Annotated in this window: 57 protein-coding genes, 1 tRNA gene, 1 pseudogene and 1 riboswitch (1 of these 60 cut by a window edge); of the genes and pseudogenes, 34 read left to right on the forward strand and 25 right to left on the reverse strand. The window is 57.9% G+C overall.

Annotated elements, in window-relative coordinates; translation table 11 throughout:
• Positions 1–115 precede the first annotated feature (115 nt).
• Positions 116–501 (reverse strand): annotated as a pseudogene (locus tag HMPREF1267_RS06410) (transposase); the annotation flags it as partial.
• 322 nt (positions 502–823) lie between these two features.
• On the opposite strand from HMPREF1267_RS06410, the gene HMPREF1267_RS13595 reads away from it, so the two are divergent.
• The 19 genes from HMPREF1267_RS13595 to HMPREF1267_RS06500 all read left to right on the forward strand — a co-directional run bounded on the left by HMPREF1267_RS13595 (position 824) and on the right by HMPREF1267_RS06500 (position 18,546).
• Entirely contained in the window at positions 824–1,057 is a 234-nt protein-coding gene (locus tag HMPREF1267_RS13595; protein WP_367317544.1) for an Abi family protein, read from the forward strand.
• Positions 1,058–1,535: 478 nt separating this feature from the next.
• Complete coding sequence (locus HMPREF1267_RS06420; protein ID WP_023028777.1) at positions 1,536–2,357, forward strand: hypothetical protein; 822 nt, start codon at positions 1,536–1,538, stop codon at positions 2,355–2,357.
• Positions 2,357–3,340: an HAD-IIA family hydrolase gene (locus tag HMPREF1267_RS06425; protein WP_023028778.1), complete on the forward strand. Its 984-nt coding sequence runs from the start codon at positions 2,357–2,359 to the stop codon at positions 3,338–3,340. The genes HMPREF1267_RS06420 and HMPREF1267_RS06425 overlap by 1 nt, the downstream gene beginning before the upstream one ends.
• A gap of 20 nt (positions 3,341–3,360) precedes the next feature.
• Positions 3,361–3,492, forward strand: a complete 132-nt coding sequence (locus HMPREF1267_RS13485; RefSeq protein ID WP_255343698.1) for a hypothetical protein — start codon at positions 3,361–3,363, stop codon at positions 3,490–3,492.
• A complete protein-coding gene (locus tag HMPREF1267_RS06430) occupies positions 3,492–4,298 on the forward strand; it encodes a TlyA family RNA methyltransferase (protein WP_023017556.1) in 807 nt (268 codons plus the stop codon). Before HMPREF1267_RS13485 ends, HMPREF1267_RS06430 begins: the two co-directional genes overlap by 1 nt.
• Positions 4,298–5,179 carry an NAD kinase gene (locus HMPREF1267_RS06435; protein WP_005279304.1) on the forward strand — a complete coding sequence of 294 codons (882 nt, stop codon included), beginning with the start codon at positions 4,298–4,300 and terminating at the stop codon, positions 5,177–5,179. Before HMPREF1267_RS06430 ends, HMPREF1267_RS06435 begins: the two co-directional genes overlap by 1 nt.
• Positions 5,179–6,849, forward strand: a complete 1,671-nt coding sequence (gene recN, locus HMPREF1267_RS06440) for a DNA repair protein RecN (protein ID WP_023028779.1) — start codon at positions 5,179–5,181, stop codon at positions 6,847–6,849. Before HMPREF1267_RS06435 ends, recN begins: the two co-directional genes overlap by 1 nt.
• A 10-nt stretch (positions 6,850–6,859) precedes the next feature.
• Positions 6,860–8,020 carry a putative cytokinetic ring protein SteA gene (gene steA, locus HMPREF1267_RS06445; RefSeq protein ID WP_198011998.1) on the forward strand — a complete coding sequence of 387 codons (1,161 nt, stop codon included), beginning with the start codon at positions 6,860–6,862 and terminating at the stop codon, positions 8,018–8,020.
• 14 nt (positions 8,021–8,034) lie between these two features.
• Complete coding sequence (locus tag HMPREF1267_RS06450; protein ID WP_023028781.1) at positions 8,035–8,946, forward strand: copper transporter; 912 nt, start codon at positions 8,035–8,037, stop codon at positions 8,944–8,946.
• The gene (locus tag HMPREF1267_RS06455) at positions 8,946–9,584 is read left to right on the forward strand and encodes an NUDIX hydrolase (protein WP_023017552.1); all 639 of its coding nucleotides are present in this window, start codon (positions 8,946–8,948) and stop codon (positions 9,582–9,584) included. Before HMPREF1267_RS06450 ends, HMPREF1267_RS06455 begins: the two co-directional genes overlap by 1 nt.
• A complete protein-coding gene (gene xerD, locus HMPREF1267_RS06460; RefSeq protein WP_023017551.1) occupies positions 9,581–10,471 on the forward strand; it encodes a site-specific tyrosine recombinase XerD in 891 nt (296 codons plus the stop codon). Before HMPREF1267_RS06455 ends, xerD begins: the two co-directional genes overlap by 4 nt.
• A 152-nt stretch (positions 10,472–10,623) precedes the next feature.
• Positions 10,624–11,496, forward strand: coding sequence for a ParA family protein (locus tag HMPREF1267_RS06465; protein WP_023017550.1), 873 nt, complete (start codon positions 10,624–10,626; stop codon positions 11,494–11,496).
• A 6-nt stretch (positions 11,497–11,502) separates the two neighbouring features.
• Positions 11,503–12,300, forward strand: a complete 798-nt coding sequence (locus HMPREF1267_RS06470) for a ScpA family protein (protein ID WP_023017549.1) — start codon at positions 11,503–11,505, stop codon at positions 12,298–12,300.
• Between the two features lie 37 nt (positions 12,301–12,337).
• Positions 12,338–12,892: an SMC-Scp complex subunit ScpB gene (scpB, locus tag HMPREF1267_RS06475; protein ID WP_023017548.1), complete on the forward strand. Its 555-nt coding sequence runs from the start codon at positions 12,338–12,340 to the stop codon at positions 12,890–12,892.
• Between the two features lie 55 nt (positions 12,893–12,947).
• Positions 12,948–13,859: a pseudouridine synthase gene (locus HMPREF1267_RS06480; RefSeq protein WP_005279286.1), complete on the forward strand. Its 912-nt coding sequence runs from the start codon at positions 12,948–12,950 to the stop codon at positions 13,857–13,859.
• Positions 13,859–14,551, forward strand: a complete 693-nt coding sequence (cmk, locus tag HMPREF1267_RS06485) for a (d)CMP kinase (RefSeq protein ID WP_023028782.1) — start codon at positions 13,859–13,861, stop codon at positions 14,549–14,551. Before HMPREF1267_RS06480 ends, cmk begins: the two co-directional genes overlap by 1 nt.
• On the forward strand, positions 14,548–16,131 hold the full coding sequence (der, locus tag HMPREF1267_RS06490) for a ribosome biogenesis GTPase Der (protein WP_023017545.1): 1,584 nt from the start codon (positions 14,548–14,550) through the stop codon (positions 16,129–16,131). Before cmk ends, der begins: the two co-directional genes overlap by 4 nt.
• Positions 16,132–16,206: 75 nt before the next feature.
• Complete coding sequence (locus HMPREF1267_RS06495) at positions 16,207–16,875, forward strand: GNAT family N-acetyltransferase (RefSeq protein WP_232018400.1); 669 nt, start codon at positions 16,207–16,209, stop codon at positions 16,873–16,875.
• 285 nt (positions 16,876–17,160) lie between these two features.
• A complete protein-coding gene (locus HMPREF1267_RS06500; protein ID WP_005279282.1) occupies positions 17,161–18,546 on the forward strand; it encodes an anaerobic C4-dicarboxylate transporter in 1,386 nt (461 codons plus the stop codon).
• Here HMPREF1267_RS06500 and HMPREF1267_RS06505 read toward each other — a convergent pair whose 3' ends face one another.
• A complete protein-coding gene (locus tag HMPREF1267_RS06505; protein WP_023028783.1) occupies positions 18,547–19,362 on the reverse strand; it encodes a class I SAM-dependent methyltransferase in 816 nt (271 codons plus the stop codon).
• Between the two features lie 37 nt (positions 19,363–19,399).
• Between HMPREF1267_RS06505 and HMPREF1267_RS06510 the strand changes: the two genes are divergently transcribed.
• Genes HMPREF1267_RS06510 through HMPREF1267_RS06520 form a run of 3 tightly spaced genes read left to right on the forward strand, consistent with a single transcriptional unit; the run spans position 19,400 to position 23,552 of the window.
• On the forward strand, positions 19,400–20,833 hold the full coding sequence (locus HMPREF1267_RS06510; RefSeq protein ID WP_023028784.1) for an ABC transporter ATP-binding protein: 1,434 nt from the start codon (positions 19,400–19,402) through the stop codon (positions 20,831–20,833).
• On the forward strand, positions 20,833–22,575 hold the full coding sequence (locus HMPREF1267_RS06515; protein WP_023028785.1) for an ABC transporter ATP-binding protein: 1,743 nt from the start codon (positions 20,833–20,835) through the stop codon (positions 22,573–22,575). The genes HMPREF1267_RS06510 and HMPREF1267_RS06515 overlap by 1 nt, the downstream gene beginning before the upstream one ends.
• On the forward strand, positions 22,572–23,552 hold the full coding sequence (locus HMPREF1267_RS06520) for a PHB depolymerase family esterase (protein ID WP_023017540.1): 981 nt from the start codon (positions 22,572–22,574) through the stop codon (positions 23,550–23,552). The genes HMPREF1267_RS06515 and HMPREF1267_RS06520 overlap by 4 nt, the downstream gene beginning before the upstream one ends.
• Here the strand turns inward: HMPREF1267_RS06520 and HMPREF1267_RS06525 are convergent.
• Entirely contained in the window at positions 23,549–24,799 is a 1,251-nt protein-coding gene (locus HMPREF1267_RS06525) for a site-specific DNA-methyltransferase (RefSeq protein WP_023028786.1), read from the reverse strand. The genes HMPREF1267_RS06520 and HMPREF1267_RS06525 overlap by 4 nt on opposite strands.
• 161 nt (positions 24,800–24,960) lie before the next feature.
• Here HMPREF1267_RS06525 and HMPREF1267_RS06530 point away from each other — a divergent pair, with 161 nt between their 5' ends.
• Entirely contained in the window at positions 24,961–25,158 is a 198-nt protein-coding gene (locus tag HMPREF1267_RS06530) for an antitoxin (RefSeq protein ID WP_023028787.1), read from the forward strand.
• 128 nt (positions 25,159–25,286) lie between these two features.
• On the opposite strand, the gene HMPREF1267_RS06535 is transcribed toward HMPREF1267_RS06530, so the two are convergent.
• From HMPREF1267_RS06535 to HMPREF1267_RS06550, 4 genes are all read right to left on the reverse strand, one after another.
• Positions 25,287–25,904: a response regulator transcription factor gene (locus HMPREF1267_RS06535; RefSeq protein WP_005282866.1), complete on the reverse strand. Its 618-nt coding sequence runs from the start codon at positions 25,902–25,904 to the stop codon at positions 25,287–25,289.
• A complete protein-coding gene (locus HMPREF1267_RS06540) occupies positions 25,897–27,033 on the reverse strand; it encodes a sensor histidine kinase (RefSeq protein WP_023028788.1) in 1,137 nt (378 codons plus the stop codon). The genes HMPREF1267_RS06535 and HMPREF1267_RS06540 overlap by 8 nt, the downstream gene beginning before the upstream one ends.
• A complete protein-coding gene (locus HMPREF1267_RS06545) occupies positions 27,033–27,788 on the reverse strand; it encodes an ABC transporter permease (RefSeq protein ID WP_084539259.1) in 756 nt (251 codons plus the stop codon). Before HMPREF1267_RS06545 ends, HMPREF1267_RS06540 begins: the two co-directional genes overlap by 1 nt.
• Before the next feature lie 82 nt (positions 27,789–27,870).
• Complete coding sequence (locus HMPREF1267_RS06550; RefSeq protein WP_023028790.1) at positions 27,871–28,797, reverse strand: ABC transporter ATP-binding protein; 927 nt, start codon at positions 28,795–28,797, stop codon at positions 27,871–27,873.
• A gap of 96 nt (positions 28,798–28,893) precedes the next feature.
• Here HMPREF1267_RS06550 and HMPREF1267_RS06555 point away from each other — a divergent pair, with 96 nt between their 5' ends.
• A complete protein-coding gene (locus HMPREF1267_RS06555) occupies positions 28,894–29,463 on the forward strand; it encodes a cadmium resistance transporter (protein ID WP_023028791.1) in 570 nt (189 codons plus the stop codon).
• A 59-nt stretch (positions 29,464–29,522) separates the two neighbouring features.
• Here HMPREF1267_RS06555 and HMPREF1267_RS06560 read toward each other — a convergent pair.
• The 3 genes from HMPREF1267_RS06560 to HMPREF1267_RS06570 all read right to left on the reverse strand — a co-directional run bounded on the left by HMPREF1267_RS06560 (position 29,523) and on the right by HMPREF1267_RS06570 (position 31,231).
• Positions 29,523–29,596: transfer RNA gene (locus HMPREF1267_RS06560), tRNA-Pro, on the reverse strand.
• Positions 29,597–29,672: 76 nt separating this feature from the next.
• Positions 29,673–30,071 (reverse strand): YchJ family protein, encoded by a 399-nt coding sequence (locus HMPREF1267_RS06565; protein WP_023017534.1) that lies wholly within the window; start codon positions 30,069–30,071, stop codon positions 29,673–29,675.
• Positions 30,071–31,231 carry an alpha/beta fold hydrolase gene (locus tag HMPREF1267_RS06570; RefSeq protein ID WP_023028792.1) on the reverse strand — a complete coding sequence of 387 codons (1,161 nt, stop codon included), beginning with the start codon at positions 31,229–31,231 and terminating at the stop codon, positions 30,071–30,073. The genes HMPREF1267_RS06565 and HMPREF1267_RS06570 overlap by 1 nt, the downstream gene beginning before the upstream one ends.
• 87 nt (positions 31,232–31,318) lie before the next feature.
• On the opposite strand from HMPREF1267_RS06570, the gene secA2 reads away from it, so the two are divergent.
• The 5 genes from secA2 (at position 31,319) to HMPREF1267_RS06595 (ending at position 36,319) form a co-directional block, all read left to right on the forward strand.
• Positions 31,319–33,610, forward strand: coding sequence for an accessory Sec system translocase SecA2 (gene secA2, locus HMPREF1267_RS06575; RefSeq protein WP_023028793.1), 2,292 nt, complete (start codon positions 31,319–31,321; stop codon positions 33,608–33,610).
• Positions 33,611–33,695: 85 nt separating this feature from the next.
• Positions 33,696–34,130 (forward strand): oxoglutarate dehydrogenase inhibitor Odhl, encoded by a 435-nt coding sequence (gene odhI, locus HMPREF1267_RS06580; protein ID WP_023017531.1) that lies wholly within the window; start codon positions 33,696–33,698, stop codon positions 34,128–34,130.
• 100 nt (positions 34,131–34,230) lie between these two features.
• Positions 34,231–34,977: a MerR family transcriptional regulator gene (locus HMPREF1267_RS06585; RefSeq protein ID WP_023017530.1), complete on the forward strand. Its 747-nt coding sequence runs from the start codon at positions 34,231–34,233 to the stop codon at positions 34,975–34,977.
• A 38-nt stretch (positions 34,978–35,015) separates the two neighbouring features.
• The gene (locus HMPREF1267_RS06590; protein ID WP_023028794.1) at positions 35,016–35,609 is read left to right on the forward strand and encodes a bifunctional nuclease family protein; all 594 of its coding nucleotides are present in this window, start codon (positions 35,016–35,018) and stop codon (positions 35,607–35,609) included.
• 146 nt (positions 35,610–35,755) lie between these two features.
• Positions 35,756–36,319 (forward strand): MerR family transcriptional regulator, encoded by a 564-nt coding sequence (locus HMPREF1267_RS06595; RefSeq protein ID WP_005282882.1) that lies wholly within the window; start codon positions 35,756–35,758, stop codon positions 36,317–36,319.
• Positions 36,320–36,381: 62 nt separating this feature from the next.
• Here the strand turns inward: HMPREF1267_RS06595 and HMPREF1267_RS06600 are convergent, their stop codons facing one another.
• From HMPREF1267_RS06600 to HMPREF1267_RS06610, 3 genes are all read right to left on the reverse strand, one after another.
• Complete coding sequence (locus tag HMPREF1267_RS06600) at positions 36,382–37,212, reverse strand: vWA domain-containing protein (protein WP_023028795.1); 831 nt, start codon at positions 37,210–37,212, stop codon at positions 36,382–36,384.
• 49 nt (positions 37,213–37,261) lie between these two features.
• Positions 37,262–38,074: a hypothetical protein gene (locus tag HMPREF1267_RS06605; protein WP_051141771.1), complete on the reverse strand. Its 813-nt coding sequence runs from the start codon at positions 38,072–38,074 to the stop codon at positions 37,262–37,264.
• 67 nt (positions 38,075–38,141) lie between these two features.
• Positions 38,142–39,449 (reverse strand): DEAD/DEAH box helicase, encoded by a 1,308-nt coding sequence (locus HMPREF1267_RS06610; protein ID WP_023028797.1) that lies wholly within the window; start codon positions 39,447–39,449, stop codon positions 38,142–38,144.
• Between the two features lie 227 nt (positions 39,450–39,676).
• Between HMPREF1267_RS06610 and HMPREF1267_RS06615 the strand changes: the two genes are divergently transcribed.
• On the forward strand, positions 39,677–41,206 hold the full coding sequence (locus HMPREF1267_RS06615; RefSeq protein ID WP_023028798.1) for a DASS family sodium-coupled anion symporter: 1,530 nt from the start codon (positions 39,677–39,679) through the stop codon (positions 41,204–41,206).
• 63 nt (positions 41,207–41,269) lie between these two features.
• Here the strand turns inward: HMPREF1267_RS06615 and gndA are convergent, their stop codons facing one another.
• The gene (gene gndA / locus HMPREF1267_RS06620; RefSeq protein ID WP_023028799.1) at positions 41,270–42,721 is read right to left on the reverse strand and encodes an NADP-dependent phosphogluconate dehydrogenase; all 1,452 of its coding nucleotides are present in this window, start codon (positions 42,719–42,721) and stop codon (positions 41,270–41,272) included.
• 59 nt (positions 42,722–42,780) lie between these two features.
• Here gndA and HMPREF1267_RS06625 point away from each other — a divergent pair, with 59 nt between their 5' ends.
• Positions 42,781–43,236: a PaaI family thioesterase gene (locus HMPREF1267_RS06625; protein ID WP_005279245.1), complete on the forward strand. Its 456-nt coding sequence runs from the start codon at positions 42,781–42,783 to the stop codon at positions 43,234–43,236.
• On the opposite strand, the gene corA is transcribed toward HMPREF1267_RS06625, so the two are convergent.
• Complete coding sequence (corA, locus tag HMPREF1267_RS06630) at positions 43,233–44,306, reverse strand: magnesium/cobalt transporter CorA (RefSeq protein WP_005279244.1); 1,074 nt, start codon at positions 44,304–44,306, stop codon at positions 43,233–43,235. The two genes, HMPREF1267_RS06625 and corA, sit on opposite strands and share 4 nt — an antisense overlap.
• A 116-nt stretch (positions 44,307–44,422) precedes the next feature.
• Between corA and HMPREF1267_RS06635 the strand changes: the two genes are divergently transcribed.
• Positions 44,423–45,025 carry a bifunctional 2-polyprenyl-6-hydroxyphenol methylase/3-demethylubiquinol 3-O-methyltransferase UbiG gene (locus HMPREF1267_RS06635; protein WP_023028800.1) on the forward strand — a complete coding sequence of 201 codons (603 nt, stop codon included), beginning with the start codon at positions 44,423–44,425 and terminating at the stop codon, positions 45,023–45,025.
• A gap of 4 nt (positions 45,026–45,029) precedes the next feature.
• Here the strand turns inward: HMPREF1267_RS06635 and HMPREF1267_RS06640 are convergent, their stop codons facing one another.
• The 4 genes from HMPREF1267_RS06640 to HMPREF1267_RS06655 form a co-directional block, all read right to left on the reverse strand.
• The gene (locus HMPREF1267_RS06640) at positions 45,030–46,565 is read right to left on the reverse strand and encodes a bifunctional hydroxymethylpyrimidine kinase/phosphomethylpyrimidine kinase (RefSeq protein ID WP_023028801.1); all 1,536 of its coding nucleotides are present in this window, start codon (positions 46,563–46,565) and stop codon (positions 45,030–45,032) included.
• Positions 46,558–47,187, reverse strand: coding sequence for a thiamine phosphate synthase (gene thiE / locus HMPREF1267_RS06645; protein ID WP_023017514.1), 630 nt, complete (start codon positions 47,185–47,187; stop codon positions 46,558–46,560). The genes HMPREF1267_RS06640 and thiE overlap by 8 nt, the downstream gene beginning before the upstream one ends.
• Complete coding sequence (gene thiM / locus HMPREF1267_RS06650; protein WP_034667126.1) at positions 47,184–48,008, reverse strand: hydroxyethylthiazole kinase; 825 nt, start codon at positions 48,006–48,008, stop codon at positions 47,184–47,186. The genes thiE and thiM overlap by 4 nt, the downstream gene beginning before the upstream one ends.
• Positions 47,996–48,091, reverse strand: a riboswitch (TPP riboswitch). Its footprint overlaps the gene before it by 13 nt.
• Before the next feature lie 104 nt (positions 48,092–48,195).
• Positions 48,196–49,545, reverse strand: a complete 1,350-nt coding sequence (locus HMPREF1267_RS06655) for an NAD(P)/FAD-dependent oxidoreductase (protein WP_023028803.1) — start codon at positions 49,543–49,545, stop codon at positions 48,196–48,198.
• Between the two features lie 204 nt (positions 49,546–49,749).
• On the opposite strand from HMPREF1267_RS06655, the gene HMPREF1267_RS06660 reads away from it, so the two are divergent.
• Positions 49,750–51,063, forward strand: a complete 1,314-nt coding sequence (locus HMPREF1267_RS06660; protein WP_023028804.1) for a class I SAM-dependent methyltransferase — start codon at positions 49,750–49,752, stop codon at positions 51,061–51,063.
• Positions 51,064–51,078: 15 nt separating this feature from the next.
• Here HMPREF1267_RS06660 and HMPREF1267_RS06665 read toward each other — a convergent pair whose 3' ends face one another.
• The 4 genes from HMPREF1267_RS06665 to HMPREF1267_RS12735 form a co-directional block, all read right to left on the reverse strand.
• Positions 51,079–51,984: a Dyp-type peroxidase gene (locus HMPREF1267_RS06665; protein WP_023028805.1), complete on the reverse strand. Its 906-nt coding sequence runs from the start codon at positions 51,982–51,984 to the stop codon at positions 51,079–51,081.
• Between the two features lie 633 nt (positions 51,985–52,617).
• Positions 52,618–52,782: a hypothetical protein gene (locus HMPREF1267_RS13155; RefSeq protein WP_023028806.1), complete on the reverse strand. Its 165-nt coding sequence runs from the start codon at positions 52,780–52,782 to the stop codon at positions 52,618–52,620.
• Positions 52,783–52,785: 3 nt separating this feature from the next.
• Positions 52,786–53,487 (reverse strand): YceI family protein, encoded by a 702-nt coding sequence (locus tag HMPREF1267_RS06675; protein WP_023028807.1) that lies wholly within the window; start codon positions 53,485–53,487, stop codon positions 52,786–52,788.
• 3 nt (positions 53,488–53,490) lie between these two features.
• The gene (locus HMPREF1267_RS12735) at positions 53,491–53,832 is read right to left on the reverse strand and encodes a hypothetical protein (RefSeq protein WP_042403724.1); all 342 of its coding nucleotides are present in this window, start codon (positions 53,830–53,832) and stop codon (positions 53,491–53,493) included.
• Between the two features lie 127 nt (positions 53,833–53,959).
• Here HMPREF1267_RS12735 and HMPREF1267_RS06685 point away from each other — a divergent pair, with 127 nt between their 5' ends.
• On the forward strand, positions 53,960–54,337 hold the full coding sequence (locus HMPREF1267_RS06685; RefSeq protein ID WP_005279221.1) for an RNA polymerase-binding protein RbpA: 378 nt from the start codon (positions 53,960–53,962) through the stop codon (positions 54,335–54,337).
• A 78-nt stretch (positions 54,338–54,415) separates the two neighbouring features.
• Here HMPREF1267_RS06685 and HMPREF1267_RS06690 read toward each other — a convergent pair whose 3' ends face one another.
• Both HMPREF1267_RS06690 and lnt read right to left on the reverse strand, forming a co-directional pair.
• A complete protein-coding gene (locus tag HMPREF1267_RS06690; RefSeq protein ID WP_034667320.1) occupies positions 54,416–55,315 on the reverse strand; it encodes a polyprenol monophosphomannose synthase in 900 nt (299 codons plus the stop codon).
• A gap of 41 nt (positions 55,316–55,356) precedes the next feature.
• Positions 55,357–55,950: the 3' portion of an apolipoprotein N-acyltransferase gene (lnt, locus tag HMPREF1267_RS06695; protein ID WP_023028809.1), read on the reverse strand. It continues 924 nt past the right edge of the window; 594 of the gene's 1,518 nt are visible here — the last part of the coding sequence; its start codon lies beyond the right edge, outside the window — the gene reads right to left on this strand; its stop codon occupies positions 55,357–55,359.

Below are 55,950 nucleotides of genomic sequence, written 5' to 3' on the forward strand. Positions count from 1 at the left end.
GCGGACCATTTCGATGATCTGATGGACCGCCTTCTCCTTGAACTCGACGGAATACTTTCTAGGCATAGTTCAATCCTTCCTTAGCTGAGGTAGGAACTAAACCCAGGACGCTTCAAAACGAGGAACGATTCAGCTTTAACACATCGCACATCCGCTTAACCGAGTACTCGGTTCGGTGGTCATCGACAAACTGGAAGCGGATCACCAGTGAGTCTCTTCGGCAAAATATTTCGCGGCCTTACGCAGGATGTCGCGTTCTTCGCGCAGCTTAGAGACTTCTTTTTCCAGCTGACGGATTCGCGCAGAATCATTCGCCGCTTGGGCTTGATCGTGCACGGCCTTCGTGCGGGCACGTTTGCCAGTGCCGTACTTTTTGACCCAAGAATGTAGCGAGGCACGGTTGATACCGAGCTCAGCTGATGCTGAGTTCAGCGAGAGATCCTCGTTGTTCTCATAGAGGGCTACGGCATCGCGTTTGAACTGTTCGGAGTACCTGGACATGGTGGTAGATTACCTTTCTTCCCAGCTCGACTGGGCTGGATATCAGGTGTCCACCACATGGGGGTCAGGTCCGTTCGCCTACTAGCTATTTAGATGAAAAACGATTGATGCGACTTTCCGAAGACTATGATGAACGAGAAATTGTCGGAGGAATGCTTAAAGAAATATTTCGGTATGGAGAAGATTACGTAATACAGTCGCTTGACAAAAAGCGGAAGAACTGGGGTGCGAAAAACCTAATAGATACAGGCCTGCTGCCCACGACTTATGTTTTACGCTCTCCCAGGACTTGGCACTTTGGTCGGTCATTGATTGTTTCTCATTGGGCCAGCTGGGCAAGTTCATCATGGTATGTGACGCCGATATTAGTGATGAGCAACGTACTTGGCGACGTCTCGCAGATGACCTAGGAATGAAGGCACGGGTGTTTTCTAGTGGCATCGAGTCCTTGTCGAACACTCGAAATTTGGTCTGCCACCATGCGAGGCTGTGGATGCGCCCTGCGACCCACTCGCCAAAAAGCCGAAAATCTTTGACAAACAATTGCGCGATGTAGATCCCAAATCGCAGCTCATGGCGTTCGCGAATATTGCGCATTTTCAGCGGAGTGACCTACAGGAAGAAGCGCTGGAAAGTATTTTTTCTCTGGTAAAGAGTAATGAAATGTACTTTTATGGAATCTCCCAAACTTCACACAAAAGGAGATAGTGCGAAATATCGCGACGTTCGCAGGTGCTACCCTCTAAAAATTTTACACTAATTCACCAATTAGCAACCTCGTCCCCCTGTGCCAACACCATCACAACATCAAAACCGACCGACGAATCCACTACATCATGGACCCGGTCACCGGCACCATCGCCTGGCTGCACCAACCCAGCACCACCACACCACTGCGCCCAGAAGCTGGGTTCATGTTCATCGAAACCAAGGGCAAAGGTAGAGAAATATCGAGATTCTTTGAATGTCGTTTAGCACTGTAGAATGGGTGCGGTATTTCTGTGCGAGTTCCAACCAAGAAAGGGTAGGACTGAATGTCGGAGCGCAACCAGCACGGCCGTAATGGCCGCGGACAAGACCGTCGGGGTCGAAATCCACGCAACTCGGGGGACCGCGATTCTCGCGGCGGGGGAAAGAAGAAGTCTTTCTCTCCACAGCGCTCTGGGTATCGGGAAGAGCGAATCAACCGTCGTATGACCGATCCGGATATTCCTGAAGAGGTCGATATCAATGACTTGGACCCATTGGTGCTCCAAGACCTGAAGTCTCTCTCTAAAGAGAACTCGGAGGCCGTCGCTAAGCACATGATCATGGCAGCAACCTGGATGGACGATGATCCTAAACTGGCGCTGCGGCATGCGCGTGCGGCTAAGGATCGTGCAGGACGTGTGGCTATCGCTCGGGAAGTTAACGGTATCGCTGCATACCGCGCCGGCGAGTGGAAAGAGGCGCTCGCTGAGCTTCGTGCTGCCCGTCGTATTTCTGGCGGCCCGGGGATGCTCGCGGTTATGGCCGATTGTGAACGTGGGTTGGGTCGGCCGGAAAAGGCATTGGAGCTGGGGCGCAGCGAAGAGGCGAAGGAACTAGACAAAGAATCCGCCATTGAATTAGCGATCGTGCTGGCGGGTGCTCGCCTTGACCTCGATCAACCTGAATCAGCGGTGATTACAATTCAGCGGGCACAACCGGACCGCAGCGATCGTGGAGTAAGTGCTTGTAGGTTGTCGTATGCCTATGCAAATGCTCTGCTTGCCGCAGGGCGCAAGGACGAAGCCCGAGAGTGGTTCGAGCACACCATCGCCATTGATGAGGGTGATTGGACCGATGCCGCTGACCGATTGGCGGAATGTAAGTAATGAGTGTTTTAAGTAAACATGATGCCTTATTGTTGGACTTGGATGGAACCGTCTGGGAAGGCGGTCGTCCGCTCAGCAACGTCGTAGACGTTATTAATACGTGCGGTGTTCCCGCAGTATATGTAACAAATAATGCGTCGCGCAGCCCTGAAGCCGTTGCGACGATGCTAACGGATATCGGCTTGACGGCTGATTCAGGTGACATCGTCACCTCCGCCCAAGCGGTATTGCAATTGGCTGCTGAGGAAATTCCTTCGGGTGCCAAGGTACTAATTATTGGCGCGGATTCTTTCCGCGATTTGGCTAAAGACATGGGTTTTTCCGTGGTCTCGAGTGCCGATGATAAACCAGCCGCCGTCCTGCAAGGTTTTGATAAGTCCGTTGGTTGGGAACAGTTAACGGAGGGGGCTCTGGCTATCCGGGCAGGCGCGAAATATTTTGCGTCGAACTTGGATACGTCCCTTCCAATCGAGCGAGGACTAGGCGTTGGCAATGGTTCCCTCGTTGCTGCTGTCCAGAAGGCGACGGGAGTAGAGCCCGTTTCTGCCGGCAAACCTGAACCAGCGATGTTCTTTCTCGCAGCCAAAAAGGTCGGGTCGAAAAAGCCATTGGCGGTGGGCGACAGGCTAGATACGGATATCGTTGGGGGTAACACCGCAGCGATGAATACTTTCCATGTATTGACCGGTGTCTCGGGCGAGCTTGAGCTTATCGAGGCCCCCGTGGAGGCGCGGCCCAACTTTATTGGTGCGGGCATGCACGAGCTTTCATTGCCTATTTCGCAGGTGCGACCGGGGCCGCAAGGAGACTTTACCGCGCGGTGCGATGGGTATGACGTTCTTTTGCAGGGCGGAAATGAGTCCTCTACTTCGGTGCAAGCATTGCGGACCGTATTGGAAGTGGCGTGGTCAATGCCGGCACCACCTCGGTATATTCAGCCGCGTAGCGAATTTGCGGAAAAGGTTGTGTCGAAATGGCGGTAAAGCCACACGATTTTCGGGCCGTGAAAGAGCCTGAAGCAGTAGATTCGGAGATTTCGACAATTCTTGGCGAAGATGCGCCATCACTTGCAGAAGAAGTCGATCAACTGGACAGGGCGCATTCCGTATTGCGGAATGCTTTGCAGGAGAACTAATGCCACCACAACGCCGCAGGCTGGATGCAGAACTTGTGCGCCGAAAGATTGCGCGATCTCGTGAGCAAGCCCGCGAGATGATCAAGTCTGGCCGTGTGACGGTCGGCGGGTTTAAAGCAGAAAAGCCTGCAACAGTTGTGGATCCTGAAGTCTCCATCAAGGTCGAGGAGTCCGAGGAAGACAAGTGGGCGTCCCGCGGCGCACATAAGCTCTTGGGCGCGCTTGCCGCATTCGACGTCGACATGGACGGTCGCATCTTAGATGCAGGGGCATCGACGGGAGGTTTTACGGATGTGTGCCTGGCCTCTGGTGCGAGGGAAGTGCTTTCTGTTGACGTTGGGTATGGGCAATTACTGTGGCGGCTGCAAAATGACGACCGCGTAACCGTCTTGGATAGGACCAATATCCGCACTATTAATCCAGAAATGACCAATGGCCTGTGTGATGGCATGGTCGGGGATTTATCCTTCATTTCCTTAAAGCTGGTACTGCCAGCAATTGTGGAGTGTATGAAGGACGGAGCGTGGCTGCTGCCGATGGTTAAGCCGCAGTTTGAGGTGGGCAAGGATCGCATTGGCAGCGGCGGGGTGGTCCGCTCTCCCGAGATGCGGAAAGAGGTTACACAGGATGTCGCCGAGTTTGCCGTGTCTTTAGGCCTTAGCCTGCACGGTGTTGTGGCTTCACCATTGCCTGGCCCGAGTGGAAACGTGGAATATTTCCTTTGGCTGAAAAAGGACGGTATGTCAACGGACGCAGCTACAATGAAACAGATGATTGATACTGCCGTTGAAGAAGGTCCGCAATAATGCGAGAGATATTGTTGGTTCCGCATGCCAATCGTGCAGAGAACCTGCAGGCTACCTCCCGTGCAGCCGAATTATTGCAGGAAGCGGGGATAACGGTGCGCGTGTGCGCGGACGAAACCGTCTTGCCGGGACTCCAACATGTGTCGCATTCTGATGCTGCTGCGGCGGGATGCGAACTGGTCCTTGTTTTAGGCGGTGATGGCACCTTCCTGCGCGCCGCCGATATGGCGCGGGCGGTAGATATCCCGGTCCTCGGAGTGAATCTGGGCCACGTAGGCTTCCTCGCGGAATGGGAAGTGGAGTCATTAGACCGTGCCGTCGCTCGCGTGATTGAGAAAAGCTACCGGGTAGAGGACAGGTTGACGGTGGATGTCTCTATTTCGGATGCCAACGGTCACCAACTGGCTAGCAGTTGGGCTTTGAATGAGGCCTCGGTTGAAAACCAGAACAGGTCGGGCGTGCTGGATGCGATTTTGGAGATCGACCGGCGCCCCGTTTCGTCGTTCGGTTGTGATGGCGTACTGATTTCTACCCCAACGGGTTCTACGGCGTATGCGTTTTCAGCTGGAGGCCCAGTGCTGTGGCCATCCCTGGATGCAATCTTGGTCGTGCCGAATAATGCCCATGCGCTCTTTACCAAACCATTAGTGGTTTCCCCGAATTCACTGGTGGCAGTGGAATCAACCATGCAAACCACACCGGCCGTGGTTATCTTGGATGGGTGCAGGGAACTTATTATGCCGCCGGGTGCCCGCGTCGAGGTGGTGCGCGGTAAGCGCCCCGTACGCTGGGTGCGGTTAGATGATCAGCCCTTTACGGATCGATTGGTCTCTAAGCTGCGGTTGCCCGTGGAAGGCTGGCGCGGACCGAAGGAGAAATAGTGCTTGTCGATATTTCTATTAATGATTTAGGAGTCATTCGCCATAGCTCTGCGGAATTGTCGGAGGGCTTGACCGTATTGACCGGTGAAACCGGTGCGGGCAAAACCATGGTGGTCACGGGGCTTCGACTGTTGGCAGGCGGGCGTGCCGATGCCTCTCGGGTGCGCGATGGCGCCAAAAAAGCGGCCGTGGAAGGCCACTTTAGTTCCGCGAAAGAGAGCATTAGCCAGCTGGTGGACTCGGTGGGCGGCGAGCCAGATGAAAATGGTGAATTTATTGTCTCGCGGACCGTTTCAGCAGCGGGGCGATCGCGGGCCTATTTGGGCGGCCGCGCCGTACCGGCCGCCACGTTGGGAGATTTCGCGCGGGAGATAATTACCGTGCATGGACAGAACGATCAATTGCGCCTCTTGGCTCCAGAAGAGCAGCTCGCGGCGGTAGACCGTGCGGATCCGCAACTGGCTGGCATCCGGGAAGACTATGCGGAGGCCTTCAAAAAGTGGCGCAGCTTGGCCAAGGACTATCGCCGGCGCACCGAGTCCCGTAGGGAGCTTGCCCAGGAAGCGGACCGCCTGCAATATGCCTTAGAGGAAATCAACGGTGTGGCACCCGAGCCAGGCGAAGACGCGGAGCTGGTGCAGTTGGTGCAGCGCCTGCAAGACGTCGACGGCCTGCGCGAATCCGCGCACACTGCCTTGGCAGCGATAGATGGAACGGAAGAGCTTGATGAGGCTGCTTCTTCGCTGCTCGGGCGCGCGGGCTCGGCGCTGGTGGGATCCTCGGATAAACAGTTGGCGGATTTGGGCGAGCGCATCTCTGAGCTCACCTCGCAGCTAGGCGATATCTCGGCCGAGCTCGGTGGATACCTCGCGGGGCTACCGGCGGATCCGAATCTGTTGGAAAAATCGCTGCAGCGCCAGCAGGATCTCCGAGCATTGACCCGGAAATACGCTAGCGATATCGATGGCGTATTGGCGTGGCGCGATGAGGCGGAGGCCAAATTGCAGTCGATGGATACCTCGACGGAGGTCCTCGAGGAGCTTAAGGCACAGGTCAAAGAGGCCGAACAGGAGATGAAGCAGAAGGCGGCGGAGCTTACGAAGAGCCGCCAGAAAGCTGCGGAAGCGCTGGGCAAGCTGGTGACTGAGGAGTTGCATGGATTGGCCATGCCCAATTCCACTTTGTCGGTTGAGCTTTCCACAGCCAAGTATTCGAAGACGGGTGCCGATGCCGCGGAGTTGCAACTCAATGGGAAGCCGTTGGCCACCGCGGCCTCCGGTGGTGAGCTGTCTCGCGTCATGCTTGCCCTTGAGGTTGTGCTCGCCAGCGAAGATGGTGCGACCTTGGTTTTCGATGAGGTCGATGCCGGCGTGGGCGGGCGTGCGGCGGTGGAAATTGGGCGTCGTCTAGCGCGGCTGGCTGCGCATAACCAGGTTATCGTTGTCACCCACCTGCCGCAGGTAGCCGCGTATGCGGATGCGCATTTGCATGTTTCGAAGGATAAGTTTACCTCTGGGGTAGCCGAGTTATCGGAGCAGGAGCGCGTTGAGGAATTGGCGCGCATGCTGGCCGGTTTGGATGACACAGACACTGGGCGCGCGCACGCCCAAGAGCTTTTTGACCGCGCACAAAAGGAAGCTTCCGCGCGCCTTACCCAGCTGGCGGACTAAGCAAGGAAGAATGGGGCGCATGGCTCTGTTTTCCCGTACCCCTGAGCACCCCGGTGAGTCTGCCGCATTGCGCGATTGCACGCCGGGTGCGAAAGGTCTTAAGAAGTTTTCTGCAGGTGATATCGCCGTTATCGATGCGGCGAATATTTCTCGGCCCGAGGCGCAAACGCTTGTGGACTTGCAGCCCTCCGCGGTGGTCAATGTTGCTAGGTTTTCTACTGGCTCCATTCCTAATTGCGGCCCGCACATGCTTCTCGATGCCGATATTGACCTCCTCGAGGGCCTCGGCGAGGGATTTATCTCGGAGTTTAAGGACGGCAAGAAGGCGCGTATCGGCGAGGATGGAAAGGTCTACGTTGGCGATAAAGTAATCGGGACGGGGCAGAAGATTTCCCGGGAGCGCGCAGACAAGAACTTCAAGGCGGCACAAAGCGCACTCATTGACCACATGGAGTCCTATTTCGCAAGCTCCATTGACTTCATTAACTCTGAAGGCCCGCTGCTTATCGATGGCCTCGGTGTCCCCGCATCCGGTGCCGAGATAGCTGGCAGGAAGGTCATCGTTTTATCTCCTACCGAGGACCACCGAGGCCTGCTTAAGGAATTGCGGAATTTCATCCGGGAATATGAGCCGCTGCTCGTTGCGGTTGAGAAAGCCGCGGATTCCTTGCTGGAGCAGGGATATAAGCCTGACTTCGTTATTGGGGATCCGTCCAAGGTAAGCGATGAGGCGCTGCGCTGCGGCGCGCGCATCGTCGTACCCGCGGATCCAGAAGGCAGCGTGGAGGGCCTTGACCGCATACAAGAGCTGGGTATTGGGGCCATGACGTTCCCGGCGGCATCGGAATCGGCCACGGATTTAGCGCTGCTCTTTGCGGATTACCACGGTGCGGGCCTCATCGTGCAGGCAGGCGGCGGCTTTGACCTCGATGATATTTTTGCCAACCGGGTGGCACCGTCTGCCGTCTTGTCTCGGCTGAAGGCTGGAACCAAGGCGGTTGATGCGGAGGCTGTGATCAACCTGTATTCCGTTCCATCTTCACACCTTGGCTGGCTATGGGCCCTCCTCAGCATCTTGGTCGCGATTGCAGCGATCATCTTGATCGTGGGCTTTGGCGGGAGCCAGGATTTCTTGAGTAATTTAAGCCAAACGTGGTCGAGCCTATTCTGAGCGGGGGTAGCAGTATGGCGAAAACGCAACTAATTACGGGCCTTGGACTCGGCGCGGCGGTCGGTGTAGCCCTCGGAGCCTTGGTGATCGCGCCCAATCTGACCACCAGCGTGGCCGACGATGACCCGATCCGTGCAGAACACCGCAAGGTGGTGCAAGAAAACAAGATCTTGCAGAACCAAAATGAGGCGAGCGATGACATAGTCAAGAACGTGGCACCGGACTTGGTATCTGGGACGTTATCGCAGCGGCCAGTGCTGGTCATTTCCACCGATGATGCAAATAGCAGGGACCTGTCTGATATCACGAAGCTCTTAGAAGCCTCCGGGGCCACCAAGGCAGGAGAAATCAAGCTGAGCAAAGACTTCCTGCGCGGGGAAAGCAAAGACGATATCGTATCGATCCTTAAAGATAAGGCCCCGAAAAAGGCAGATCTTAAGGGACTCGATAAAACCGTGGGAAGCTATGGCGGCGAGGCTTTGGGCGCGGCCTTATCCATGGACCCAGAAAGCACGGAGCCGCTCGCAAGCGTGAAGGAGCGATCCGAGCTGCTGCGTGCCCTGCGCGATAAGGAATTTATTGATTATGAGGACGGGACCATCCTTCCGGCCCAGTCCATCATCATCGTCTCCGGCAGCGGGGTGCGCGGATATTATTCGGATACCTTGGCAAAGTTCGCCACCGCCTTGGACGAGGTCAATGGCAGCGTGGTACTGAGTGCGCGGGCCAAACAGACCCAAGATGAAAAGACAATAGAGCAGCTGCGCACCAAAGACCTGGATCTTTCTACCGTAGATGGCATTGAACGTGCGGTAGAGCGCATCGCCGTCATTTCCGCCGCCGAGGAACAGCTCAATGGGGGCAGGGGAGACTACGGTTCTGCAGAAAGCGCGGATTCCGCCCTACCTGAAGAGGAGAAAGAATAGTGGCCCACGATTTTCGAGTCTTGGATTCAGAGTTAATTTTTGATGCCCCGATCGTCGCCGTACGCCGCGATACGTTGTCCATGCCGGGAGGAAACACCGCGGATAGGGAGATCATTGAGCACCTGGGCGCCGTCGCGGTGGTGGCCCTAGATGCGGATCGGCGCATCGCGATGGTGCATCAGTACCGGCATAGCGTCGGCAAGCGGCTCTGGGAGCTGCCTGCAGGACTGTTAGATGTAAAGGGCGAGGATGAGCTTTCCGGCGCGCAGCGCGAGCTGCAGGAGGAAGCGGGCCTTGCCGCGAAGGACTGGGAAACTCTCACGGATATGGTGACTTCACCGGGGTTTTGTGAGGAAGCCGTGCGGATTTTCCTTGCCCGCGACCTTAGTGAGGTCCCAGCGCTGCACGATACCGGCGATGAAGAAGCCGATATGGATTTTGCCTGGGTGGATTTAGACAGGGCAGTAAATAAGGTGCTGGCCGGTGAGATAGTTAATTCCGTCGCATGCGCGGGTATTTTAGCCGCATATGCCACGGTGATTGGTGGGAAGCCGACGCGTTCGGTGGATGCGCCGTTCGATTTGCGCCCGACCCATATGGCTGCCCGCCGCAGCGGACCGGACCTGAAAAAGCAGTGACTGCTGCGGAGGATGTCGCTCAGACTTGGTTGAATCACCTCGCCGTCGAACGCGGGGTGTCAGCTAATACCCTGAGCAACTACCGGCGGGATATTCGCCGGTACGTGGATTGGCTGGCGGACAATGGGGTCCAGGACCTGCGGCAGGTAACCCGGCCGATGGTGGAGGCCTATTTGAAGGACCTGCGCGAAAAGATGGCGGTGTCTTCTGCCAACCGTGCCCTCATCGTGGCGCGCGGGTTGCACAAATTCGCCGTTGCGGAAGGTGAAGTCGATAGCGATGTTGCCGCCGAGGTGAGCCCGCCTTCCACGGGGCAACACCTGCCAGAGACCTTGAGCGTTGATGAGGTGACGCAGCTTATCGAAGCGACGCCGACGGAAACGCCGGTCGACCTTCGCGATAGGGCGCTATTGGAAGTACTCTATGGCACTGGGGCGCGCATTTCTGAGGTAATTTCGCTCAACGTCGATGACGTAGCTACTGGCGATGACGTCCTAGTCCTGCACGGCAAAGGTGATAAGGAGCGGCTCGTACCCCTTGGCTCGCATGCTCGCCAGGCCATCGATGCCTATCTGGTGCGCGCCCGTCCCGTGCTGGGAAAGGGCAAAACGGCTGCGCTGTTTTTGAATACCCGCGGTGGCGCGCTATCGCGGCAAAGCGCGTGGTCCATCATTAAGACCGCCGCGCAGCGCAGCCAGTTGGATAAGTCCATTTCCCCGCACACGCTGCGTCATTCCTTTGCCACGCACCTTCTCGAAGGCGGTGCCGATGTGCGCACCGTGCAGGAGCTTTTAGGGCATTCCTCCGTGACTACCACGCAGATCTATACGCACGTGACTGCTGATTCCTTGCGGGAGGTGTGGCGGACAGCGCATCCGCGGGCGTAGCTTTCAGCGTTTAAGTCAAAGTTAGAGGCTTGATATTTGCAAAGTCTCGGTAGTCATAAAGGGGAGCGGGTACGCTATAGTTACAACGTTGTAAGCAACCCTATGCCAAATGTCATGGTCCATGACTTGGCGTCAAGGAAGAAGGTTTGACTGTGAGCGAAGAGGGTCTCTTTTCAACCTCTGATGTAGAGACGGGGCTAACTGGCCGCCCTGTCCGCGAGCTGCCGGAACCCGCCCCCTTGGAAAAACATGGGCCCGCCACCATCATCTCGATGTGTAACCAGAAGGGCGGCGTGGGCAAGACCACGTCCACCATCAATATGGGGGCCTGCCTCGCAGAGTATGGGCGCAAGGTCCTCTTGGTTGACTTGGACCCGCAGGGTGCTCTTTCGGCTGGGCTGGGATTAAACCATGATGACATCGAGGACTCGATTTATGACGTGATGCTGGATAGCCATACCTCTATCCACTCCGCCATTCACCACACCAGCGTGTCCGGCATGGACCTCGTTCCGGCCAATATTGACCTTTCCGCAGCAGAGATTCAGATGGTCAATGAAGTAGGCCGCGAGCACACCTTGGCCCGCGCCCTGCGTCCGGTGCGCCGCGACTATGACTTCATCATCATTGATTGCCAGCCTTCTTTGGGTCTGCTTACGGTCAACGCCCTAGCTTGTTCCCAGGGCGTCATCATCCCGATGGAATGCGAGTTCTTCTCGCTGCGCGGGCTTGCCTTGCTCACGGACACGGTGGAAAAGGTCTCTGACCGCATCAACTTCGATCTGGAAGTAATGGGCATTCTGGTCACCATGTTTGATCGGCGCACCAAGCATGCCCGTGAGGTGATGTCCCGCGTGGTGGAATACTTTGGGGATCAAGTATTCGATACCGTCATTACCCGTACCGTGCGCTTCCCAGAAACCTCCGTGGCCGGCGAGCCCATCACCTCGTGGGCGCCCAATTCGCAGGCCGCGCAGCAATACCGCGATCTGGCGAAGGAAGTCATCGAACGCTCGACCGTTTAAACTACCGTGACGCAGCCAGAGATTACGGGCTTCCGCATTGCGCTGCGGAATTTCGAGGGCCCATTTGATCTGCTTTTGCAGCTCATCCAGGCCAAAAAGATGGATATCACGGATGTGGCCTTGTCTGAGGTGACGGATGAATTCGTTGGCTACACCCGCCAATTGGGCGAGAACGCGGATTTGGATGAGACGACTGATTTCTTGGTCGTGGCGGCAACGCTGTTGGACTTAAAGGCCGCACGGCTATTGCCGCGGGGCGAAGTCGATGACCTAGAGGACCTGGAGCTGCTGGAATCGCGCGACCTGCTCTTTGCCCGCCTTTTGCAGTACAAGGCCTATAAACAGGCGGCGGATCAATTTGCCCGTTGGCAACGGGAGGCACAGCGCAGTTACCCGCGCGCCGTGAGCATCGAGGAGCAATTTGCGGAGCTTCTACCTCCCGTGACGTTGGGGCATACTCCAGCGAGCTTTGCGGAAATGGCGGCGGGCGTCTTTCGCCCCAAGCCGCCGGAAGAAGTGGCAACGGGCCATATTCATGGCGTCGCCGTCTCCGTGCCCGAGCAGGCTGGAAAGATCCTCGAAACGCTCAAACTCATGGGCGCAGGGCAGTGGACAAGTTTTTCCTCGCTTACCCGGGATTGCACCACAACCATGCATATCGTCGGCAGGTTCTTGGCGCTCTTGGAACTGTTTAAGGCCAAGGCGGTTGATGCCCAGCAGGAGGAGGCGTTGGGCCAGCTGGACCTTTCCTGGACCGGCTTGGACGTAGATCCTGCGGTCGTTGCCGCAGCAAATTGGGACTAGTGCTAGCACCGCCGTCGGTGGTTGTAATCTAAGGGGCATGGATCTTCCGCTCATTTCGCAATTGCGATCCCGGCTTGAATCGATCTTGCTGGTGCTCGATTCGCCGGCATCCGTAGAGTCCTTGGCGCGGGCGCTTAGCGTAGAACCTGCGGTCATTAGTGACTGCTTGCGGGCCATCCAACGTGAATTCGATAGCCGCGGCTCTGGAATTGAGCTGCGCGAAACGCCAGAAGGTTGGCGGTTTTATACCCGCCAGGAAAACGCCAGCGCGGTGGAGGAGTTTTTATTGGATGGGGCGCAAACGAAGCTCTCGCGCGCGGCCTTGGAAACCCTCGCCGTCGTGGCCTATCGCCAACCGGTCACGCGCCAGCAGGTCTCTGCGGTCCGCGGGGTCAACGTGGACGGCGTGATGCGCACCCTTAACCTGCGCGGGCTCATCCGTGAGCTCCCGCAGGACGAGTTCGAGGGGGCGTCGCACCGATATGAAACCACCGAGCTTTTCCTCGAACTGCTAGGTATAGACTCGCTGGAACGCCTTCCGGATCTGGCGCCGCTGCTTCCAGACGTCGATGCAATCGACGAAGAGTACTGAGGTGGGGTAGACTCACGCAGGTAATTTCATATCTTCGAGAGAAAAGGACACTTAAGTGACTCCTCCCGCTCGCCGTGACGGCACACCGGATAAGAAGCAGCGAGACAGCGATATCGTTGTCTCCAATGCCAAGCCGGCTCGTAATCAACACGTTTCCAAGAAAAAGCAGAAGGCCACCGCTGAATCGGTGGCGCGCGATTTGGGCGCTGACTGGCTGGTCGATGACGATAAGCCCAAAGGTGAGCGCCTGCAGAAGGTCTTGGCCAAGGCGGGCGTCGCATCCCGCCGCCACGCGGAAATCCTCATTGATGCCGGCCGCGTTGAAGTAAACGGCAATGTCATCCTCAAGCAGGGCGTGAAGGTCAACCCAGCCGTGGACGTCATCCGTGTCGACGGTGTTCGCGTCAACGTCAACGAGGACCAAGAATATTTCATCCTCAATAAACCCCGCGGAATGCAGTCGACGATGTCAGATGATCTCGGTCGCCCCTGCGTGGGTGACGTAGTGTCTGAAAAGGTTGCCTCGGGCCAGCGCCTATTCCACGTCGGCCGCTTGGATGCGGATACGGAAGGCCTGCTCATCCTCACCAACGATGGGGAATTGGCCAACCGCCTGATGCACCCCAAATATGAGGTGAAGAAAACCTACCTGGCCACGGTATTGGGCGAGGCCGATAATAAGCTTGTGCGCCAGCTTAAAGAGGGCATCGAGCTAGAAGATGGCCTAGCCAAGGCCGATTTTGTGCAGGTAGTGGACAAGAATCAGGGATTCTCTTTGGTCCGAGTCGAGCTGCACGAAGGGCGCAAGCACATCGTGCGCCGCCTGCTGAAGGAAGCCGGCTACCCCGTGCAGCGCCTGGTGCGCACCAAGCTGCACACGGTCCAATTGGGCGATATGAAGCCCGGTGGGCTGCGCGCGCTAAATTCCAACGAGTTGACGAGCTTGTACAAGGCGGTGGGGATGTAATGATTTCGAATATGCCTAATGAAGGCCTGATCCTCGCGGTCGATGGGCCCTCCGGAACGGGGAAGTCCACGACATGCCGGACCCTAGCCAAGCAATTGGATGCAAAGTACATCGATACCGGCGCCATGTACCGCGTGGCAACCCTTGCGGTATTGCGCCAAGGCGTGGATCCCGCGGACAAGCAGGCGGTGATTTCCGCGACGGCCAACCTGCCCTTGGAGGTTTCCGATGATCCCGATTCCACGCAGGTGCTTTTCGATGGCGCCGATGTCTCCCGCGTTATCCGGGAAGACGAGGTCACCCAGAACGTCTCCGCAGTATCTGCCATCCCAGAGGTGCGCGAGAACTTGGTGGCATTGCAGCGCACGCTTGCGCAACGCGCCCACCGCGCCATTGTAGAGGGCCGCGATATCGGCACCGTGGTGCTAGCCGATGCCCCGGCGAAGGCCTTTATGACGGCTTCCGCGGAAGTTCGCGCGCAGCGCCGGCACGATCAAAACGAAAAGGCCGGCATCGCCTCCGATTTTAAATCGGTACTGGCAGATGTGCAGCGCCGCGACGCCGCGGATTCTTCCCGCGCCACCTCGCCGCTTCGCCCAGCCGACGACGCCACTATTGTCGATACCTCTGACATGAGCCCGGAGGATGTCGTGCAGGCTCTTATCAACGTGGTTAAGGAGTCCCGCTCATGAGCAATAAAGATTTTGAGTCCCCAGAGGAAGAAGTCACGCAGTTCCATTACCCTGCGGGTAAGTTCGACGAGGAAACGGTAGAGACCTCGCCGGGGTGGGCTACGGACGATTTTGATGCCGAAGAATTCGACTACGACTTTGATGAGTCAGAATTCGGCGAGGCCGATTACGGGGATGACGAAGACCTAGAGCAGCCTCTCAGTGAGGACGAGTGGGAGCAGCTCTCGCAATCGCTGGGCTTCGCCGATGCCACCGAAGAAGCCCTGTGCACCGTCGCTATTGTGGGCAGGCCGAACGTGGGCAAGTCTTCGCTGGTTAATCGCTTCCTCGGCCGCCGCGAGGCCGTCGTAGAAGACCACCCTGGCGTTACCCGTGACCGCGTCTCCTATGTGGCGGACTGGAATGGGCAGCGCTTTATCGTGCAGGATACCGGCGGTTGGGATCCCAACGTTAAAGGCATGCACGCCGATATCGCCCGCCAGGCAGAAATGGCGATGGATACCGCCGATGTCATCGTGATGGTGGTAGACACCAAAGTGGGCATTACCGAAACCGATGAGGTTATGGCGCGCCGCCTGCAAAAATCACCGGTTCCGGTGATCGTGGTATCGAATAAGTTCGATTCCGATAACCAGTATGCGGATATGGCGCAGTTTTACGCCTTGGGCCTCGGGGACCCGTGGCCGGTGTCTGCACAGCACGGGCGCGGTGGCGCGGACGTGCTGGATGAGATCCTGCGCAGCTTCCCCGAAGAACCGCGCGAGACTTCGATTACATCGGGCCCTCGCCGCGTCGCGCTCGTCGGCAGGCCTAATGTGGGCAAGTCCTCGTTGCTCAATAAGCTCACCAGCGAGGAGCGCTCGGTGGTAGATAATGTCGCCGGCACCACGGTGGATCCCGTGGACTCGCTGGTGCAGTTAGATGAGCAGTTGTGGAAGTTTATTGATACCGCGGGCCTGCGCAAGAAGGTCAAGAACGCGCAGGGCCACGAGTATTATGCGTCCTTGCGCACCCGTGGCGTGATCGATGCGGCCGAGGTATGCATCATGCTTATCGATGCCTCCGAGGAGATCTCCGAGCAGGACCAGCGCGTGCTCAATATGGTGCTGGAATCCGGCAAAGCGCTGGTCATCGCGTTCAATAAGTGGGACCTTATGGACGAGGACCGCCGCTATTACCTCGACCGCGAGATTGACGAGCAGCTGCGGCACTTGCCGTGGGTAACCCGCGTTAATATTTCGGCTGAGACCGGCCGCGCCTTGCAAAAGCTGGAGCCTGCCATGATTGAGGCCCTAGAAAGCTGGGATCAGCGCGTGTCCACCGGCCAGCTCAATAACTGGATGCGTGAGGCGATTGCTGCCAACCCGCCGCCGATGAAGAATAATCGTTTGCCGCGCGTGCTCTTTGCTACGCAAGCATCGACCCAGCCGCCGACGATTGTTCTCTTTACCACTGGATTCCTCGACGCATCCTACCGGCGCTACCTTGAGCGCAAGTTCCGCGAGCGCTTTGGTTTCCACGGCACTCCAATCCGCATTGCCGTGCGCGTGCGCGAACGCCGAGGTAAAAAGCGGAAATAAGAGTTCACTGCGAAAACGAGCGAAGCCTTCACAACCGTGGGGCTTCGCTCGTTTTTATCTATCTCATTACGCTCGGTGTCATTGGCAGCTAAGCTTGAAAGACATCAGATCATTGGCTTAGGCCCAGAAAGCAAGAAGGTAAATACGGTGTCACAGAAAATCGAGATCTTGCGCGGGCAACATGTCACTCTCAAGGCGTTGAGCGTGGACCATACTCCTGGACTAGCTGAGGCGGTACAGGACGGGGAGTTATGGAAGCGGTGGTACACCAAGGTTCCATCACCGAGCGAGATGGAAAAAGCCGTGGAAGAGCGCATTTCTTGGTATGACTCCCACGGGGCGCAGCTTTTTACGGTCTTTGATTCAGCCGGCACTACAGTGGGAATGACTGGGTATCAGGCCTTTGATCTGGGTAATAGGCGCTCACAAATCGGATACACCTGGTACAGGCAATCAGCGCAGAATACTGCGGTTAATGCAGACTGCAAACTGGCCCTCATGGGCCATGCATTTGAGCAGCTTGATTGCTTATCCGTGTTCTTCACCACCAACTCCTTTAACCGCGAAAGCCGCCGCGCGTTGGAATCCCTAGGGGCACATCTTGATGGAATCCTTCGTGGCCACCAGATACTCGATAACGGGTTAGTCAGAGATACCTGCGTGTATAGCGTGCTGCGGCATGAGTGGCCCGCAGTGAAAAATCACTTACAGTACAAGGTCGAATTAAAGTCCGGGAAGGACTAGGCCTGAGGAATCGACAACTAATAGTGCACAACATCTTTCGGGGTTGGCACGTGAGGTGTAGTTGAGCTTGTCTCGCCAGCAAAGCCGGAGCTTACTGTAGAGGCATCAGGGGGCCTCAAAACTACATAATTTTGCCGGTTAACCCGGTATTTTACCACTTAGGAGAGCAAAAGTGTCACCAACAATGGTGTGACACTTCGCTCTCCTTTTCGCTTCGGTGAAAGCATTATGGCGCCGATAGGATAAAACTTGTCAACCATTTACTTTCTGTTTGAAAGGCATGACATGTTAGCGAATGTGATTGCCCCGGATTCAGTCCTGGCTATCGTGCTTCAAGTCATAATCATTTTAAGTGCTTTGCTTTTGGGCACCCGCTATGGCGGGATCGGCCTAGGATTAATTTCTGGCATCGGCTTGATGCTGATGGTCTTCGTATTTGGCTTGGCACCGGGCGAGCCCCCCGTGTCGGTCATGCTTACGATCATTGCCGTTATCGGCTGTGCAGCCACACTGCAACAAGCACAAGGTTTGGAAGTGATGATGCAGCATGCGGAGAAGTTCTTGCGTGCTCATCCAGAGCGCATCACCATTTTGGCACCACTGACTACTTGGTTCCTTACCGTACTGTGCGGCACTGGCCACGTGGTCTACACCATGTTTCCGATCATTGAAGACATCGCGCTCAAAAAGGGAATCCGTCCTGAGCGTCCTATGGCAGTGGCCTCGACCTCGGCGCAGATGGGTATTACCGCTTCACCGGTGTCTGTGGCTACCGTTTCTCTTGCGTCGATCCTTGCGGAAAATGCTGGAGCTATCGACAAGGCTTATTCGATTCCGCAGATTCTTACGGTGGCGCTACCCGCGTCCTTGTGCGGTGTTCTTCTCGCCGCGTTATGGTCGCTGCGTCGCGGCAAGGACCTGGACAAGGATCCGGCTTTCCAAGAACGGATGAAAGACCCAGAGTTTGCCGCCAGCATCAATGAGAGCGCCGATTCGCTCATCGGTAAGGAATTTTCCCGCGAGGCTAAGCGTTCAGTAGTCGTTTTCCTTGTCGCTATTGCCTGCGTGGTCCTCCTCGGCGCCTTCGAGTTCCTGCGCCCACTGGTTCCTGGTGATGACGGCGAGCTGAGCCCTGTATCCATGAACCTAGTCATCCAGATGGTCATGCTCGTCGCCGGTGCCATCATCCTTCTTAGCTGCAAGGTAGATACTAAAAAGATTGCATCTACGCCAGTATTCAAGGCCGGCATGACAGCTGTATTTTCCGTCTTTGGTGTTGCGTGGATGGCAGATACGTTCTTCCAATCCCACATCGATGCACTGGAGACGAACTTGGGCTCTGTCGTTGAGGCGGCCCCTTGGACCTACGCCGTCGTGTTGGTAATTGTATCCAAATTGGTAAATTCGCAGGCTGCTGCACTGGTAGCAATTGCTCCCATTGGCTTGCAATTGGGCATTGACCCGGCTGTCATCGTTGGTTTCTACGGTGCGGCTTATGGTTACTTCATCTTGCCCACGTATCCTTCCGACTTGGCCTGCATCGGCTTCGATCGCACGGGTACGACGCGAATTGGCAAATACGTCATCAACCACTCGTTCCTTATCCCCGGAGCGATCTCCGTATTTACCTCCTGTGTGGTCGGCTCCCTCTTGGCCCAGGTTCTCCTGTAATCAGTCGCGAGACTTCGACTCCCGTACCAGCACGAAAGCATCCGTGCGGTACGGGATGTGCAGTTTTTGGCCGGCGGAAAAGCCCATGTGTTCGTAGAGGTACCAGTTCAAGTTGTGGGTCATGCGCTCGTGGATGGCCTCGTTATTTCTGAGCCAGTAGGAACGGGTGTGCATGAGTTGGTGGAGCTGTTCTGGGGTAAGCTCGTGGGTCCAGCTTAGACGGACCTCGCGGTCTAAGGTCCAGGGTGCTTTGTATTCGGGATAGAAGCCTGGCTTATGCACGTCGCCGGAGTGCATGATGCGGCTTAACCGAAGGATCCAGGGATCCGCGTGTACGTCGAGGGTATTCCACACTAAAAGGACGCGCCCGCCCGGCGCGAGGATGCGGTCCAGCTCGGCGGAAGCGGCGGCAACGTCGACCCAGTGCCAGGTTTGGGCGAGGCAGGCGGCGTTGAGGGAGGCATCGGCAAGCGCGGTGTGCTCGGCCGTGGCTCGGATGATGGGAACGTCTAGGCGGCGGTGGAGCACGCGGGCCATATCTGGAGATGGCTCAACCGCGAGCACGCAGGGATTGGTGAGGGACTCGGTAAGTTTGCCGGTGCCGGCGCCGATATCGGCAACGCGGTGGGCTCCGGCGATGAGCTCAGCAACCTCGGGCGGGTAATGGGGGCGGACATCCTGATAGGTATGTGCACCGTGGTGGAAGGCGCGCGCTGCCTGGGTGCGCTGGGGATCGGTGCTGAAGGTAGGCTTCTGCTTCGCAGAGGGATTTCGGTAGCTGGGGAAGTGCTGGGGGTTGGGGTGGCGAGTCGACATAGGCTATCTAACCTACCGGGAATTAGAATGGCTTGTTATGGCAACACTTCCAGAACCATCAGATCGGCGGTGGTTGCTGAAGACTGTCTTCTCCCGGCCTGGGATGACCATCCCAGCGGCCGTGTGCATGGCTATCTCCTTCGTGCTCAACGGCACAACGCCGGTCATCGTGGGCTATGCCATCGATGAAGCGGTGGTGGAAGGATCGATAGCGCGACTGTGGTGGTGGCTTGCACTCCTGATCCTGGCTTTCGCGGTTAATGCCATTACCGGGTGGTGTGGCCGCGGGCTCAATGCGCGCAGCATGCTCGTTATTGGCCACGACGTGCGCATGGCCATTACGGATCGGATTATGGATCCCAAAGGGATGGGCGGGCCGAAACGCACGCCAGGGGAGTTATTGGCCATTGCCTCGACCGATGCAACCCGTGTGCAGAATGCCGTGATGATGACGGTATTTCCGGTGGCGGAGATTACGTCGATCATTTATGTCGCGGTGATGACCAGCCGGGTGAATGTGCCGCTAGGAGTGGCCATTTTATGCGGCGGCCCCATCGTGGTGTGGGGATCGCTGCGCTCGGCTGGTCCCTTGCGCAAGCGTTCTGGTATCCGGCAAGAAGCATTGGGCCGGGCGAGCGCGACGGCGACGGATATTGTCCATGGCCTGCGCATTATTAAAGGGATCGGTGCGATAGGTACCGTGCGTAAGCGTTATGCGGGTGATTCCGATGCCGCCTACGAGCGAACCGTTGAAGCCAATGCGGCGCAGGCAGGATTGAATGCTTCTACGGAGGCGCTGGGCTCGATTTATGTCATCGCCGTCGCGGTTGCCGCCGGCTACCTGGCGCTGGATGGGCAGATGAGCATTGGTGAGCTCATTATGATCATTGGCCTTACCCAATTCATCATTACCCCGATGACCATGCTGGGAAGGAATATTGCCTCCCGGTGGGCCGCGGCGCAGGCGAGTGCGCAGCGAATCGTGGGCCTGCTGGACGCTCCTGGACTTCCCGAGGACGCCGCACCACAGGTTCCTGCGCTGCGGCCAGGGGTGACCGCCATCGATGGACATGCTCCGGAAGAACTGCGGGAGCTGCCCCGGGAGAAATTCATCGTCGTGCCACACGAGGTCATGCTCTTTACCGGAACCGTGCAGGACAATATTCATCCGGATGCAGGCATAGCCGCGCGGGCTCTAGAGGTGGCCGCGGGCGAGGATATCCCCGGTGGTGTGGACCGCGAGGTGGGCGAGCACGGAAACAACCTATCCGGCGGCCAACAGCAAAGGGTTGCTCTTGCCCGCGCTATCGCCGCGGATCCAGAGGTGCTTATTCTCTCTGATCCCACCACCGCGGTCGATTCAGTTACCGAGCAAGACGTAGCTCATCGCGTTGCGGACTACCGGAAGGACAAACCCACCATCGTCTATACGTCGGCGCCTGCGTGGCATGCCGTGGGGGTGGAGTCCTAATGCGTTTTCCCACCGCTACGTGGTCACAGGTGCGCGAGGTTGTGGCGCAGCAACTAGCAGTTATCCCGAACGCGCGTCGCCGCGCCCTTATCGCCGTGGTGTTTTTGATCGCCGGAGCAGCGGCCAATGTCACCATCCCGATCCTGCTTGGCAAAATTGTTGATGCCGTTACGACGGGCGCCAGCATCGCCCTCCTCGGAGTCCTGCTCATCGGGGTCGCGGGCGCGTCTGCCGCATTATCGGCGGCGGGGTTCTATGTTCTGTCCCAGCTGACCGAGCGCGTCATCGCGTCTCTGCGCGAGGATATGGTCTCTACGGCACTCGGCCTTCCCACGCACCGCGTCGAGGACGCCGGAACCGGGGACTTGGTATCGCGCTCTACCGATGACGTGGCGGAGCTTTCCGCCGCGGTTACAGAGACGGTCCCCGTGCTGGCGAAGTCCATTTTTGCCATTGCCTCAACGGCAGTGGCGCTGCTTACGGTGGACTGGCAATACCTCGTGGTCATCCTGGCCGTGACCCCGCTGTATTTCTTAGCCGGCCGGTATTACCTGCGGCGCGCCCCTGACCGGTATGCCGCTGAGCGCGCCGCCATGGCGGACCGCGCCCGCCGGCTTTTGGAGGCGATCCACGGCAGGGACACGGTGCGCGCGTTCCGCATGGAAAATACGATGCACGATCGGATCGGCGCGGCTTCAACGCGTGTGGTGGAAGAGGGGTATAACGCGCGCCGGACGATGATGGTGCTCCAGGCCCACCTCACCGGCATTGAGCTGGTCTTATTGGGCAGCGGTTTGGCGGTAAGCTTCTGGGTGGTGCAGGCCAATGCGCTTACAGTCGGCGCGGTCACCGCGGCGATGTTATTGCTCATTCGCCTGCGCGGGCCGCTGATGGGGCTGATGCGTGTGCTCGATACGGTGCAATCAGGGTATGCCTCGTTAGCGCGCATCGTGGGCGTGGTTATCGATCCGCCCGCGCCGGTGCCGGATAGCGGTGCGCCGAGGGGCGATGGCAGCGTGGATATGCGGAATATTTCCTTTCGCTATGGCGATAGTTCATGGGCCGTCGAGGGGCTCAACCTTGCGATTAAGCCTGGTGAAACGGTTGCCCTCGTCGGGGCGTCTGGGGCAGGAAAATCCACCGTGGCTGCGTTGCTCGCGGGCTTGCGGGTCCCAGATGAAGGCACCGTGCTTGTCGATGGCGTCGAGGTTGCCCTGCTTTCCGATGCCGAGCGTATCCAGCGCCTCGCCCTCGTCTCCCAGGAGGTGCACGTCTTTTCTGGGAGTTTGCGCGAGGATCTTGCACTCGCAGCGCCACAGGCCACCGATGAGGAAATGGTGCAGACCCTACGCCAAGTGCAGGCTGACTGGTTTTTCGATCTGGAAGCGGGCCTCGATACCATCGTGGGCGCGCAAGGCATGCCGTTGGACCCGGTGGCTGCGCAGCAATTGGCACTTGCCCGAATCGTGCTGCTGGATCCCCGCATTATTATCTTGGACGAAGCCACGGCGGAAGCAGGCTCGGTGGGCGCTGAATCCTTAGAGGACGCCGCAGAGACTGTGATGGAGGGTCGGACCGCCTTGGTAGTTGCGCACCGCCTGGATCAGGCTTCGCGCGCCGATGCCATCGTGGTCATGGACAATGGCCGGGTGGTAGAACAGGGGAGCCATGCAGAACTGCTAAATTATGGGGGCCGTTATAAACAATTATGGGCCGCTTGGCAGAAGGGACGAACATCATGAGACGGAGGCCGGTGCGCGCTGCGTTGAGCACCGCAGTCTTGTGCTGCGTGGCGGCGCTGGGCGTGTCATGCGCAAATAACGAGGAAGAATCAGGCTCGGCGGCACGCAGCGAAAGCACGCAATCGCACGGTTCGGCTGCCTCGCAGCTCGGGATTCCTACCTCTGCGCCGCTTAGTGGCCCAGAACCGGGATCGCATACGACGATCAATCTGCCGTCCGGGCGCTCATTTATCCTCAGCGTGCCGGAAAAGTACACGTCCCAAAAACAGTGGCCAGTGGTCATGGCATTTCACGGGTGGGGGCAGTCAGCGGAAAACCTGCGCGGCTATTCCCGCCTCGATGCGGCACAAGCCATTACCGTCTTTCCCACGGGCAAGAAAAAGGCGTGGAGTCCAGCCCCATATGCGGAAACGAGCGGGAGCGAGGACAAGAAATTCGTGCTCGATATCCTCGATTCCCTCCGCGCGACCTATAACGTCGATGATTCCCGGCTTTATGCCACCGGCATGTCCAATGGCGGCGGTTTTGCTGCCTACCTGGCCTGCCAGATGCCCGGCATCTTCCACTCGGTCGCGACCATTTCCGCTGCATATTACGAAGATATTCTGAAAGATTGCGCCCATGAACCCGTAGGGCGCCTCGATATGCACGGCACCGATGACCCTGTCGTGGGCTATTATGGCGGAACCCGGCACAAGACCAAATATTTCTCGGTCGAATCCGTCCTAGAGCAGGACCGCAAGCGCAATGAATGCTCGGAGAAGGTAGACACCAACCGCTTGGTTAATAATGCCCTCGACATGCATTGGCGGGGATGCTCTGCACCGCTGGAGCATATCCGAATCGGCGGCGGCTCCCACGTGTGGCCGGGTGGTCTTGGAGACAAAAATAATGAAGTAGGAAAGTTCTTCGCCACTGACCGAGTCTTGGACTTCTTCGGTATTCCGGGCAGGCCCGACGGCACCCGCGAAACCTAGTTTGCGCGGTAGGCCCGGAAAGAGGATCCAGGCACGGATCGCACGCGCTCTACGCAAATATCCGCCACGCTGAGAAAGCCTGCTCGGTGCGCCGAACTGTCCGGGGCGGTAGGCTCTGGAATTTGCACCAAATGAAAACTGCGCCCGCCCTTATCTTCTCGGTTGAGTTCGATGACCGCCTGCGCCGTGGTGCCTGAGCCTGCGAAAAAGTCGAGCACACGGGCATCGGGCCCGCCGCCAATGGCGATGAGGTGCTTGATAAGGCGCACTGGCTTAGGAAACTCAAAGATTCCCTCCACGCCCATCACGTCCTCTGCGTCGCGGCGTCCGGTGCGCGTTACGCCAAACCTTTGCCCATCAAGGATGGATCGCGGCCGTGCTCCGGTTTTTTGATAGTTCTTGGTGTAGACAAATCCGCGCCGAAATACCAGTTCATCGTAGCGTTTTTCCACCATATCCTTGCCCCACCGCCAGCGCGCCACATGGCTGTGCCCGGCCGGCTGATCCGGCCAGTGTTGCGTGCCATCGGGCGAGGAAATGGGAAAATCTAGCGACGGGAGATACCCCAGAGTCTTAGAATCTAGGCGCACCAAGGAGTATTTGCCGCGTTCATCCTCGTGGTTATATTTGGTGCTGGTGTAGCCCTCTGCATCCAGGTTAAATCCAGGGTTATCCGGGTTCTTGGCATAGCAGAGGATGTATTCGTGTTCGACCACCGCATACTTGGAATCGTTTTTCCCAGTGCCGGCCTTTTTCCAAATGAATTGCCCGGCATAGCAGCCCTCACCAAAGACCTCGTCCAAGACCTTGCGGGTATTAGCAGCCTCGTCCTCTCCAATGGAGACGAATATAAAGCCGTTCTCCGCCAAAACGCGCCGCGCCAAGATGAGCCGCGGGAGCATCATGGACAGCCATTCGGCGTGCCACTGGGCATAGCTGCCGGAATTTACCTCGCGCCGCGCGCGGTAATTATCGCGGTAGACAAAGTCTCGGCCGGTGTTATACGGCGGGTCGATGTAGATGACGTCAAAGGTTTCGCCAGAGGTAACCCAGTGCTGTAGAACCGGCAGGTTATCGGCCAGGTGGATGCTATTGGGCGAGGTAGGAGAGGTGCTTAACGCAGCATCGAGCTCGAACTCGGAAGATAGGGGAGCCTCCGCCGCCGCGCGCGCGGCTTGCTTGCCAGGCCATACCAGCCCAAAGAATTCTCCGGCATTGCCATCTGCACTAGGGCTAGTGTGGGTCATTTGTTGCCTTTTCCGTGCGAGCTGGTCATTGGTCTCATTAACGCTATCACTTTAGGGCCTCTGGCTAGCTTTGGTGGCGAAGCACGGGCAGTGTCGTTATCGTGGGCAGTGTTGCCGGTTAGGGCAATGGTTAGATGAAGTAAACAGCGAAAGGATTAGCAATGGGTATCTTTGACAAGGCAAAGGAAGCACTGAACTCCGAAAAGGGCGAGGAAGTTACCAAGGAGGGCCTGGACAAGGCCGAGGACTTTGCCAAGGACAAGCTGGGCGAGGACAAGGCAGACCAGGTGGACAAGGCCCGCGATGCCATTGATGACAAGCTCGGCACCAATGACGACGGTGACGACGAGAACAAGTAGTTCTCGCCCTAGTTTCTAATTAAATATCGCTTAAGCCCCGTTCCAGACAGGAGCGGGGCTTAAGCCTATGTCTATGGCCGATTTTTCTGGAATACGCGGTCCGATTGGACTGGTGAAAAATGCGCTTTTTAAATCCAACCCTGAGTTTGGGCTTTCGTCGCAGCCTCATAGCGATTATTTGCATCGGTTTTTGTCATGATACTGGACACGACATTGCGTACACTGCCTGGACTAAGATGCACTTTGCGCGCCAGTTCTGAGGAAGTCACCCCAGATAATAAAAGCCGCGCGATTTCTCGTTCCCGGGGTGTGAGCGGGTTGTCCGGGGTAAAAAGACTTTCTCGTGCTAAGGCAGGATCGATCACCCGCAGCCCAGCCTTTACTCGGCGAATTGCCTCCGCGAGTTGTTCTGGGGGAGTGTCTTTGACTATGAATCCAGCGATGTCAGCATCAATAGCACGTTTTACATAGCCGCCACGGCCAAAAGTAGTAACGATGAGGCATTTGCATGGACCGCCGGAGAGCTCTTCAGCTACGTCTAGACCGCTCTTTCCAGGCATCTCAATATCGAGTAGAGCTACCTCCACATTGTGCTTGGCAACGAGCCCTGCAACCTCGTTGCCCGTTGCGCATTGAGCAACTACCTCGATATCTGGTTCGGTAGCTAGGAGAGCGACAAGGGCACCGCGAACCAATGATTGATCCTCCGCGATGAGGATGCGGATGGGTGGAGATGTATCAGCCATCGGACTCCACTTCACTGTCTAAGGGTAGTAACTCAGTATCACCATTCATAGTAATCAGCGCTACGGTGCGGTCGTCCTTCCTCATAATAATCAACTTTCCGCCGCTGTCCTTCATTCGCTTGTGCAGCCCGTGTAGCCCGCCACTTTGGTACTGCTTTTTCGGATCGAAGCCGCAACCGTCGTCTACGACTTGGAGCTTATTTTGGGTTATGCTAACCCAGCAGTTCTGTGCTCCTGAGTGGCGAATAACGTTAGTGGTGAGCTCACGTAATGCCCAGGAAAAGGCGGCGTCATAAAGTCCTACGGCTTGGACGTTGGCAGGAAGATGCGCTTGAATCCCTGTAGTATCGAATGCTCGTCGTGCTGCCTGAACTTCTCCTTCGAAGGTCGGCATACGCATCCGGGTAACTGTGGAGCGGACTTCTGCCAAACTCTTACGGGAAAGGTCACTTATTTCTTGAAGCTCGTTTCGAGCTCGAGTTGGATCTACGTCTACTAGCCGCTGTGCCAACTCAGATTTTAAATTGATGACGGTAAGCGAGTGACCGAGCAAATCATGGACGTCTGTGGCAATGTCTTCACGTTGGCGAGCGAGATCGAGTTGATGCTCTAAATCCGTGCGCGAGTCTTCTCTTTGAGACATTGTGCCTAGCAACACCAGCAAAATTGGCCAGCCGAATATCACAATGAATGTCCCTAAGAGGTCCTGCGAATCGACGCTCCATAAGGCACCTGTGACTACGAGTCCGGTAAGAAGTACCCATAATAATGCCCGACGCAACGGTAATTGAAACCCGAGGAAAGCAGCTAGATAGGGCACAAACGTCGTAGCATAAACTCCGAAGAAGGGTATGGAGATAAGTGCTATGAGCGCTAAGGCAGACCACCGAGCGGCCAAGCGATAACGTAAGTTCCAGCCCCGCGGGTAGTAAGTCACTGAACCAAAGCTGAAGAAATATAGGGCGCTGAAAGCGATAACACAGGCAGTGGAACCTAGGCGCTGCGTAGCGTCCACACCAGGCTGAGCGAAACTGAGAATTAAGCCGAAGAGCAGAAATATAAGCCAAACGCTAGCAAACACCGCATTATTTGTAGCGAATCCCTTGAAGGGCGAATGGAATGAATCCATTACATTCGTGATTTGTCGCGGTGGAGCAGCATTGCGCAGGCTCCGACGAAAATTGCGGTCCATACGGCGAAGTTTAGTCCCGCGCTCCACAAGGAATGGTTAACCGTGCCATCGGCATCATTGAGCAGTTGCATCCCTTCTGCCAACGGCCATTGAGCCAGCACTACTGGGCCAAAAAGGGGTGTAAAGCGGGCAAACGCCATAAGTGAGGAAGATAGGGGGATAAAGACATTGGCGGCGAACAGCAGGAGGACAATAGAGGAAGAAGCAATGGCCACGGAGTTATCCGTCGGTAAAGCAAGTGCCCATATCATCCCATATAAGCCAAAGGGAATAGAGACAACAACGCACGCAAGAAAGGACAGAACCCATTGGTGGGGCTCCATGTCAGCTTTAGTTAATGCACCAGTGAGAAACACTGCTGCAATGGGGAGCAGAGCTTGCAATGCTATGGAGGTGATATTCGCCCAGAAGATCTGGTGAGGGCGCAGCGGAGTAAGCGCTAGTTGGCGTCTCCAACCGGATCGAGCATCAGTGACTGAAGCAGCAGCGGCTCCCACCGCACCGGCGACGCCGCCGTACAGGGCCATGCTGATCATTTGGAGAGCTGCAAAGTTACCGTTGTGAATGGGAAGGTTGCCAAAGTCCATTAGTGTGCCGAAAAGTAAATAGAAAAATACCGGCAAAATGGTGGTGAAAAATAGCGGGGCGAGGTTGCGGCGTAGCCGGAGGAAATTGTACCCAGCAAAACGCATTGTGTTACTAAACCCAGGCGCGGTGGAACTATTAGACATGGTTGGAATCTTTCGTTTGGGGGCTAGCGGGAGGAGAATTGGGTTAGCTGTGCTCATCGGTGAGCGCGAGGAAAGTATTTTCCAGACTATGAGCTCTAATGGTGAGGTCATAGGCGCCTGTGTGGTTAAGAAGATGGCGGGCCAGCGAATCCGAATCTGAGGTAGTCATTTGAAGGTGATCTCCAGTGCGGGTGACATCAGTTACGTCCGGTAGCGAACTGACTGGAGGAATACTGCCGTCAAATTGGGCCGTAATTCTTCGGACCCCGCCACGGCTACGTATGTCAATTACCTTGTCATCGGCCACAACTTCCCCTTTGTGCAAAAGCACTATCCTTTCAGCAAAATTGTCTGCTTCTTCGAGATAGTGAGTCGCGAAGAAGATGGTGCGCCCGAGCTCAGCCTGGTGCTGCATAGACGCCCAAAAGTCCCGGCGAGCGCCTGGATCCATACCGGCAGTCGGCTCGTCAAGGATGAGAATCTGCGGGTCACCTAGGAGCGCCAGCGCGAATCGAAGACGTTGTTGCTCGCCGCCGGAGCACTTGCCTACCCGTCGAGACAATATCGGTTCTAAGTTGGTGTGATGTGCAACCTCGCCAATGTCTAGGGGCTGGGCAAAGGTAGCGGAAATCATTTTTAAAGTATCGCTTACGGTGAGGTCAGGGAGAAGACCTCCGGATTGAAGCACCGCTGCTAGCTGTGCGTTGTTGATCGCTTCCTGGGGGCTTTTGCCTAGGACTGTGACAGTGCCGGAAGATGGTTCGGTAAGCCCCAAGATGAGGTCAATGAGTGTGGACTTTCCAGCGCCGTTGGTACCTAGCAACGCTACGATTTCCCCGGGGGCGATGGAGACTGATACGTCATTAAGTGCTCGCACTGAATGCGAGGAATTTGCTGCGAAGACTTTTTCTACGTCGCGTACTTTAATCGCTGGTGAGGAAATTGAGCTTGGGGTGCGTGTCGTTTTCATGTTTTGCACTTAACCAGGCTTGTGTTCGTAATAGCAGGAACTGTGTCACTAGGTTTCCATGACAATTGTCATCGGTGGATGCGTTAAGCTAGCTGGGTGCTTACTACTCTCGCATCCGCAATCGTCTTATTCATCGTCACCAATATCGACGATATCGTTGTTCTCTCGCTGTTCTTTGCCCGTGGCGCGGGCAGGAAGAGCACGACCAAGGCCATCCTTTTGGGCCAATACCTGGGATTTTTAGGGATCCTCGCGGTCTCTGTGGCACTTGGCTTGGGACTTAGCGCCATTCTTCCGGAGGACTGGATACGCTTTTTCGGGCTTATTCCCCTGGCCATTGGCCTTTGGGCGGCTTGGGAGGCCTTTCGCGGGGAAGACGATGATGACGTTTCTGGAAAGAAGCTCAGCGTCGCTGCGGTAGCCGGGGTCACCTTTGCCAATGGCGGCGATAATATCGGAGTGTACCTGCCGGTATTTACCACGTCTTCGCCCGCAGACATCGCGGTGTACTGCATCGTATTCCTCGTTTTGGTCGCAGGCCTTGTAGCGGCCGCGAAGTTCGTGGCCACACGGCCAGCCGTAGCAGAAGCGCTAGAGAAGTGGGAGAGCGTGTTATTTCCCACGGTGCTTATCCTGCTGGGCATCGCCATCCTATTTGCGGTGTAGGCGAGGAATGCAGAAATCCCACGACGGCGGAAATGAATCCGTGGCCGTGGGATAATTTGTCGGGCTAACAGGATTTGAACCTGCGACCCCTACACCCCCAGTGTAGTGCGCTACCAAACTGCGCCATAGCCCGGCGTCGCATTATTTGTTGCGACTGACCTAGATTACATCAGGATAATTCCACAGTGAAATCTAGGCCGTGACCTGCATTAAAGCTCGCCGGTGGAATAGACCCAAGCGCCATTAAGGCGCCGGAAAGACGATCGCTCCCGCTGGGAGCCCACTGCCTCGCCCTTGTAGAAGGCCTCAAATTCCACGATGCCTTCATCGTCTACAAGACCACCTCGCTCGGTATCGAGGATATCGAGGCGGTAGAACCTGATGGGGGAGTCAGCCAAGTCCAATGAGCCCGGCCGAGTCACCGGATCCCAGGTGCGCAGGAGGTAGTCCTCATCGCCGCTGACGAAGGCGCTAAACCGCGAACGCATCAAGGCCTCGGCGGTGGGAGCTTTGGCACCGGCATGGTACTTACCGCAGCATTCGCCAAAGCTCAGCCCGCTCGTGCAGGGGCAGCGGCGGGAACCGGCGATGGGGTTGAGGGCCACCATTAGTTGGCGTCCACGACATCGGTGATGGTGGCGCCGACGGCCATGCGCTCGACATCAGTATCGCGTGCGGCCGCACGTAGTGCATCGACATCGGCAGCGCTCAAGGAGCCTTTTAGTTCGATGCGGCGCTCGAAGGAGGTGGTACCGGTTTGGGTGATGGTCACGTGAACATCGTCAAGCGCAAGCTTCTTGCCGACCTCCTTGATGGCCTGGGTGGAAGCAGATGCAAGGGCAGACATGAGCAGTCCGGTTGCGGTAAAGCCCTTACCCTTGCCGCCTTCCTTTTTGGTGCGATCCGCGGTCACGGAGTGATCATTGTGGCGGACCACGACGCCGAACTTGGTGCCGGTAGCGGGACGGGCAACGGCAGCGTCGGTGCCCACTTCCTCGGGTTCATAGTCGGGGACGATAAACTGCCGCGACCAGGCACCGATGAGATCAGCGGCGCGGGCAGCCGTCCCCTGCTTGGTGAGCAGGTGATCGGCCTTATCCAACGAGACGAGGGACTTGGGGTAGCGGGTCATGCGGAAGATATTTTGCGCATTGTCGATGCCCACCGTTTGGTCGATGGGGGAATGCAGGGACAAGAGGGGCTTGCGCAACCGCGGTAGGTATTCTTCCGGATTGGTTTCTGCCAGATCCTCCAGGAATTTGCGCGAAATGGTCAGGGCCCTGCCGCCCAAGACGACCTCGACCTCACCATTAGCGTCTACCTCGCCGATCTTATCCGCGTAGTGCAGCACGGAGTGCGCGGGATCGAAGGGGGCGCCGATGGTGGCCACGGCGCGAATCTTTTTCATTGCCGTGGCGGCCTTGAGCACCGCTGCGCCGCCCAAGGAGTGACCAATGAGCATCTGTGGTGCGGAATAGTGTTCTTCTAGCCAGTCCGCGGCGGCGCGGATATCGTCGACATTCTGGTTAAACGTGGTGTCCGCGAACTCGCCTTCTGATTGCCCCAAACCTGGAAAATCAAAGCGCAAGGTTGCGATACCGAATTCCGTTAATTGCTTCGAGGTGCGGGCCGCGCCAGGGGTATGGCGCGAGCCGGCAAAGCAATGCGCGAAGACGGCGAAGGCGAGAGGGGGAGCATCAGGAAAGTCGATGGTTCCTGCCATCTCGGTTCCTCGGCTGGACGGCAGCTTAACATTGACGGATTGCATGGCACCTACAATAACGGCCCCATAAGTTCCAAGCCAGATGAGGTTGACTAGAGTCGTAGGCAGCCAGCCCCTAAAGGAGGAATTGTCGTGGGAGCATTCGATTGGTTCTGGAAAGCGATGGGCTCGCAAAGCGAGCGAAACGATAAGAAATCCAAGGCCATCGTGGATGAAGCTCGCTCCGCCGCGGAGAAACTCGCACAGAGCGACGATGCTGCCGTGGCTCAAGCCGCCCGCGATGCGGTGCGCGGCGGCGAGGTCGCAGACAAGGCGCAATTCCTCGGCGCATTAGCCGTAGCATGCGAACGCACGCTGGGCTTACACCCGTTTACCGTGCAATCGCAGGCTGTATTGCGCCTGCTTACCGGTGATGTCATTCAAATGGCTACCGGTGAGGGCAAAACGCTCGTTGGCGCGATGGCAGCAACGGGTTTCGCGCTGACCGGAAAGCGGGTCCACGTCGTGACGGTCAATGACTATCTAGCCAGCCGCGATGCCGAGTGGATGCGACCTGTCGGGGAATTTTTTGGCCTGCAGGTAGCTTCCGTGACGGAAGGCATGAGCGCGGATGAGCGCCGCGTTGCCTATGCGCGAAATATTATTTACGCCCCCGTAAATGAACTGGGGTTTGACCTGTTGCGCGATAATCAGATCACCGAACGCGCACAGACAGTGCAAGCTCCTGGCGATGTCGCCTTGGTAGACGAGGCCGATTCTGTCTTGGTGGACGAGGCCCTCGTGCCGCTGGTGCTCGCCGGAAATCGCCCAGGTGAGGCGCCCACGGGGCAAATTACCAATGTGGTCTCCCGACTGCGGGAGAACCACGAGTACGTTATCTCGGATGATGGGCGCACGGTGCAGCTTACCGATGTCGGTTCCGCACGCGTGGAGCGCGAGCTCGGCATCGATTCTCTTTATTCCGAGGACAATATCGGCACCGTCCTCGTGAAGGTCAACTTGGCGCTGCACGCAAAGGCGCTGTTGATTCGCGATATTCATTACATCGTGGTGGATGGCAAGCTGCAGCTAATCGATGCCTCCCGTGGCCGCGTCGCCGATCTACAACGCTGGCCCGACGGGCTGCAGGCGGCGGTAGAGGCCAAAGAGGGCCTGGAAGTCTCAGAGGGCGGTCGCATCCTCGATACGATTACCCTGCAAGAACTCATGCGCCGGTACCCGCTGGTCTGCGGAATGACAGGCACTGCGGTAGAAGCCACCGACCAGCTGCGGCAGTTTTATGACCTGCACGTCTCCGTCATCGATCGGAACAAGCCCTTGCGGCGCTTCGATGAGCAGGACCGTATTTTTGCCACCATAGGGGAGAAGTCGGCGGCCATCGTCGAAGAAATTGCCCGCCTGCACGATGCTGGTCAACCAGTGCTTGTGGGAACCCAAGACGTGGCGGAATCAGAAAATTTGGCTGAGGCCTTGCGCGATAGAGATATCGAAGTCAATGTGCTCAACGCCAAAAATGACCGCGAAGAAGCACAGATTGTTGCTGAAGCCGGCGATGTGGGGCGGGTAACCGTCTCCACACAAATGGCCGGCCGCGGCACCGACATCAAGCTCGGTGGCGCAGATGAAACGGACCACGATGAGGTGGCCGAGCGCGGCGGCCTTGCTGTGATCGGAACTTCTAGGCACCGCACCGCGCGGCTTGATAACCAGCTGCGCGGGCGTGCAGGGCGCCAAGGAGACCCAGGCTTGGCGCTATTTTTCGTCTCGCTGGAAGACGACGTGGTGCAACAAGGCGGAGCTGGGGAAAAGGTCAGCGCGCAACCTGGCCCTGGCGGGCTCATCGAATCCAAGCGGGTGCAGGACTTTGTGGCCCATTGCCAGCGGGTAACAGAGGGCCAATTGCTAGAGATTCACGCCCAGACCTGGAAGTATAACCAGCTCTTGGCGGATCAGCGCATCATCATCGATAAGCGCCGTGCAGCGCTATTGGACACAGACCAGGCGTGGCAGGAACTAGCCGAGCGCGCCCCAGAGCGGGCGAGCGAGCTTGCGGATCTCCCGGAGGCAGTGCGAGTTCAGGCGGCGCGGGAGATCATGCTGTATCACTTGGACATGGGCTGGGCCGACCACCTTGAGCTGCTGGATGATGTGCGAGAATCCATTCACCTGCGCGCCATCGCGCGCGAGACCCCGATCGATGAATATCACCGCATTGCGGTGCGCGAGTTTAAGGACTTGGCGCAGCGGGCGGTGGATCAGTCAGTAGAGACCTTCAGACAGGTGCCTATTGACTCTGAGGGGGCACACCTTGCAGACTCAGGATTGAACCGTCCAAGCGCGACGTGGACCTATATGGTCTCTGATAACCCCCTTGCGGGGCAGGGAAATTCCGTGTTGAGCGGCATCGGAAACATTTTCCGGTGAAATAATTGCCCACTGAGAGATCACAGACTCGGAAGAGTCGCTATTATTGGTATAAGTAACTCAAAACTAATCCCCGGAGGTAACAATGAGCGAGAACACCGGAACCCCGGAACCACAGGTGGAGACCACCTCTGTATTCCGCGCTGACCTGCTCAAGGAAATGGAAAATGGCACCAAGGGAACCGATACCTCTGCGGTAGGTACGGAAAACTTGGAAGATGGCCAGGCGTTGCTCGTCGTCAAGCGCGGCTCCAACGCCGGTGCCCGCTTCTTGCTTGACCAGGACACCACCACGGCGGGGCGCCACCCGGAGGCAGATATCTTCCTGGATGATGTCACCGTTTCCCGCCGCCACGCTGAATTCCGCAAGAATGATGAAGGCCAATTCGAGGTTGTAGACGTGGGATCCTTGAACGGCACCTACGTCAACCGCGAGCCGCGCAATTCGCAGGCGCTCGAGGTTGGAGATGAGATTCAAATCGGTAAATTCCGCCTCGTGTTCATCACCAAGCAGGACTAAAACTGCAGCAGACAAACCGTTTTGCCGTCCTTGGTTAAAGCGGTTTAGTCTCCTTTTTATATCCAACGACTACTGAGACACTTTTAAAGAGATAGACACAGTGAGCGCAGCAGAATCCGCGGCGGCATCAGCTCGCCGCAAGAGCCCGAACACGAAGAAGGCTAAGACCATGTCCATTGGCGTGGTCTTAGAAACGCTGAATCAGCAATTCCCTGATGTCACTGTGTCTAAAATCCGCTTCCTCGAATCAGAGGGGCTGATTTCTCCCCAGCGCACTGCCTCCGGCTACCGCCGGTTCACGCAGGAAGACGTGGATAGGCTGCGCTATATCTTGACCACACAGCGGGATAACTACACCCCGCTCAAGGTCATTCGCGAGCAGCTGGAAGCAATGGATTCCGGCCAGGTCACCGCCATTGTTTCTGCTGGCAATGCGGAGACCTTGCTGTCCCCGCAGCAGTTCAAAGCACCCGCGGTAACGCGCCTGACCGATGCCGAGGTAGCAGAGCAGGCGGGGGCATCCGAGGCGGATATTGCCTCTTTTATCAAGGACAAGCTGATTAAGCCGGATGCCGCAGGATTTTTCAATACCGATGACGTGGCCATTGCCTCTGCCGCAGTTGCACTGCAGGCTTTTGGCTTTAGCTCTAGCCAGCTGAAGTCCCTGCGCAATAGCGCCCGCCGCCAGGCGGATTTAATCTCCCAAGTCGCAGCCCCCGTAGCGCACTCGAATTCCGATACCGCACACCAGCAGGCAGAAGAACTATCCCAGCAGATGACGGCGCTAGTGGTTTCCTTGCATGCCACCTTGGTAAAGACGGATTTGCGCCACGAATTTAACGCCTAACTCACCATGGCTGCCTCCCGTGTGGGAGAGTGGTAGCTATGAGTGATGTAACCCTTGAATTTCACGGCATTCACCAGCTTGGGCCAGAAGACGATGTCTGCGCACTGCTGCGGTGGCCCGAAGAAGATCGCCTCATTCCCGTCTGGCTCTCAGCCGTAGACGGAATCCACTTGGCCGCCGTTTTTGCTGACCAGCGCCCGAACCGCCCCACGACCCACGATCTTCTGTGCGAGGTCTTGGAGGCTGCAGGTGGCGTCGAGGCCATCGAGATTGTCAACCACCATCAAGGCACATTCATGGTGGATATTCAGTCTGCGCAAGGTGAAGTTTTTGATGCGCGTGTAAGCGATGCCTTGGCGGTAGCCGAGTACTTTAAGGTGCCCATCGTTGCCGAATCTGCGCTCTTGGCGCAGGTATCCGTCTTCGCCAGCGAGGACGACATCAAGGAATACTTCGACCTCGAGCTTCCTACCCCCACGCAGGACTGGGAAGATAGCGATGCCTCCTCTGCCGAGGAAAGTACTTCTGCATCTGGAAACGCGCAGGCCGATGCCGATTTCGAAGAGATGATGCGCAGCCTTGGCATGGATGAATCCGATTTCCACACGGGGGAAGAAGACGAAAAAAATTAATGACACGCGTGTGACTAATGGTGACAATGTGGTTTTTAAAGTCTAAAGTTGTACTCGAAGGTTAAGCAAGCACCGCTTGACGAGGGTGTGCGCTTGGCATTTAATTGATCTTTAGAGCTTCCAACAAACCCCATTGGAGTAATTACGTGAGCATCACCGAGGACACCCAGTCCGAGTCCCAGTACGTCCAAGAATCCCTCTTTGATGTGGGACCGGACGAAGAAGTGGGGTACCGCGTGCCCATCGCTTGCCAGGTTGCTGGCATCACCTACCGCCAGTTGGACTACTGGGCACGCACCAACCTGGTCAACCCCTCCATTCGCACCGCCCGCGGCTCGGGCTCGCAGCGCCTATATTCTTTTAAGGACGTCTTGGTCCTCAAGATTGTCAAGCGCTTGCTCGATACCGGAATCTCCCTGCAGAACATCCGCTTGGCCGTGGAATCGCTGCACGACCGCGGTGTCAATGACTTGGCGGAACTCACCCTCGTCTCTGATGGCACCACCGTGTACGAGTGCCGCTCCAATGATGAGGTCATTGACCTTCTCGCCGGCGGCCAGGGCGTCTTTGGCATCGCAGTGCCGGGAATCTTGAAGGAACTGTCCGGCACAATTACGTCCTTCCCCGCAGAGCGCATCGAGGAACTGCCCGATGACAACGTGGTTGGCTTGGATGAGCTCGCCGCTCGCCGCAATCGCAAGAGCTCCTAAGTCCTCTTAATAGGTTCTCCCTCCAGACCCCAGCTCACGGGGGTGGAGGGAGAATTTTTTGATTAAACCCCGGCAGCCTTGTCCATTGCCGCGTTGAGGTCTTCCTGCGTGCCTGCATCGACACTGGTGAAGTTGTCAGCGGCGTTCTTTAGCTCTTCATCGATTGCCCCTGGGCCCACGTGGACGACGGATAGCTCTACGTTGTCTGACTTCGCGCCGTCAAGAGCGGCAGAAAACTGAGCATCGTCCATATCGAGCTCGGTGCCCGTTGTCACGAGGAGCACCCGTGCCTTCCGATTGGTACCGGCGGCCTGATCCGCAGCGGTGTTCAGCGCGGCAATTGTGGCGCTGCGCGATTGCGGCACCCCACCGGTGCCGAATGCCGCGAGCGTATCCGGAACCGCAGCGCCATTGCCGAATCCGAGGTTATCGCGGTAGCCCACCGTGGCGGCTTCCGAGATAGGAGACGAATAGTTCCAGAGGGCAACCTGGCTATTATTCTGGCTCAGCTTTCCTGCGGTGCCCGAAAGCGCTTGTTGCGTTGCATCAAACATCGCGGTCATATTCGCGGAAGTATCAACAAGAAGGAGGGTATTGGGCGCCATTTCCACGGTGGAAGAGGCAGCCGGGGAGCTAGAATCTTTGGCGCCGTTCTCCTCTGAAGGCTTCGCAGCATCGGTGCTCGTCGTAGCAGGAGTAGAGGAGGGGACCGCGGTACTGCTTTCTACAGCGGATTCGGAGGTGGTCTCGGCGGCCGTAGTGTCGTTGGAGTCATCGCCTCCACGCATTAAGAAAACCACCAGTGCAATGACGGCAAGGATCGCGATGATGGCAACCGCGACAACCCATCCGGCGATCGCGAATTTATTTTCCCCGTTTGAGTGCCGTGCCATGTAATGCCTTTCTCCAAAGTCTCCCGAGCCAGCGCGTGATGCGTTTAACCTAGTGTAACTGGGAGTAAGCCCTTTCCATTACTGCGACAAGCCGCTCACGCAACGGTTGGGCGCGCTGGGCCAAGCCGCGTTGACGATTGACGTATATTGCCTTTCCCTCCGGCGTTTCAATGGGCACTACCCCAAGGCCCCAGTCGCGGCAATCGTACGGGGAGGCCTCCATGTCAAGGATGCGGGCATCGATAGCCAGATCCAGGCAATCGAGGAAGAGAGCACCTGGGACCAAGGGCCCCAGCTTCCATGCCCATTTATAAAGATCCATGCTCACGTGCACGCAGCCTGCCTGGTCGTTGGCTGGTTGATCCTCGCGGTGGAGCACCGTGAGATTGAGCGGGCGCGCCGGCGGGGTAAAGAAACGGAAGGCATCATAATGCGAGCACTTGAGGGAGTGAGTATCCACGACGCGGTTGGTCCCTTCGGCGCCTAAGCGCAGCGGGAGATCGTGGCGCGGGGAATCGGTGTGGTAGACCATTGCCCATTCATGCAGGCCAAAGCAATCAAAGTGCACCGGGTTGGTGGCAGAGCGCCGCAGCAGATCCACAATATAGTCAACGGAACTGCCGCGGCGTTGCATGTAGGACTCCACGTCCACGGTGATGCCGTCCGCAGTTTCGCGGTAGTCGCGCCAGCTAGCCTGGGGCGCGTCACCCTCGAGCGCCGTGCCGATGCCCGGGTGCCAACGCTTCAGATGCGATGGGCGCACCGGGTAATACTCAAAGAGGAAATCAAACACGGGATGATAGCTGCCGGGATGGCGAAACCGCTCCAAGCGGTCGGCTGCCCGCCGCTCGTGCTCATCCATGCGGGCGGTCCAGTCAGCGGTAGATAAAACCTGCACGGGCCTATCCTCCTTTCTATTGCGCCAGCGCTTAGCGACGCCGCCCCTTACCCCTCCTGGCTCCACCAACCTGCCGCTTCTGTTTGCGTGGGGGTTGTTTCTTTTGTTGCTGGCCCGAACCATTAGAACCGTCTTGGCCCGGCGGTGGAAGGGCCGGGCCGTGCGGCTTTCGGGCGCCGGTGACCGTGCGCAATTCGGGCGCCCCGGCGGGGTTATCGCGGTGGGAAATGTCGTGTTCGGTAGCGCTCACGCCAGCCTTCTTGATGAGGGCAGCTACCTCTGAGCGCTGTTCATCGGTGACCAGGGTAACCACCGTACCCGTCGCGCCGCCGCGGGCCGTGCGCCCTGCGCGGTGCAGGTAGGCCTTGTGTTCTGCAGGCGGATCCACGTGGACGACGAGGGAAACATCTGCGATGTCGATGCCGCGTGCCGCAATATCGGTGGCGACCACGACGGGAATGGCGCCATCGGCAAAGCCAGAAATGGCGCGGGTGCGCGCCCCCTGGCCCTTATCCCCGTGCAGTGGATAGGCGTTGATACCGGCGCGCCGAAGCTTTTTTACCTGCCTGTCCACGCCGTGCTTGGTTCGCATGAACATGATGGTCTTGCCTGCGCGCGCGGCGATGCGCATGACCACCTCGTTGCGGGCGGGGCGATCTCCCACGAAAAACAGGTGGTGCGACATCGATTCCACCGCCGCGGCGACCGGAGCGGTGGAGTGGACCACGGGATCGTGCAGGAATTGCTCGACGAGCTTATTAACATCCCCATCGAGGGTTGCAGAGAAAAGTAGCCGCTGACCGGTGGGCGGGGTGTAGTTTAAGAGCTTGCGCACTTGGGGAAGAAACCCCATATCGGCCATCTGGTCCGCCTCGTCCAAAGTGGTGATCTGCACCTTGTCAAAGGACAACTTGCCTTGGGCGATGAGATCCTGGGCGCGACCAGGTGTAGCGACCAAGAGATCCACTGGGCGCGCCAAAGACCGGATGTGGTGGTTGATATTGACGCCGCCAACCACCGCGAGGACGCGCAGCCCTAATGCGGCGGCGGGCTCATCGAGGCGTTGTTGGATCTGCGTCGCCAACTCGCGGGTGGGGGCGAGGACGACCGCACGGGGGTGGCCGGGGGTCGAGGCACCCGAGCCAGCCAATCGGGCCAGCGTGGGAAGCCCGAAGGTAAAGGTCTTTCCGGATCCGGTAGGCCCGCGGCCGAGTACGTCCTTGCCCGCAAGTACATCCGGGATGGCTGCGGCTTGGATGGGAAATGCTTCCGTGATTCCTTGGTCGTTCAAAACGTGAACCACGCGCTGAGGTAAGCCGAGTTCGGCAAAAGTAGTCATCGTTGGGCAATTCTAACTGGTGGGTGCGCAAAATTCCGCATCGGCCAGCGCACGATTAGGCACCCTCTTTATGAGTGAGAAATGCCATAGCAAAAATAGGGCTCTACTTTAGGTATTTCACTGGTTATTACCTAACGTGGAAGGTGGTGCTGGGAAGCACACACGATTTATTCCTCCACTCACCGGCCCATCCCAGGGCCACAACGAACTGTTAAGGAGTCGTCTCCATGGCTCAAGCACAAGCATCCACAGCCAGTTCTTCTTCCCACTCCTCGCCGCAGGAATCTACCGAACCCACGAAAAAGGAGAAATTTCACCTTGATGCCGTGTGGTTCGCGCTGGCCTTCCTGGCCCTAGCGGCCGTCTTACTTATCCCGATCCCGGGACTCGACTGGCCCGCTAAAGTGGCCCTAGGCATGCTGGCCTTCGCGGTGATCATGTGGGTGACCGAGGCCGTGAGCTATCCGGTGAGCGCACTGTTGATCGTCGGCCTTATCTCCCTACTTTTGGGGCTCGGGCCGGATCCAGAATCCGATGGTATCTATGGCACCTCTAATGCCCTCAAGGTCGCGATGGCAGGATTTTCCTCGTCTGCGGTAGCGCTTGTGGCCGCGGCGCTGATCTTGGCCGGAGCGATGCAGGCTACGGGCCTGCACAAGCGGATTGCGCTGTACGTGCTGAAGATCGCGGGGGAGAAGACCTCCCACATCGTTATCGGCGCCATCGCGATCGCCATCATCTTGGCCTTCTTCGTTCCCTCTGCCACCGCGCGTGCGGGCGCCGTGGTGCCTATCTTGCTCGGTATGGTAGCCGCCTTCGGCTTGTCCTATGAGTCGAAGCTGGGTGCCCTACTCGTCATTACCGCAGCGCAGGCCGTCTCGATCTGGAATGTAGGTATTAAAACCGCAGCCGCACAAAACCTCGTGGCGGTGGGATTTATTGAGGATCAAATGGGGCAGTCGGTCTCCTGGGGGCAGTGGTTTATTTGGGCCGCGCCCTGGTCCATCCTGATGTCCGTCGCGTTGTACTTCATCATGCGCGCCGTCATCAAACCGGAAACGGAGCGCATTGAGGGAGGAAAGGAGCTCATCGCCAAGCAGCTAGAGGACCTTGGGCCCACCTCACCGGAAGAGAAAAGGCTCATCGGGTTTTCCCTCCTCCTGCTCTTTTTCTGGGCCACGGAGGGGCTTCTGCACCCGATTAGCTCGGCCGTCATTACCGCGGTGGCCGTCGCCTTGATGCTGCTGCCCAAGATCGGCGTATTTACCTGGCCAGAGGCGCAGAAGTCCGTGAGCTGGGGAACCCTCATCGTCTTTGCCATTGGTATTTCCCTCGGCTCCTTCCTGCTGGATACTGGCGCTGCCACGTGGCTATCAGAAAAGACCTTCGGATTGATGGGGCTGGATTCGCTGCCGATTCTGGCAACGATTGCGCTGGTATCGCTATTTAATATCCTCATCCACTTGGGCTTTGCCTCAGCGACGTCGCTGGCCTCCGCACTCATCCCGGTCTTTATTGCCTTGGCCTCCACGCTGGATGTGCCCAACGGCAGCATCGGCTTCGTGGTCATCCAACAGTTCGTCATCTGCTTCGGATTCTTGCTGCCTGTCTCGGCGCCGCAGAACATGCTGGCCTATGGCACCGGTGCCTTTAGCACCAAGCAATTCCTGCGCTCCGGTATCCCGCTGACCATTGTCGGGTACCTGCTCATCCTGCTGCTGTCTGCCACCTACTGGTCGTGGCTGGGCTTGGTCTAAATCCAGAGACGAAAAAGGGGAGGGCCTGCACCGTGCAGGCCCTCCCCTTTTTATTTGCAGTACTTAGTCCGTCTGCGTCAGGCTGCGGTCGCCGGACCACTCGACGTGGAAGGTGCCCGGCTTATCGGTGCGCTTAAAGGTGTGCGCCCCAAAGAAGTCGCGCTGGCCCTGGATCAGGGCGGCGGGCAGGCGCGTGGCGCGCAGGCTGTCGTAGTAGGACAGCGAAGAGGCAAAGACCGGGGCGGGCAGGCCCATCTGGGTTGCCGCGACGACGACGCGGCGCCACGGTTCGATGAGGTCTTCCAGCTCGCCCTTGAAGTAGGGATCAAGGATCAGGGCGGGCAGCTCTGGGTTGTTATCAAATGCCTCGCGGATGCGGTCCAAGAACTTAGCGCGGATGATGCAGCCGCCGCGCCAGATGGTGGCTAGGTCACGCGGATCGACATCCCAACCGAATTCGGCGGAACCGGCCTTGATCTCATCGAAGCCCTGGGAGTAGGCGATGAGCTTGGCTGCGTAAAGGGCCCGGCGAACGTCTTCGATGAAGGCATCCTTATCGATGTCGAAGTCCGTGTCCGTGCCTGCCGGAAGCTGGCCCTCCTGCGCGGCGGCGCGCTGCTGGCTCGAAGAAGACAGTGCGCGGGCAAAGACGGACTCGGCAATGCCGGTAATCGGCACGCCCAATTCGAGGCCGTTGATGGCGGTCCAGCGGCCGGTGCCTTTCTGGCCGGCGGCGTCCAAGATGACATCGACAAGCGGGGCGCCCGTATCCGGGTCCTTTTGTGCGAGAACCTCAGCGGTGATCTCAATGAGGTAAGAATCCAGGTCGCCGGAGTTCCACTCCTTGAAGATTTCCGCGATCTCGCCCGGCTCCATGCCCGCGCCGTAGCGCAGCAACTGGTAGGCCTCACCGATGACCTGCATATCGGCGTACTCGATACCGTTGTGGACCATTTTGACGAAGTGGCCGGCGCCATCTGGGCCGATGTGGGTCACGCACGGAGTGCCATCTACCTCGGCGGCGATGGACTCTAGGATGGGGCCCAAAGTCTCCCAGGACTCGGCCGGACCACCAGGCATGATGGACGGGCCGTTCAAGGCGCCTTCCTCACCGCCGGAAATGCCCGCGCCGACGAAGTGCTTGCCGCGCTCGGCCACTTCCTTTTCCCGGCGAATGGTATCCGTAAACAGCGCATTGCCGCCATCGATGATGATGTCGCCGTCATCCATGGCATCGGCAAGCTGATCAATGACCGCATCGGTGGCCTTGCCCGCCTGCACCATGATGATGGCCTTGCGGGGGCGCTCCAGGGAAGCGACGAAATCCGCGATGGACTCGGAAGGAATAAAGTTTCCTTCGTTACCGTGGGCCTCAATGAGGGCGTGGGTCTTTTCCGGGCTGCGATTATAGACGGCGACGGTATTGCCATTGCGGGCAAAGTTGCGGGCCAGGTTGGAGCCCATTACCGCTAGGCCGACAACACCAATGTGCGCGAGTTCGTTCTTTTCAGTCATGGTGCCTATCCTACGTCACCGCCGCGCTTTCGCCGCGCTGGCGGTTAAGCTTGAAGACTATGTCAGATACCCAGATACTCAATGACTTGCTTCATACCGCGCACACGCGCCTGCTCAACGAGGAGGAGCTGGAGAAACTAAATTCGGTCAACGGCGGGCTTGCCGAGTTCATCGGCCTTACCTTCGACCGCGTTGGCCCAACCGAGGCCCGCGCGCGCCTTACCGTGACTCCTCAGCATCACCAGCCGTGGGGCGTGGCCAATGGCGGTCTTTATTGCACCATCGCGGAATCGGTGGCGTCTATCGCCAGCGTCGCGGCTGCCGATGCCCCGGCGATGGGCGTCAATAACTCCACGGACTTCATCAAGGCGACAGGGGAGGGCGAGCTAGAAGCGGTGGCCACCCCCATTCAATTGGGCACGCGCACCCACGTGTGGAGCGTAGAGATGCGCCAAGGAGACACCCTCATTGCACGCACCACGCTGCGCACCATGATTATGGATAAGCGCAGCTAGAGCCAGTGGTTCTTCCGGAACCACGCCCACAGGCCGCCAACGACAGCGACCATGATGATGATTGCCATGGGATAGCCAAAGGCCCAGTGAAGCTCCGGCATGATATCGAAGTTCATGCCGTAAATACCGGCGACGAGGGTCGGCGCGGCCCACATGCCGACGACCGCGGAGATCGTGCGCATATCCGAGTTTTGCTGCATGGTGACCTTGGCCACCGAGGCATCGATAAGCGAGGTCAGGCGTTCATCGAAGCTGGCGACCAAATCATTGACCACGAGCTCGTGGTCATAGACATCGCGCAGGTAGGACCGGATCTGCTTAGAGATGAGATCCTTGTGATCCGAGACCATCGCCTTTAATGCCGCAGAGAGCGGATAAATGGCGTGTTTCATCTCCAAGACTTCGCGCTTGAACATATAAATGCGGTCAACATCGAATTTGAGGTTCGGGGTAAAGATTTCCTCTTCGAGTTCATCGACTTCATCGCTAATCAGGCGGGCGACCTCGGAGTAGCGGTCCACCATCATGTCCAGGATCTTCCAAGCCATGGCGACGGGCCCGAGCTCCACCAGGTCCTGCTCGTCTTCGACCGTGTACGCCAAGTTAGGCAGCTTCGCACCGTGGCGAACGGTGATGATGAAGTTAGAGCCCATAATCATCTGGATTTCGCCCGTGGAAATAATCTGGCGCTTATCTTTCACCTCATCGTGGTCGCGGTAATTCACTGAGCGCGCCACCACAAAGAGCTGGTCATCGTAGCGCTCCAGCTTCGGTCGCTGGTGGGCCATAACGGCGTCTTCCACGATGAGCTCGTGGATGCCAAATTGCGAAGCGATCTTCGTCATCTGGGATTCATAGGGCTCATGCAGGCCCACCCAGACGAACCCGCGGCCGTATTCCGCCACGGTTTCCAGGGCGGAATGCGCGGAATACTCGCCGGGTAGGGCCTCACCATCGACGAAGACCCGGCAGTGCTCAATGGCGCGCTCCGCGGGAACCGGCGGGAAGGAGGGCTGACTAGGAGGCGTGGATTTCTTTCGGCCCCTAAAGGGCGTGGGTACGGACGGCATCGTTTCAGCCTCCTTTGCACGGTAGTGCGGATAGTAACGCAATCAAGTAGTAAAACGCGCCACGTTTTACGCAGCGGGTAAAGCTTACACCGACGGTGGGTAATATAATCGAATCTATGCCTACGTGGAAAGAAGTTACCGAAGCCAATCCCGCCCACTCCCATAATTTCGCCCGCAAATGGAAGATGCTTGAGGCGCAGGGCAAAGACATTCATGGGGAGGCCCGGCTTGTCGATGCCATGGTGGAGCGCAATTCCACCATCCTCGACGCCGGCTGCGGAACCGGCCGCGTCGGCGGGGAATTGCTACGCCGTGGTCACAGCGTGGTGGGCATTGACGTGGACCCCATTTTGATCGAGCACGCTGAACATGACTTCCCCGACGGCGAGTGGTTCGTCGGGGACCTGTGCACTGAAGAGGTTCCTGAAGGCCCCTTTGACTTGGCTGTTTCCGCAGGAAACGTCATGGGCTTTTTGGCCGTGGACGGCCGCGAGGAAGCCCTGCGGAATATTTTTAACTCGCTGGCCCCCGGCGGGCGCTTCGTCACCGGCTTTGGGGAAGGCCGTGGTTGGGATTTCCAGGACTTCCTCGATATGGCGCAGAAGGTGGGCTACCGCGTTGACTTCACGTTTTCCTCTTGGGACATGAAGCTATTTTCGGAGCATTCCACCTTCTTGGTCGCCGTGCTATCTAGGCCTGGCGCGGACCTCTTGGCCTAAGGCTTTAAAAGCGCCGGTCCGCTTGGTCGAAGAAATCGACCTCGTGGATGCTGGCGCTGATAAAGGCGCGCTCGGCGCGGGTCCGGGTGGCCTCATCCGCCTTCTCCAGGGTTTCCTCCACAATCTTGATGCTCTCGCGCACTCCGGCGAGGAAATCTTCGCCGCCGTAGACCTCCAACCAGGCATGGTAGGGGTGATCGGGCGAATCGAACTCCGCCAAGTGCAGACCCACCTCTGCATACAGCCAGTAGCAGGGAAGTACGGCTGCGATGCCTACGGCGTAGTCGTCCGTATGGGTGCTGCGGATGAGAAAATCCGTGTAGGCGCTGGTGACCCGCGATGGCGCGGTGGTGGCCGAATCCTTCAACCACCCGCGGTGCAGCTCAGCCTCTTCCGCGAGGCATTCATAGGCGCCTTGCGCCCAGTGCAATTGCTGCGCGGTATCGGGCGCCTGACTGGCGAGGCGGGCCAGGGCCTTCGAGTAGGACGCCAGGTATTGCGAATCCTGATCGAGGTAGAAGCTGAAAGCATCATTGGCGAGCGCACCGGAACCTAGCTTCTGAATAAAGGGGAGTGCCTTTACCTGCTCCCAGTGATCCGCAGCGATATTCCACAGGCGCTGCGTGTACGGTCCTGCGGGCGCAACGCGCGGCTGGTCTGGGTTTTCCACCTCTTCCAAAGGCCCAGCCAGGTGAGGAAGCGGGACCGAGGATGCAGCCCGCATCATACGTTGCGAGCGATGTAGGTGATCTACTGGCCCGCTGCCTTTACCAACGGCGAGCGCATCCGCATGAGCAATCGCCTCATGCAGCCAATCTGTCGCCCACTCTAGGGCGGTGGCGGCTTCATCTCCTGCGCCTAACCTCGTTGCTAGGGCAGAGGAGAGGGAGCATCCAGTTCCGTGGGTGTTTTTGGTCTGTACTCGGGCCGATTCCACTCGGTGAACTTTTCCGTCTGGGGTGACCACGGCGTTATCGGCAACCGCCGAGTCAAGGTGCCCGCCTTTGACGATGACCGCAGTATCCGCCTCAGCGGCCCACGCCTGTGCCACTTCGATGGCGCGGTCTAGGTCCGTGGCTTCCTCCGTCTGCGTCAGTACGGCCAGCTCTTTTAGGTTGGGTGTGATGACATCAGCACGAGAGCACAGCTCGCGCACCGCCTTTTCTGCCTCGGGGGCCAAAAGCCGGTCGCCGCTGGTGGCCACCATGACCGGATCCAAGACCACGGGGACGGACGGGTCGATGCGGTCGAGGAATGCGGCTACGAGGTCGGTGATGTCGGCATCGGCAAGCATGCCGATCTTAATGGCGTCGATGTCAACGTCCTCCCGGACCGAATCCAGCTGCTCCTGGAGGAAGTCCAGCGGCGGGACGTGGACGCTGCGCACACCCTGGGTGTTTTGTGCAACCAACGCGGTGACCACGCTCATTCCATATCCGCCCGCGGCGGCGATCGACTTCAAATCAGCCTGGATGCCGGCTCCGCCCGTAGGGTCGGTTCCAGCAATCGAGAGAATTCGGGGATAGGTTCCTTTAGCCACGGTAGGCCTCCTTTAGATTGTGTGCGGCAGCTGCCGGGTCATCGGCAGCCATGATGTCGCTGACCACGCAGATCCCTGCGAAGCCGCTTCCGGAAAGTTCGTGGGCATTGTGTGCCTTGATGCCGCCGATGGCGACGGACTCGATGCCGCGTTCGCGCGCCGCGGTGGCAAGGTGCCCGGCTGCTTCGGCGCCAATTCCTGCTGGGGCATTCTTCTTGGTTGCCGTCGAGTAAACCGGGCCAATCCCAATGACATCGGGAACGTGCTCTGGGTCGATGGCATCCAACTGATCCAGCGTTCCCACCGAAAGCCCGATGAGGCTATCGGGGCCGAGCAGCGCGCGGGCCTGGGAGAAGTCCATATCGTCTTGGCCAATGTGCAGGTGGCAGCCCACCTTGGCCGCTACCTCGACGCGGTCATTGATAAAGAGCGGTACGTCGCCCAAGACCTTCATGAGCTCGCGGGCGGTAGCCTCGACTTCCTCGTCGCTGGCCTCCTTATCGCGCAATTGCACGACGGTAGCCCCACCACGCACCGCCTCTTGCACGATGGGTATGACCTTGTCCCGCCCGCCGGCGAGCTTAGGATCGGTGATGAGATACAGCGTCCAATCGATGCTCATGCTAGCCCCGCAACGTCCGCGACCTCGGAGGCAGAGATGCGCTCTTCGATGGCGTCAGTGGTGAGCTCATGCAGCGCATCGAGCCAGGCAACCGCAAAGGAGCCAGGTGCCGTGGATGTCTCAGCGGCAACGCTGCCCGCGGCTCCTACATGCGCATGCGCGGCGATGATAGCCGCGAATGGATCCTCCCATGCTGCCAGGTAAGCCGCGCAGATGGCGCCGAGCGAACACCCAGTGCCGATGACGTTTTGCAGCATCGGGTGCCCAGATTCGAGGCTTACCGCACGCGGCCTTTCGCCTGCCTGCACGATGAGATCCGTGGGGCCGGATACGCCAATAACGGCCCCGGTTTCGCGGGAAAGTTTGAGCGCCGGTTCCAGCGCCGCCTCCACGCCATCGGTAGATTCCACGCCGCGCCCGCCGGCTCCGGTTCCTGCCAAGGCGATGATTTCGGAGGCGTTGCCGCGAATCGCCGTCGGGCCCTGCGGCAAGACTTCATGCATAAATTCGGTGCGCTTTTCCAGCCCACCCGCGCCAACGGGATCAAGGACCCACGGGTTTCCGGCCGCGGTCGCACCGGCGATGGCCTCGCGCATGCCGGCGTATTGCTCGGAATTCGGGGTTCCGCAATTGATGAGCACGCCGCTGGCGATCTTCGCAAAATCTTGCGACTCATCTGGAGTATCTACCATTGCTGGGCTGGCGCCGATGGCCAAAAGCGCATTGGCAGAAATATTGCTGACGACCTTATTGGTCAAACACTGAATAAGTGGAGCGGTATCGCGCACCGCATCGTGGGCACGCAGAAATGATAAGTCCACAACAATCCCTTCGCTAGTTCTAACTAAGTGCAGGTTCGATGGGTTTTTCTCAGCCACGGTACGTGGCACCCCATGTTGTAATATCCAAGCCTAACAAAAATGGGAAAATAGGAACGAAAACCACAAAAGCCGCCGCCTACAGCCCCGAAAGTGGGGTAGTGGGACGGCGGCCGGTGCCGAAGAAAGTTTAGTTCTCTTCTTCTGCCTCGTCGATGAGGTTGCGGGCGATGCGCTGCTGGGTAGTAATCTCCAAGTTACCGCGGTTGCGGGAGAGGATATTAGCCGCCCAGTTGACCAGTACGGCCAAGCGGCTGCGCAGGCCAATGACGTAGGTCAGGTGCAGGGCCAACCACGCCAACCAGCCTGGGAAGCCGGAGAACTCGGTCTTGCCCAGCTTCACGACGGCATTGAAGCGGGTGACGATGGCCATGGATCCCTTGTCGAAGTACTCGAAAGGTTCCTTTTCATCGGCCGTGGATTCCTCGTCCACCTTGGTCTCGATGAGCTTGGCGACGTGCTCGCCGCCCTGGATGGCCACCTGTGCCAAGCCCGGCAGGCGGTTCAGAGACATCATGTCACCGATGATGTAGACGTTGTTGAAGTCACCAACGGTCATGTCATCGTTGACGGACACGCGGCCGGCGCGGTCAGCCTCGACGCCGGCCTGGTCAGCGACCATCTTGCCCAGCGGGGAAGCGGCAACACCGGCGGACCAGATCTTGGTCGCGCCCTCGAGGGTGACCTCTTCATCGGTCTTCATGTTCTTGTATGTCACGGAGTCTTCGTTGACATCGGTGACCATGGCGTTCAGGCGAACGTTGACGCCTTCCTTCTCCAGGGTGCGCTGGGCGCGGCGGCCCAGGCGCTTGCCAAACGGCGGGAGCACCTGTGGCGCGCCGTCAAGCAGGTAAATCTTGGCGGCGGAGGTGCCGTAGGTGGAATAGACATCGCTTAGCGTGCGGTTAGCCAACTCCGCGATCTGGCCGGTGAGCTCCACACCGGTCGGGCCGGCGCCGACGATGATGAAGGTGAGGAGGCGCTCGCGCTCTGCGGGGTCATCGGTAAGCTCAGCCTTTTCGAAGGCCGAAATGATGCGGGAACGCAGCTCCAAGGCATCATCCAGGGTCTTCATGCCAGGGGCAAACTCCGCAAAGTGGTCATTGCCAAAGTACGACTGGCTGGAACCAGCGGCGACGACAAGGGAATCATAGGAGTAGGTGCGCGAAAAGTCATCGAGCTCGGCCGTAACCGTCTGGTCCTCCAGGTTAATGTCGGTCACGTTGCCGTTGACAAAGTCCACATTATCCTGGTTGCGCAGCAGCTGGCGGGTCGAGGGAGCAACCTCACCTGCGGAAATCATGCCGGTTGCCACCTGGTAGAGCATCGGCTGGAACAGGTGGTGGTTCTTCTTATCGATGAGGGTGATCTCAACATCGGCGTTCTTCAACTTCTTCACAGTGTTAAGACCGCCGAATCCACCGCCAACCACGACAACGTGGTGACGGCTTCCGTTTGGACGATAAGGGGTATCAGTCATGGAATTAATGCGACCTTCCTCGAGAAAGCTTAATTTAAGTACCCGTATAGTGTAAACGCTCGTCACATAACGTGCATACTTGATACCCATTTAGATGCGTTTCGGGTTTACTTTCCTGCGGAGCGTCTTGACCGAAACCGCTCAGAAACTGGCTAAAATAAGCCCACACCGTGACCCCTTGCACCCAGGAGCGCTCCCCAAACCATGAGTTTTTCCACCCCCGAGCATTTACGCTCCATCGACGCGGAGGCATGGCCCAATATCGCGACCGTGCCATCGCAGCGCTGGGCGACGCTAAAATCCCGCCGGGCCGAGGCGGAATTTGCCAAGGCCTGCGATAATGCCGGCTTGGAACTGGAACTCGATGCAGCGGGCGGTCCCGATTTAGAGGTGGGCCACGATGCGCTCTTCGAGCGAATCGCCGCTACCGGATGGTTAGGTTTTGCCGAAAGCTACATGGCAGGCGAGTGGACCGTCGAATCCTCCGCCCAATTGGTAAAAGTTTTGGGCAAGCTCCTGCAGGTGGGATACCTCCCAAAGCCGCAGGGAGTAAGCGTCCGCGATTCCGAGCCAGGGGAGCTGCCACTCGACTTGGTGCGCCTCTATGCCGGCGATGGCCTCAGCCACGTTGGCGGGATTTTCTCCAGCGGCGTGCCGACGACGATCCGGGAAACGGTCGAAAGCTTTAGCCCAAAGGCCGGCGGCAGGGAGCCGAAGAGCCACTTTGTCGATGTCACCACGGTCAGCGAGCCCACCAACGTGGACCGAGATGACTTGGGAGAGGCGCAGCGCAGGGCGGCAGATTGGCTTCTCGATGCCACCCGCACCGGCGCCGGTACCCACCTTCTGGTCTATCCCGCTGCCGGGATGCAGGCCGCGATACGCGCTACCAAACGCCGCGCCACAGTCGACGTCCTGACCAGCGATGTCGAACAAATCACCCAGATGCGCGAGGCGCTTGTCTTTGCCGGAACGGAAGACTCTATCCACGTAGAGCGGATTCCGGATTCCGTTCCGAGCCCCAAGCAGTGGCGCGGGCACTACGACGCGATTATCAGCGTGGAAAAATTCGAGCAATTGAGCCCGCGCGAGCGCAAGGCCTATATCCGAGTCCTCGATCGCTTCCTTACCGCAAACGGGCGGGCGGCTTTTCAATCCATCGTGGCCACCGAATCCATGTCGGATGCTGCCCGAGCATCGTTGCAGGCCATGCGGGCCTATATTTGGCCAGGCCTCGACTACCCGCTGACTATGGATGTGCACCGGCTCGTGGATAAGAACTCTCACCTGCGCATCGTGTCCGAGACGCACGTGGGCAGCCACTATATTGAGTCCCTGCGCCAGCAGCGATCCTTTTTTGATGGGCACCTTCGCGAGGCCGCCGCTGCCGGCTTTGATCCGGTTTTCCGCAGGTTATGGACCTTCCAATTCGCACTTCGCGAGGCGCTCATGACGCTCGGGATGATCGATTCCGTCCAATTTGGCCTAACCCACCGCAATCGCGGCGGGCGCCGTTAGGATTTTTATTGCTTTTTAGTGCGGAAGCTCGTCGAATTCGTCTAGCAGGTCAACGCTCGGGACGAAAAAGTTCGTACCGGTCAGGGCCGTGGAGAAGTCCAGGATCCGGTCGTAATTTCCCTCAGGATCGCCGATAAACATATTGCGCAAACGTTCGTTGATATCTTCTGGGTCTTTGGCATATCCAATGAAGTACGTGCCCATCTCACCTGCGGCAAAGGAACCGAAGACCATGTTCTCGCGGTAGATATCCTCCTCAAGGTCATTGAGGGCCACGTGGGAATTGGAGGGCTGCGCATCCTCATCGAGCTCCACGTCATCGGCCTTGGTGCGCCCGATAACGCGTTCTTGCTCTTCGGTGCTGATGCCGCTCCACTTATCTAGGTCATGGGTGTACTTTTGCACGGTGACGTAGGAGCCGCGGGGATAATCGGCGTCATCGGAAAGCAGTACCGTCTCTAAAGCTTCCTCGGGGAGGGGATTGGCGGTGCCATCCACAAAGCCCAGGAGATCGCGCTGGTCCAGATACTTGAATCCCTGGGTCTCATCGACCACGGTGGCGGCATCGCCCAGCTGGCGCAGGACCTGGCGCGCCATCTCGTGGCAAAGGTCATACGTATTCGCGCGGAAATGCAGCAGGATATCGCCGGGCGTAGAGGGAGCCTTGTACGTACCCTCCAGCGGCTCGAACTCCTTGAGCTTGTCCGGGCGGGGAGCGCTGGTAAGGCGCGGCCACATAGACGCACCGATGCCGACGACCGTATAAAGCTCGCCCTCATTGTGGCGGAAATTGACGGACTTGAAGGTATCGCCAAATGCGGAGAGCATGTCCCGAGTGGCTTGCTCGCCGCCTTCCGCAATGTCCAAGACCAGGAACAGGGCGGCGCGGGAAGGCTTTTTAACAACGCGTTGAATAGTCATGAGCTCCAGCATATGTGTTGGCTTTCGGCGGTGCACGTTTGGTGTCGTGTGCCGGCGTGGCTTGCTGGCGTGACGCGTTGGCATGGTGTGATGCGTTTTTGCAAATAGTGATCCGATTTGGGCCGTTCGGAGGGCACTATTTGTCAATTTGGAACATACTGCGCTGTGAGTGGCTTGAACATTCTTGACTGACGGGCCTCGGCACGATGGGAGGGACTTCCACGGATATAAAATGACATAATATACATTATCGGACAATTATGGGGATCTGTAGGTAAAGCTGCGGGCGGCTTGCGCTTGTTTGGATTGCGTGCGATCCCGCCTGCCGTATTCGCGGTTCGGTACGGAGCTTTGACCGCAATCTTTGTTTTGGATGCGGCGTGCTAAGGCTTGCAGGTTCCGTGGTTAAGCTGGCCCAGACTTGGCCGAGTCGCCTTTGAGTGCCTAAGGCGAGCCGGCCTTTCGAATCCGCTTGGGCTTGCCTAGGGTGTCCGGCGAACCTCCCGACGGCCCAAACGCCCGATTGTGCGTGTGGGCGCCGATAATGGGACTTTCCTGCCGCTGCGTTGAGGCCACTTATACCCCTACTTTTAGTCACGGTGACGTTAATCAAAGGGGTAAAGCCTTGGTCCTCTATTGGTTTTTATAGGCACTCCATAGCTGCCAGATGGTTAATACCGCCAGCAATGCTGCAATCGCAGTGACAATCCACATCTGTTGGACCGCAACGAAAATCGAGAAAGCTATGACGACTACGAGGCGGAACCACAGCACGGAAATTAAGCGTCGAGAATTCATGGTCTAGTCCTTGTTCAGGGAGATGCGCAGGTTGATCTCGCCATCTTCAGCGACCTTGGCCGCCAGCATGTCAGGCGTCTCCACGTTGTAGTCCAGGCGGTTAATCGGAACGTCGCCGCCAATGACGATATCGTCACCGTCACGCAAGACATCGAACTCGTGGGTGATTTCCTGCGTCTTGTCCTTGATCGTGAGGTCACCGGTGAGCTTGACGGAGCCGATGGTGCCGTCTTCGGGGACATCGGCAAGCGAGGCGGGCTTGGTAAGCGTGAAGGAAGACTCTGGGAAGTCTGAGGTCTTAAAGAGCTTGGACTTCATGTTTTGGTCGCGGACCTTCTTGTCCGTGGTGAGCGCATCCATATTCACCGTGATGGTGGCGGATTCCAGCGTGGAATCGGAAATCTCCGCCTGACCGGTGACTTCCGTGGTCGATCCGGAGGTGGACGTCCTTTCCGCGGGCAACACCTCGTCGAAGGTAAAGCCCACCGAGGTGTGGTTATCGGCGCGCCCCTTGGCCACGGACCAGGAACCGTCGAGCGGCGTTGAGGCTGCCTTGGCGCCATCGGCAGTCACGGGCTCCGTCTTGACGCCGCCGCTTTTGAAAAGCGAGTACACAATCGGGCCGATCGCTACGGCGGTAAGCACGAGGATTAAAACCACGAAGATGGAAACGACGAGTTTCCGGTTATAAAAAAGATTTTTCATCTACTATCGAAGTCCTTCTAAACGCCGAGCCAGCGAAATAAGCTCCTCACACAGACTGGAAAGCTCTTCCGCGCTCGCGCCTTCTTCTGCGGCGGTTTGAATGTCTTCTGCGGAGCACCGCAATTCAAAAAGGCCGTCGCGCAAACCTTGCACTTTATCTGGGCTTAAGATTACTGCATCGGCAGGAATATCCGTGCCACTAACATTGTTTCTTTGTTCATAAGCACGCTGTTTGCACGAGGCGCTGCAAAACTTACGTGGTCGTCCCCTACCGCCTTGGTCAATATCCTTTCCACACCATTGGCAGGAACCGACATTGCTTTCACGACTAGCTGTACGGATCACTCGATACACTTTAGTCCATTAAACGGCGGGCTGGGAACAATACTGCATGGGTGTTCGTTATAATAAATAGCTCTTAGGCGAAACTATCGCCGTCAATCAGGGATCTCTTTGAAAAGGATGATGTTGCATGGCAGATCGCGTACTCCGTGGCAGCCGTATGGGTGCAGTCAGCTACGAAACTGACCGCGACCACGACCTCGCACCGCGCCAGATGGTGAAATACCGCACGGACGATGGTGAGATTTATGAGGTGCCCTTTGCACATGAGGCAGAAATCCCTGAAGAATGGATGTGCAAGAATGGCAAACTGGGCCACCTCGTAGAGGGTGAAGGCGTGGAAGCTAAGCCCATCAAGCCACCGCGTACCCACTGGGATATGCTGCGGGAGCGTCGCTCCATCGAGGAGCTCGATGAGCTTTTGGAAGAGCGCATTAACCACCTGCGCTCCCGCCGTCGGACCGCTGCTCGCCTCCTCAAGGAGCAGGAACAGCAGAAGAAGTCTTAAAGGCTCAAGCGGAATTAATTTAAGCCCGTACCCTGACTGCCATTTTGGCACGGGGTACGGGCTTAAATGCTGCCTAGATTATTTCTTCTTGGTCAGCTGGCCCACCTGGTGCTTGACCAAGTAGCCCAGCTCATTGGCCAAATTGGTGGCCCAACCTACACCGTTGCGGGCCTTCTGGCCGGCATTGTGAACGGAGCCGTATTTGACCTCGTGGTCCGCCAGCTTGGACACCTCGCCGGCGAAATCCTTCACCTGCTCCGCACGGTGGGCCACTCCCCACTTGGTTACCTCGAAGAGGGAGTCCTTGACAAAGGAACCATCCAGCTTGGATTCGCCGTACTCGCGCTCGGTGAAGGTGATGGGCACCTCGCGGATATCGTATCCAGCCTTGACCGCGCGGAAGGCCAAGTCCACCTGGAAGATGTAGCCGGCCTTGGAGAGCTCATCAAAGTCGATGTCTTCCAAGAGCTCGCGGCGGAAGGCGCGGTAGCCTGCGGTCATATCGGACAGGTCGGTGCCGAGCGCGAAGGAGATGTAGAGGTTGCCCAAGCGGGACAGGTACTCGCGGGATGCCGGCCAGTTAACGGTCTCGCCGCCTGGCACGTAGCGGGAACCGATGACGAGGTCCGCGCCCTTGTCAATCTCCTCCAGCAGCAAGTGCAGCTGCTCTGGGGCGTGGGAGCCATCAGCATCCATCTCACAAAGGACCTGGTAATCGCGCTCCAAGCCCCACTCGAAGCCGGCGATATAAGCGCCCAAAAGGCCGCCCTTGCCCTCGCGGTGCAGCACGTGAATGTGGTCATCTTCTGCTGCGAAAGCGTCGGCCTTCTCGCCGGTGCCGTCGGGGGAATTATCATCCACAACGAGGATGTGAACCTCTGGCAGCGCCTCGCGGACGCGGCCGGTAATCAAGGGAAGGTTTTCAATCTCGTTATACGTTGGGATGATAACCAGCGTCGCAGAATCAAGAGTGCTCACCAGCGTCGCAGAATCAAGAGTGCTCACAGTAATTAATGCTCCTACTTTTCTTTAGCGCCGACACCGCGAGGTGTACGACCCAATCGGTTGGTACGCACGGCAATGAGTGCGCAGACGGTACCAATAATAACCATCAGCCACTGCATGAGCGAACCGTAGCGCACCGAAAACGTTTCACCGGATTTCAGCGGCAGGCTTTCTACCAGTGCCGCGGGCTCAAAGAGCTCCGTGGATTGGCTTACGCTGCCGTCTGGGTGCACGAGTGCGGAGACCCCGGAGGTGGCTGCAACCACGACGGCGCGGTCGGTTTCAAGAGCGCGCAGCCTGCTCATGGCCAGCTGCTGGTACGTCATATCGGAAAAGCCGAACGTTGCGTTATTGGTTGGCGTCGTCAGAATCTTCGCACCGTTTTTGACTGACTCGTGGAAGGCGTTATCGAAGGAGACCTCGTAGCAGGTCGCCACACCTACCGCGACGGAATTCATGGAGACCACACCGGGCCCGTCCCCTGCCTTGAAATCCCCGGCGAGGTCGACGTAGTCCGAGAAATGCGCAAAGAAATCCCGCATGGGCATTGTCTCACCAAACGGCTGCAGATACTTCTTATGGTGGTGATCGCCCACACCATGGCCAGG

The organism is Corynebacterium sp. KPL1824 (assembly GCF_000478095.1).
Classification (GTDB): domain Bacteria; phylum Actinomycetota; class Actinomycetes; order Mycobacteriales; family Mycobacteriaceae; genus Corynebacterium; species Corynebacterium accolens.

Bases quoted from the DNA above. Each gene is read 5' to 3' on its own strand.
- HMPREF1267_RS06510 (WP_023028784.1), top strand. From the start codon at position 19,400: ATGGCAACACTTCCAGAACCATCAGATCGGCGGTGGTTGCTGAAGACT.
- HMPREF1267_RS06605 (WP_051141771.1), bottom strand. From the start codon at position 38,074: ATGGATGAGCACGAGCGGCGGGCAGCCGACCGCTTGGAGCGGTTTCGC.
- der (WP_023017545.1), top strand. From the start codon at position 14,548: ATGAGCAATAAAGATTTTGAGTCCCCAGAGGAAGAAGTCACGCAGTTC.
- HMPREF1267_RS06590 (WP_023028794.1), top strand. From the start codon at position 35,016: ATGAGTGATGTAACCCTTGAATTTCACGGCATTCACCAGCTTGGGCCA.
- HMPREF1267_RS06530 (WP_023028787.1), top strand. From the start codon at position 24,961: ATGGGTATCTTTGACAAGGCAAAGGAAGCACTGAACTCCGAAAAGGGC.
- HMPREF1267_RS13155 (WP_023028806.1), bottom strand. From the start codon at position 52,782: ATGAATTCTCGACGCTTAATTTCCGTGCTGTGGTTCCGCCTCGTAGTC.
- HMPREF1267_RS06515 (WP_023028785.1), top strand. From the start codon at position 20,833: ATGCGTTTTCCCACCGCTACGTGGTCACAGGTGCGCGAGGTTGTGGCG.
- HMPREF1267_RS06420 (WP_023028777.1), top strand. From the start codon at position 1,536: ATGTCGGAGCGCAACCAGCACGGCCGTAATGGCCGCGGACAAGACCGT.
- HMPREF1267_RS06570 (WP_023028792.1), bottom strand. From the start codon at position 31,231: ATGCAATCCGTCAATGTTAAGCTGCCGTCCAGCCGAGGAACCGAGATG.
- HMPREF1267_RS06520 (WP_023017540.1), top strand. From the start codon at position 22,572: ATGAGACGGAGGCCGGTGCGCGCTGCGTTGAGCACCGCAGTCTTGTGC.
- HMPREF1267_RS06550 (WP_023028790.1), bottom strand. From the start codon at position 28,797: ATGAAAACGACACGCACCCCAAGCTCAATTTCCTCACCAGCGATTAAA.
- HMPREF1267_RS06425 (WP_023028778.1), top strand. From the start codon at position 2,357: ATGAGTGTTTTAAGTAAACATGATGCCTTATTGTTGGACTTGGATGGA.
- scpB (WP_023017548.1), top strand. From the start codon at position 12,338: ATGGATCTTCCGCTCATTTCGCAATTGCGATCCCGGCTTGAATCGATC.
- odhI (WP_023017531.1), top strand. From the start codon at position 33,696: ATGAGCGAGAACACCGGAACCCCGGAACCACAGGTGGAGACCACCTCT.
- HMPREF1267_RS06435 (WP_005279304.1), top strand. From the start codon at position 4,298: ATGCGAGAGATATTGTTGGTTCCGCATGCCAATCGTGCAGAGAACCTG.
- HMPREF1267_RS06500 (WP_005279282.1), top strand. From the start codon at position 17,161: ATGTTAGCGAATGTGATTGCCCCGGATTCAGTCCTGGCTATCGTGCTT.
- HMPREF1267_RS06665 (WP_023028805.1), bottom strand. From the start codon at position 51,984: ATGACTATTCAACGCGTTGTTAAAAAGCCTTCCCGCGCCGCCCTGTTC.
- HMPREF1267_RS06610 (WP_023028797.1), bottom strand. From the start codon at position 39,449: ATGACTACTTTTGCCGAACTCGGCTTACCTCAGCGCGTGGTTCACGTT.
- steA (WP_198011998.1), top strand. From the start codon at position 6,860: ATGGGGCGCATGGCTCTGTTTTCCCGTACCCCTGAGCACCCCGGTGAG.
- HMPREF1267_RS06685 (WP_005279221.1), top strand. From the start codon at position 53,960: ATGGCAGATCGCGTACTCCGTGGCAGCCGTATGGGTGCAGTCAGCTAC.
- HMPREF1267_RS06430 (WP_023017556.1), top strand. From the start codon at position 3,492: ATGCCACCACAACGCCGCAGGCTGGATGCAGAACTTGTGCGCCGAAAG.
- HMPREF1267_RS06545 (WP_084539259.1), bottom strand. From the start codon at position 27,788: ATGCGTTTTGCTGGGTACAATTTCCTCCGGCTACGCCGCAACCTCGCC.
- HMPREF1267_RS06675 (WP_023028807.1), bottom strand. From the start codon at position 53,487: ATGAAAAATCTTTTTTATAACCGGAAACTCGTCGTTTCCATCTTCGTG.
- HMPREF1267_RS06655 (WP_023028803.1), bottom strand. From the start codon at position 49,545: ATGACTGATACCCCTTATCGTCCAAACGGAAGCCGTCACCACGTTGTC.
- HMPREF1267_RS06505 (WP_023028783.1), bottom strand. From the start codon at position 19,362: ATGTCGACTCGCCACCCCAACCCCCAGCACTTCCCCAGCTACCGAAAT.
- HMPREF1267_RS06540 (WP_023028788.1), bottom strand. From the start codon at position 27,033: ATGGATTCATTCCATTCGCCCTTCAAGGGATTCGCTACAAATAATGCG.
- cmk (WP_023028782.1), top strand. From the start codon at position 13,859: ATGATTTCGAATATGCCTAATGAAGGCCTGATCCTCGCGGTCGATGGG.
- HMPREF1267_RS06615 (WP_023028798.1), top strand. From the start codon at position 39,677: ATGGCTCAAGCACAAGCATCCACAGCCAGTTCTTCTTCCCACTCCTCG.
- HMPREF1267_RS06600 (WP_023028795.1), bottom strand. From the start codon at position 37,212: ATGGCACGGCACTCAAACGGGGAAAATAAATTCGCGATCGCCGGATGG.
- HMPREF1267_RS06535 (WP_005282866.1), bottom strand. From the start codon at position 25,904: ATGGCTGATACATCTCCACCCATCCGCATCCTCATCGCGGAGGATCAA.
- thiE (WP_023017514.1), bottom strand. From the start codon at position 47,187: ATGAGCATCGATTGGACGCTGTATCTCATCACCGATCCTAAGCTCGCC.
- HMPREF1267_RS06525 (WP_023028786.1), bottom strand. From the start codon at position 24,799: ATGACCCACACTAGCCCTAGTGCAGATGGCAATGCCGGAGAATTCTTT.
- corA (WP_005279244.1), bottom strand. From the start codon at position 44,306: ATGCCGTCCGTACCCACGCCCTTTAGGGGCCGAAAGAAATCCACGCCT.
- HMPREF1267_RS06625 (WP_005279245.1), top strand. From the start codon at position 42,781: ATGTCAGATACCCAGATACTCAATGACTTGCTTCATACCGCGCACACG.
- HMPREF1267_RS06565 (WP_023017534.1), bottom strand. From the start codon at position 30,071: ATGGTGGCCCTCAACCCCATCGCCGGTTCCCGCCGCTGCCCCTGCACG.
- HMPREF1267_RS06660 (WP_023028804.1), top strand. From the start codon at position 49,750: ATGAGTTTTTCCACCCCCGAGCATTTACGCTCCATCGACGCGGAGGCA.
- HMPREF1267_RS06635 (WP_023028800.1), top strand. From the start codon at position 44,423: ATGCCTACGTGGAAAGAAGTTACCGAAGCCAATCCCGCCCACTCCCAT.
- HMPREF1267_RS06450 (WP_023028781.1), top strand. From the start codon at position 8,035: ATGGCGAAAACGCAACTAATTACGGGCCTTGGACTCGGCGCGGCGGTC.
- gndA (WP_023028799.1), bottom strand. From the start codon at position 42,721: ATGACTGAAAAGAACGAACTCGCGCACATTGGTGTTGTCGGCCTAGCG.